Below are 56,796 nucleotides of genomic sequence, written 5' to 3' on the forward strand. Positions count from 1 at the left end.
CAGACGGGCTCGCGACACCGCTGATTCTGGCGTGCCGGAGCGTTCACTATGTCTTGAGACATGCGTTCACGATGTCCTGAGCCAGCACACTGCCCCCGCAACCAATGTGATGTCTCAGGACATCCCGGACAGCCGGACTCGCTAAGCGCGGGTTCGGCTGTTGTGTTTCCCCCGTGCGTTGCCCGTGCTGAGCCCGCTGCAGTCAATCCTTCGGAGCCTGGGCGAGGCCGGTGATCCGCGCGAATTCCTCTTGCAGACCCGCCGCCACTCGTCGAGCATCCACGCCAGCTGCATCGCCGTGGATCGAGCACATGAGACGACCGGCGTACGAAAGCGCCGATACGCCCACCCTCACGTTCCCCTGCAGGGTTGTCACGGGCCAGATCCGCTCCAGCGGAGCACCGCCGAGGGAGAGGGAATCCCGTGGGCCGGGCACGTTCGTGACGAATAGTGCGACCATGCGCTGGTGCCGGGCGAAACGCGCGAAAATGCGTGCGGTCAACGGCATCCGCGTGATCTCGAGGGTTCCACGCGACCTGGCGTCGGTCTTCCTGGCCCGTGTGAGCCCCGCGACCTCGCTGAGTCGGACTTCGGTCGCTGCTTCCGCCGTCGGCAAGGGCACGACCATGACGCCGACCGCGTTTCCCGAGCCGCCTCGATCTGGGAGAGCGACTGGAACGCTGACCGGGAGCGTTGCAGGAGGATCCTCACCCGTGTCGAGGAGTGCGCTCCGAACACCGGCGCCCACTGCGGCTAGAAGCGCGTCGTTCAGTGTGGCGCCCACCGAAGCGGCTCCTTGAGCGAGAGGCTGCAACTCCACGTCGGCGAACGCGATCGTGCGGATGGCTCCGAGCGGCCCGAGTAGGGAAGTGCGAGGCACGGCCGTGCGGAACATCGCGGCGGTGCGTTGCACCGCCGAGACAAGCGTCTTGAGCTTCGCTCGCGCGGCACGGCGTGATGGAGAGTTGCCGAGTGCGGGGCCCGGCTGCGGCGGATGCATCACCTCGCGGTTGCTGGTCGCCGGTGTCGGGTCGAGCAGGGCTTGCGCGAGCCGCACGGCGGCGATTCCGTCTGCCATCGCATGGTGGATGCGGACCACGATTCCCGACCGGCTCGGCGCGACGCCGGGAGCGACCAGCACTTCCCACAGCGGGTGGTCCGTGGCGAGCGGTTCGACGATCAGCGCGGCGCACAAGCGCTCAAAACCGGGCAGGCCCTCAACGGGGTCGACTTCGCGCACGTGCCGAACGAGATCGAGCGTCGCCGGCTCCCACACCAGCCTCGAACGGCGCCGAGCAACCCGCTGCGCCATCCGCGGCACTGCACGCAGGCGTTCGCTGAGCAGTCGTCGGAGCGCGGCCATATCCACCGTGCCATCAGTGCTCGCCGGTCCACCCGGTGCGAGCACGCCGGCCATGAGGAACGCATTCACTTGGTCAGGCGCGTCGATGGCGATGTTCGACGCGTCGGCGGCGCTGAGCGGCTCGAACGCCTCCCGTTGCGACCTAGCCATCATCTGCACCGCAAGCGCTAGTCCGAGCGGCGCCGTCTCACGAGCCCGGCAGTGACGGCGTGCAACAGTGGCGGCACGGACACGAGCATCAGCACCGAGCCGAGGACATCGTCGTCGTCATTGCGCAGCAGGATGCCTCCGACGAACAGCCCCGCGAAGAGCACGGCCGAGACGAGTCGGCGCCCCATGCGCTCCAGCGCGCGAACCCGCTGCTCGAGGCGCGGCACCTCGATCGCGAGCCGACCCTCCTCCAACCGGTCCGTCAGGGAGTCGATCCGGCGGGGGAGCGAGGCCAGCGTCCGGGCTGCGTCGAGCGCGTCCGATGCGATCTGCCGGACCGCTCCGCCCCCCTCCTCCCGCAGCAAGCGGGCAGCGTAGGGTTCGACAGCGCTCCAGATGTTGAATGTCGGATCGAGCCCGCTGCACATTCCTGACGTGAGCGACATCGCTCGGATGATGAGCAGGAAGTTCTCCGGCAGCTGGAACGGCAGTGAGCGCATGGTGTCGCCGAATTCGATCGCGAATCTCCGGAGTTCGCGCTCGTCGACCTGTCTGAGCTCAGCGAATCCCATGCCGCCGAAGCGTGCGAACAGCGCCGTCAGGGCCTGCTCCAACTGCCTGGTCTCGGCCCCGGGCAGCAGCACCCCCAGGGCGCGGATGCTCTCGACGAGTTGCCGGCCGTCTCGCGCGGCCACTGCGATGAGGAACCGTTGCAGGCCCTGCCGCAACGAGTCGGAGACCTCGCCCATCATTCCGAAGTCGATGAAGGTGAGGGTCCAGCGACGGCCCTCGACGTCGGGTCCGCCCGGCACCGGTGTGACGAAGAGGTTCCCCGGGTGCGGATCGGCGTGGAAGAAGCCGTCGATGAAGAGTTGGTCGAGCATCACAGGCGCGAAGTCCCTCGCTACCGCAGACGGGTCGATGCCGGCGGCGCGCAGTGCCTCGACATCGTTGATCTTGATGGCGGTGACGTCCTGCAGCGTGAGCACGCGCCGGGTGCTGCGCTCCCAAGCGATGGCGGGCACCTGGACTCGCTCGTCGTCCGCGAATGCGGCAGCGAAACGCTCGGCGTTCTGTGCCTCGTGGAGGTAGTCGACCTCCTCCAGACTGGTCTTCGCGAACTCTTCCACGAGCCGCGGAGCGTCAACGTGGCTCGACACCAGCCGCACCCGCTGCAGCCACCCTGCCACCTTGCGCAACGCCGCGAGATCGACCGCGATGATCGCCTCGATACCGGGTCGCTGCACCTTCACGACCGCGTCGCTGAAGCCGGTGTCGTCAGCCGCAGCTGCCGTCAGGCGAGCGCGATGCGCTTGCCCGAGGGAGGCTGCGGCGAGCGGTGTCGGATCGAAGTAGGCGTAGGCGCGCTCGAGCGGCAGCCCCAGCTCGGCTTCTGCCAGAGCTCGTATGGCTTCGAATTCCTCCGGAGGCACCTCGTCTTGAAGCCCCTCGAGCTCCTTGGTGATCTCGGGAGGAAGCACATCCAGTCGAGACGACATGAATTGGCCGACCTTGATCATGAGGCCGCCGAGCGCCACGGCGAGCACCCTGAAGTTCCGAGCGATTCGCCGAAGCCGAGCTTGGCGTCCGCGCGCAGCGGGGCCGCGCAATCCGATCCGCGGCAGCACGAGCTCGAACCACCAAGCCTCGATCATGTACCGCAAGGCGAACCGTAGGAGCCGCCGGTAGCGGGCGCGCATCTGCCTGACGTCGGCCATCGGAACTCCTTGACGCCGACGGGTGCGCGGCGCGCGGTCAGTCTTGGGCGAGGATCGAGTACAGCCTACGCCGGGCCTCATCGAGCACGGCGACCGCTTGGTTCACCTGCTCGGGCGTGCCGTTGCGCGCTACTTGCGCGGCGGCCTGCGCGAGTTTGGAACCCGCTCGCGGAATAGCGGCGCCATGCGTCGCGTGCCCCATGCCCGACATCATCCATGGCGCCGAATCGTTCGCGTCCTCGGCCACCGCGCGCCCCGCCTCGGTCAGCGAGTACGTCTTCCTGCCGTCGGCTTCCGCCGCCGTCACCAGGCCCTCATCGGCGAGCAGCTGCAGGGCTGGATACACCGAACCGGGACTCGGCTTCCACATGCCGTGGCTGCGCTTCTCGATCTCGTGGATCACCTGGTAGCCGTGCATCGGCTGCTCCGCCAGCAGCGAAAGGATCGCCGCACGAACGTCACCGCGCCCCATGCGAGTGCCGACGCGCTCCTCGAACGCATCGCGGAACTGCTCCATCGCCTCCCAGAGTCCGCTGCCGCCTCCGGCTCGGCCTCCTCCTGGGGTGCGACGGCGGCCGCCGAAGCGGTCTCCCGGATATGAACGGTCCATGGCAACCTCCCAGGCGTCGTGTGGCCTTAGCGATAGCAAACGATATATCGGCTACTCGCCGCAGGGGAGTGGCGCGAAGGGGCTCTCGACGTAGTCGCGGCAGACGATCGGACTGCTCTCAGCCTTCGTCGACGATCGGGCCCGGCCCGGTCGCGATCAGTGTCGACTCGCTTCTGCGGCGCCAAGGTTCCTACCTCTCGTTCTCGCGTAGACTTGCCGCGCCATGCAGTGCGCCTATTTCGATGCGGCCGTGTGCGGCTCCTGCACGCTGATGGGCCAGTCGTACGACGAGCAGTTGGCCGGCAAGGACCGACACGCCCGCCACTTGCTCGCCGCGCACCGGACGATCGAGTGGATGCCGCCGGTTGCCAGTCGTGAGACGGGATTCCGCAACAAGGTGAAGATGGTCGTCGGTGGCAGCCAGCAGCATCCCACCCTCGGAATCCTCGACGCGGGCGGCGCCGGAGTCGATTTGCGCGATTGCGGCATCTTGCAGCCCGGACTGCGAGCGACATTCCCTGCGCTCGCCGAGTTCATCGGGCTGGCGAAGCTCGAGCCGTACAGCGTGCCTCGTCGCCGCGGCGAGCTGAAGAACCTCATCCTCACGGAGTCGCCCGCCGGCGAACTGCTGCTGCGCTTCGTGCTGCGTACGACGGAGGCGCTGCCGCGCATCCGCAAGCATCTCCCGGCACTGCTCGAGCGGATGCCGCAGCTGCGGGTCGCCTCGGCGAACCTGTTGCCGGAGCACAAGGCGGTCGTCGAGGGCGCTGAGGAGATTCCGCTGACCGAGCAGCAGACGCTCACGATGGAGGTCAACGGCATCCGCATGATGCTCCGTCCGCAGAGCTTCTTCCAGACGAACACGGAGATCGCCGCCGCCCTGTACCGCCAGGCGCGCGAGTGGGTCGACGAAGTCGGCCCGTCGTCGGTGTGGGATCTGTACTGCGGTGTCGGGGGGTTCGCGCTCCATTCCGCACTCACGGATGCGAACTCGGGAGCGCCGGGCCGCGAAGTCGTCGGTGTCGAAGCGAGCGCCGAGGCGATCGAGAGCGCCCGCTTGGCAGCGCGCAGTATGCCGGGTCTGCGATTCGTCACCAGTGATGCCACCGCGTTCGCCGTCGAGCACAGCGGCGCACCCGACCTCGTGATCGTGAACCCGCCTCGTCGCGGCATCGGTTCGACGCTCGCCGAATGGCTCGAGGGGAGTGGTGTGCGACACGTCGTGTACTCGAGTTGCAACGCGCAGAGCCTCGCCAAGGACCTCGAGCGGATGCCGTCGCTGCTGCCGGTCCGCGCACGCGTGCTCGACATGTTCCCGCACACCGGGCACTACGAAGTCATCACCCTGCTCGAGCGACGCTGAACCGCCGCCGGTCGGCTGTAGTATCGATCGAGCGGCTCCGGGGTGCTGACCCTGGGATGTCGGTGCCGGCGGTTAGCGTTGCTGCATGCGCATCCTGCACACTTCCGATTGGCATATCGGTCGCAGCTTTCACGGCAACTCGACGCTGCCCGCGATCGCTCAGGTGCTCGATGCGCTCGTGCAGCACGTGCGGTCCCAGCAGGTCGATGTCGTGGCGGTCGCGGGCGACGTGTTCGACACCACGACCCCTTCGGTCGAGGCGTACGAGACGCTGAGTCAGGCTCTCGCCCGATTGCGCGACGCCGGTGCACGGGTCGTGCTCACAAGTGGTAACCACGACTCGGCGACCAGGCTCGGCTTCCAATCGCAGTTCGCCGCGCTCGGGGGTATCCACGTCATCACGCGGGCCGACCGAGCCGACCGGCCCGTCACGATCGACGATGAGCATGGCCCCGTGCACTTCTACGGCATCCCGTATACCGAGCCGATCCTGCTGCGCCGCGAGTTCCCGGATTGCGCAGCGCGCTCCCACGCCGAAGCGCTCGACTTCCTGATGCAGCGGGTGCGACGCGACCTGAGCGAACGGGGTGGTCGCTCAGTCGCGCTGGCTCACTGCTTCGCCGTGGCCTTTCGTCACGACGAGCAAGACGCGGCTGAGTCAATCGGCCGAGCGGATGCTGGCAGTGCAAGCGCGGTCCGCCGAAGCGAGGAGCAGACCGTCGGACTCGAGCGAGACATCACTTCCGGCGGCCTCGACCTTGTGCCCGTCCAGGTGTTCGACGGCCCTGACTATGTGGCTCTCGGTCACCTGCATGGGCGGTCCACGCTGAGCCCGAGGGTCCGATACTCCGGTGCGCCGCTGCATTACTCGTTCAGCGAGGGCTTCAAACCCCGCGGCGCCTGGCTTGTCGAGCTCGGAGCGGCAGGGCTGCAAGAAGTGACCTGGCTCGATCTCCCGGTGCCGCGCCGGTTGAGCACGTTGGAAGCGTCGCTCGACGAGCTGATGCAGGGCCCCGAGTACGCCGATCACGAGGGAGATTGGGTCAGCGCGGTGCTCACCGACGAGGTGCGGCCGATCGACGCGATGCGCAAGCTGCAGCAGCGGTTCCCGCACTGCGCGCGAGTTGACCACCGTCCTGCGCGCATCGCGCCCGACGACGCTCGTCGCTACGGCGACCGAGTGCAGGCGAAGTCCGATCCAGAGCTCATCGACGGCTTCTTGCGCCATGTGCGCAATGGTGTGGGCGCCACCGACTTCGAACTCGAAGTGCTCAACGACGTGCTCGAGAGCCTCACCGCGCGGGAGGCGACGGCATGAAGATCGAACGCCTGCGCCTGGCCGGTTTCGGCCCATACAAGACCGAGCAGGTCGTCGACTTCTCGCACTTCGCAGACGACGGCATCTTCCTCATCTCGGGAAAGACCGGAGCGGGCAAGTCCAGTCTGCTCGATGCCATCTGCTTCGCGCTCTACGACGGGGTACCGCGCTATGAGGGCACGAAGCCGAGGCTCCGTAGCGACCATTGCGCTGCTGACGATCACACGATCGTTGAGCTGGAGTTCACCATTCACGGTGACCGCTACCGGGTCACGCGCTCACCTGAGTACGAGCGTCCTCGCAAGCGCGGAGGCGGGACCACCACGCAGGCGGCAACCGCCACGCTGGAACAGCTCCGCGATGGGGTATGGACAGGGATCGCCGCGAAACCTCGCGACGTCGGCATCAGACTGAGCGAGCTGATCGGGCTCTCCCGCGAGCAGTTCCTTCAGGTCATCCTGCTCGCCCAGAACCGTTTCCAGGAGTTCTTGCTCGCGAAGAGCAGTGACCGGTTGGCATTGCTCCGCACGCTGTTCGGCACTCGACGCTTCCAACAGCTCGAGGCCGAGTTGCAGAGCCTTCGCGCAGCAGCGAAGGCAGCGGTGGATGAATCCGAGTCGAGCGTCGAGCACAGGCGCGAAGAGCTTGCCGCTCTGCTGGAGCGAGCCGGATGGGTCGAAGAACGTTCTGCCGACGCAGGTTCCGGAGCCACGTGCGAAGACGCGGATTCCGGCCCGGCGGAGGTGCTTGAGGCCAGCGTCGCCCGGGTTCAGGCACCGGAGGCCGACGGCGAGCGGGCCGACGGCGAAACGGCGGACGGCGAGACGGTGGACCTCGAGGCGGCGGACGTCGCAACTCTGTGGTTCACGATGGCCATCGAGTGGTTCGAAGAACGCGCGGCGGAAGCGGCAGCAGCGCTTGCTCGGCATTCGGTCGCGGTCGAAGAGGCCGAGCGGCACCGCGACGCGGAACTGACGCTCGCCGAGCGCCAGCTCCGGCGAGCAGCGGCGGAGTCGGCGCTGCTCAAGCTCGAAGCGCTGGCCGACCGCACTGATGAGTCGCGCGCGCTCGTCGAGCGCGCCGAGCGCGCGGCCGGCGTGTGGCCGACGCTGATCGCTCACGCAGACGCGGCTTCCGGTTGGGCGGCTGCCGGCGACGGCGCCGCCGAAGCGCTCCGGGGCTTGGGCGATGTCGTCGAAGAATTGCTCCGCGCCTTGCAGAGACCCGAAGCCGCTGCCACCGCCGCGGCGGTGCTCTCTGGTGATCACGACGCACTCGCGCCGTTCCTCGACCTGATCATCGCCGACAAGGGCGCCCTCGAGTCGGCAGCCGCCGATGAGCGCCGCCTGCCAGAGCTGGCAGAGGCGGCGGCTGCCGCTGAACTGCGTCGCGAGCTGCTCGACCAGGAGCTCGAGCAGCTCGAAGAACGGGCTCGGTCGCTGCCCGCGCGCATCGACGTCATCCGTCACCAACTCCACGCTCACCAGCTCCTCGCTGCCGAGATCGACAACGCGCTCGCCGACTTGGAGCGCCTTGGAGAGACCCGGGAAGCGGCCCGAGCGGTTCAGCGTCTGGAGCCTGAACTCGCGAGTGCCGTCGAGCAGGAACTCAGCGCGTCCAGACGGCACGGCGAGGCAGCACAGCGACTCACCGCGCTGCGCGAAGCCCGGTACCGGGGGTACGCCGCCGAGCTGGCCGCTCAGCTCGAATCCGGCGCTCCCTGCGTCGTGTGCGGATCGAACGAGCACCCTGCTCCCGCTGCGCCGAGCGATGACGCCGTCTCGCAACACGACATCGACCAGGCCACTGAGCAGCTTGACCGCGAACGAGCCGCGCTCGATGAGACGGCAGTCGTCGTTCATGCGAGTCGCGAAGCGCTTGCGGCAGCGAGAGCACGGCTAGGCCGATTCCTCGACCTTGCCGATCCGCTCGCGAGTGTCGACGAGGCGATCGCCTCCGCCGAGCAGCGAGCCAAGGCCTCGCGTCTTGCAGCGCAGATGGTGACGACGCAGAGCACTGCCCTCGATTCGCTCCTGAACGAACTCGCGCAGGCTCAGGAGCGCGCGGCCGATGCTCGCGAGCACCGCACAGCCGCGGTCGCCGCCGAGGAGGCGGCGCTCCGGAGCCATGACGACATGGCCGCAGCGATCGAGAGCCGGCGCGGAGACCACGCCTCCATCGCAGAACGCATGCACGCCCTTGTGTCCGGTGCGGATGCGGTCAAGAGGGTGCGCGATGCGGCTGCCACGCTTGCCGAGCGCAAGACGGTGCTCGATCGTGCAGCGAGGGCACTCCAAGAGGGTCTCCAGGCCCACGGCTTCGCTGAAGCGGACGAAGTGCGAGAAGCGAGGCTCGAGCCGTCCGAACTGGAGAAGACCCGCGCGCGCATCAAGGCGCATGACGACGAGGTCGTCCGCCATCGCGCGACGCTCGACGATCCCCAACTCCGCGATCTGCCAACCGAACCGGCAGACCCAGCACGCGCCGAGTCCTCACTGGCGGTCGCTCGCGCCGCAAGAGATGGTGCCGTCGCAGCGCAAAGCGCACGCGCCGAACAACTCACTCAAGCGCGACGGCTCACCGACGAAGCGTTGGAGGCGCTCGAACGCACGCGCGTCGCTCGAGAGCGCTATGAAGGGATACTCCAGCTCGCGAACACCGTGAAGGGCGATGAACCCAACACCCGGAAGATGAGTTTGGAAGCGTACGTGCTCGCCGCCGAGCTCGAGGCCATCGTCGACGCCGCGAACTCGCGTCTCCGGGTCATGACCGACGCGCGGTACTCGCTGGTGCACGATGACGAGGTGCAGTATCGGCGAGCAGCCTCTGGGCTGGGGCTCGCGATCTTGGATCAGCACACCGGTGTGGCGCGGGCCACTCATTCACTGTCTGGCGGCGAGACATTCCTTGCCTCGCTCGCGCTCGCGCTCGGCCTCGCAGAAGTCGTCACCTCACGCGCAGGGGGTATCACGCTCGACACCCTGTTCATCGACGAGGGGTTCGGCTCTCTCGACGCCGCCACGCTCGAGACAGCCATGAGCACGCTCCACGGGTTGCGCGCAGGCGGCCGCACAATCGGGCTCATCAGTCACGTCGAGGCGATGCGTGAACAGATCCCGGCGACGTTGCGCATCAACGTCACTCCTCACGGCTGGAGCGTGCTCGACCAGCCGGACGCTGTCCCACCCGTCTACGACCCCGGCGCGACCGGGCGGCATTCAGCAACCGGCCGCCCCTCCGGCGAACCACCCGGCCAGCCCGAGGCAGATGCGGCCTGACCCCTTGGGTACGCTCGAGGCATGAGCGTTGTCACCGTGCCCTTCGACGTCCCCATCCGCAAGTCCGACGGCTCGCACATCACGCTCGAGGAGCACCGCGGGAAGGTGCTGCTCATCGTCAACGTGGCCTCTGAATGCGGCAACACGCCGCAGTATGAGGGCCTCGAACAGCTGCAACGCGAATACGGGGAGCGCGGACTTCAAGTGCTCGCCTTCCCGTGCAACCAATTCGGCGAGCAGGAACCCGGCACCGACGAGCAGATCCAAGAGTTCTGCCGCACCGAGTTCGGCGTCAGCTTCCCCGTGTTCAGCAAGATCGACGTCAACGGCGATAACCGGCATCCGCTGTACGCGGCGCTCACGGGCGCGCCTGATGCAGCGGGGACGGCTGGCGACGTCCAGTGGAACTTCGAGAAGTTCCTGGTCGGCGCCGACGGCACGGTTGCAGCGCGAGTGCGCCCAAAGGTGCAACCGATTGACCCGGAGTTCGTCTCGGTGCTCGAGACCGTCCTGGGCGGAGAAGAGCCACCCGCGTGAGCGCCGCGAATGCGGCGGGACATCACCGCAAGAACGACATGCGCGACCTTGCGGTGGCCTATGCCGATGACCTCGCCGCGTTCATCGAGGCGTCTCCCTCGTCGTACCACGCCGCCGCCGAAGTCGCGAGGCGGCTTGAGGCAGCCGGGTTCGTGCGGCTGCTCGAGCACGAAGATTGGAGCGCGCAGGCGGCGCGGATCGCGTCGGCACCCGGCGCGGTGGTGATCCGGGACGGCGCCGTCATCGCGTGGCGCACCCCCGAGACTGTCGACCCGGTGGCGCCGTTCCGCATCATCGGTGCTCACACCGACTCGCCCGGGTTCAAGCTGAAACCGAACCCCAGCAACGCGCGGCACGGCTGGCTGCAGGCGGGTGTCGAAGTCTACGGCGGGCCGCTTCTCAATTCCTGGCTCGACCGCGAACTCGAATTGGCGGGAAGGATCGTCACCCGTGGCGGTGCCGAGCACCTGGTGCGCACCGGGCCGTTGCTGCGTATTCCGCAGCTCGCGATCCATCTCGATCGGGATGCGAATCAGGCATTGACCCTCGACCGGCAGCGTCATGTGCAGCCCGTGTGGGGCACGGGTAGCGAGGGTGACCTGTTGGAGCGCTTCGCGCGCTCAGCCGGCGTGCTCCGCGATGATGTCGTCGGGTTCGACCTGCTCACTGCCGACACCGCGCACCCCGCCAGGTTCGGAGCGGAGGGCGAGCTGTTCGCGGCCGGCCGACTCGACAACCTGGTGTCCGTTCACGCCGGTGTGCGGGCGCTCCTCGAAGAGCATTCGGGCCTGGATCACATCAGCGTGCTCGCAGCCTTCGACCATGAGGAGCTCGGGTCTGAGAGCCGTTCGGGTGCGAGCGGACCCTTCCTCGATGACGTGCTCACGCGCGTCGTGCTTCTGCGAGGAGGGGGAAGCGAAGAGCGCGCGCGGGCACTCGCCGGCTCGTGGTGCCTGTCGGCTGACACCGGCCACGCGGTGCACCCCAACTATGCCGAGAAGCACGACCCTGACAATCAGCCGCGCGCCGGCGGCGGCCCGTTGCTGAAGCTCAACGCGAATCAGCGCTACGCCAGCGACGCCCACGGCACCGCGCTCTGGGCGCGAGTGTGCGAAGCGGCGGGTGTCAAGTACCAGGAATTCGTGTCGAACAACGCGGTGCCGTGCGGTTCGACCATTGGGCCGCTGACGGCAACGAGGCTCGGCATCCGCACGGTCGACGTCGGTGCGCCCTTGTTGTCGATGCACTCCGCTCGCGAACTGTGCCACGTCGACGACGCAGCGGCGCTCGGCAGTGCGCTCGCGGCCTTCGCCGCCGGCGCCTGACAGCGCCAGCGCCTGATCTCGGCGCCGGCGCAGCGACCTCAGGCTGCTGCGATGCCCTCCGACACCGAGTCAAGGCGTGCCAGTGCATCGGCCGGGAGTTCGAGAGTCGCTCCGCGCAGTACGGCGTCGAGCTGCCCGACGTGGCGTGCGCTGGCGATCGGCGCGGCCACCGCCGGCTTCGAACGAAGCCATGCGAGAGCGACGGCGGTCGGCTCCGCATCGACCGACGCTGCGACCTCGACCAGGGTGTCGATCACCCCGAAGGTGCGGTCGTTCATGTACTTGGCCGTCTGCCTCGCGCGATCAGCGCCCTCGACATCGGCGGCGTTGCGGTACTTACCCGTCAGCAGGCCGGCGGCCAGGCTGAAGTAGGGCAGCACGCCGAGACCGTGTCGCTCGGCGAGCGGCGCGTAGCTCGACTCGAACGGCTCGCGCGCGAGCAGGTTGTAGTGCGGCTGTAGCGCGATCGGCTTGACGAACGAGTGCTGCTCGGCCACATCGAACCACTCATCGATTCGCTCGGAAGTGAAGTTCGACAGTGCGATGTGGCGCACCTTGCCGGCCTTGACCAGGGCGTCGAACGCGCCCGCGGCTTCGACGAGCGGAACCGACGGGTCGTCGTAGTGGGCGTAGTAGAGGTCGATGTAGTCGGTGCCGAGGCGTGCGAGCGACGCGTCGGCGGCCTTGGCGATGTTGTCGGGAGCCAGTCCCTTGAACTGCGGATGCGTGCTGACCTTCGTCGCGACCTGCAGCGCGTCTCGCGAGCCCCGCGACTTCAGCCACTTGCCGATCACGGTCTCCGACTCGCCACCGGTGTTGCCGGGCGCCCAGTGCGAGTAGCCGTCCGCAGAATCGACCATGGTTCCGCCGGCCGCAGTGAACGCGTCGAGCACGGCGAACGAAGTCTCCTCGTCGCTGGTCCACCCGAAGGTGTTTCCGCCGAGCACCAGAGGGAAGATCTCAAGGTCGGAGCGTCCGAGCAGGGGCATGACTGGGTTCCTTTCGGGTGCGATCGCCGGTGATCGGCGCGTTCCCGAGTATCCCAGGCGCCCCTGAACGACCTGCATTGCGTGCCGTCGGCCGGTACGCCCCGACCCCGACGCGAGCCGACGTCGGGGCAGCTTGAAACGAGGAAGATCGATTCCGGCATCCTGCGGTCGCCCGACGCTCTTATGATCGTTCCCGGTGGAACTCTCCCTCGTCGTCGTGCTGGTCATCGGGCTGGCGCTCTTCTTCGACTTCACAAACGGCTTCCACGACACAGCCAACGCAATGGCGACGCCCATCGCCACGGGGGCGCTCAAACCGAAGCTCGCGGTGGCGCTGGCGGCAGTGCTCAACCTCGTCGGGGCGTTCCTGTCGACCGAGGTGGCGAAGACGATCTCCGGCGGGCTCATCCGCGAAGGCGATGGGGGAGTGCTCATCACTCCTGAGATGATCTTCGCCGGACTGATCGGCGCGATCGTCTGGAACATGATCACCTGGCTGCTGGGGCTGCCCTCGAGCTCATCGCACGCGCTGTTCGGCGGCCTCATCGGCGCCGCGGTCGTGGGCGTGGGCTTCCACGCGATCGATGCAGGCGTGCTGCTCTCGAAGATCGTGCTCCCAGCGTTCTTCGCGCCCGTGATCGCCGGCGTCATCGCGTTCATCGCCACCAAGCTCGCCTACCGTGTGGCAGGACGAGGCAGCCTGGAAGGCTACAAGCGCGGACAGATCTTCACCTCATCGCTCGTGGCGCTCGCACACGGCACCAATGACGCTCAGAAGACGATGGGCGTCATCACGCTCACCTTGATCGCCACCGGCGCGCAAGCAGCCGGTACCGGGCCCGAGTTCTGGGTTATCGCCACCTGCGCACTGGCGATCGCGCTGGGCACCTACACGGGCGGATGGCGCATCATCCGCACGCTCGGCACCGGGATCACGCAGGTGACTCCACCTCAGGGCTTCGCTGCTGAAGCCTCCACCACGGCAACGATCCTGGCCTCGTCGCACCTGGGTTTCGCGCTCTCCACCACCCAGGTGGCGTCCGGCTCTGTGATCGGCTCCGGTCTCGGACGCGACCGGAAAGCCGTTCGCTGGCGTGTCGCGGGCCGGATCGCCATGGCGTGGCTCATCACGCTGCCCGCTTCCGCCTGCGTGGCGGGGCTTGCCGAGCTCGTGGCGAGAATGGGAACGATCGGGATCGTTCTCGACGCTCTGGCGGGCGTCGGGCTCATTCTCACCATGTACCTCATCTCGCGACGCAACGCGGTCGGTCACGAGAATGTCAACCTTCGTCCGGTGCCTGTCTCGCCCGTTCCCGAGGCGAACATCGTCGAGGAGGCGCGGTGATCGATTGGGCTGCGTTCTTCGTGGTCGCGGCGGCATCATTGCTGGGCGCCTGCGCCGTGGTCGTGCTCTTCGCGCTCGGCGTGCGCAACGCAGCCCGCCGACCGTGGCTCGCCCGCACCTGCTGGGTGCTGTGCGGAGCCGCTGTGCTCTTCGGCATCTACCTCATCGTGCCGGCACTGCACGCCTGACGGCTCGCGGCATCCGACGGGTCCTTCGAGCGCTCGAGCAGCACAACGGCTGCCCGGCTGCGGAAGCCCTATACGGTCCGTACAATGCCCTCCGGGGCGTTTGTACCGGGTGGATAATGACTCCCGGGTGGCGAAGGGGCAGAGTGGAGGGACGCGCTACTGCGTCCGGTTTCACTGTCAAAGGAGATCGCATTGATGACCTCGGCCTCGCAGCCCTTCGACGAGCCGTCCCTGGAGCCTGATGAGAGCCTGGTGAAGACGACCGGACCCGAGCGCGCCACCGAGCGGCTGCACGACCCGGCCGGGCCGACCCGGACCGACCGTGACTCGCTCGGCGAGCTGCAGATCCCCGCCGATGTGTACTGGGGCGTCCACACCGCCCGCGCGCTGCAGAACTTCCCCATCACGCGTCGAGCCATCAGCAACCACCCCAACCTCATCAAGGCGCTCGCCATGGTGAAGCAGGCGGCCGCCCGCGCGAACAAGGAGATCGGGGTGCTCGAGCCTGCGAAGGCCGACATCATCGATCAGGTCTGCGAAGAGATCATCGGTGGTGCCCTGCACGACCAGTTCGTCGTCGGCGTCATTCAGGGCGGTGCGGGCACCAGCACCAACATGTGCGCCAACGAGATCATCACCAACCGCGCACTCGAGCTCATGGGCCACGGCCGCGGCGAGTACCAGTACCTCAACCCGAACGACGACGTCAACCGCAGCCAGAGCACCAACGACGTCTACCCGACCGCGATCAAGCTCGCGATGATCTTCTCGCTGCAGCGGATGCTGCACGAGCACGAACTGCTGATCGCCTCGTTCGCCGCGAAGGGCGAAGAGTTCCGCAGTGTGCTCAAGGTCGGCCGCACACAGCTGCAGGATGCCGTGCCGATGACGCTCGGCCAGGAGTTCCGCGGCTTCGCCACCACGCTCACCGAGGATCGCGACCGCCTGCGCGAGGTCATCCCGTTCCTGCTCGAGTTCAACCTCGGCGCGACGGCGATCGGCACCGGCATCACGGCCGACCCGCGCTACGCGGAGACGGTGCGCAAGCACCTCGCCGACATCACGGGCCTGCCAGTGAAGACCGCGACCGACCTGGTCGAAGCGACGAGCGACACCGGCGTCTTCATGACGCTCTCCGGCACGCTCAAGCGCTCGGCGGCGAAGCTCTCGAAGATCTGCAACGACCTGCGTCTGCTCTCCAGCGGCCCGCAGGCGGGGCTCGGTGAGATCAACCTGCCCAAGATGCAGGCCGGCTCATCGATCATGCCGGGCAAGGTCAACCCGGTGATCCCCGAGGTGGTGAACCAGGTGGCGTTCTCGGTCATCGGTGCCGACGCGACCGTCACCGCGGCCTCCGAGGCCGGCCAGTTGCAGCTCAACGCCTTCGAACCGGTGATCGCCGCGAGCATCATGCAGTCTCTGGCCTGGATGGCGAACGCGTGCCACACGCTGCGCCTGAACTGCGTCGACGGCATCACCGCGAACGTCGATCGGCTCGCCCTGCAGGTGGGTTCGAGCGTCGGCGTCGTCACCGCGCTCACCCCGTACATCGGTTACGCCGCGGCGGCGGCCCTCGCCAACCAGGCGCTCACAACGAACGCCTCGATCGCCGACCTGGTGGTGGAAGCCGGTTTGATGGAAGCCGAGGAGGTCGCCCGTGTGCTCCAGCCCGAGCGGCTCAGCGGCATCATGCCCGTGACGGGTGTGCTCGATCTTCCTCAGGACGACGCGCAGCGCTGAGAACCAGCGTCGCGGCATTCACCGCTGGGTCTCCAGCGCTGAGGCTGCGTGTCGGTGGGGCCGTCTCCAGTCACCGGCCACACCGACACGCACGAACGCCCCGGACCGCCAGAAGCGGTTCCGGGGCGTTCATTTTCGTTTTCGTCAGGCGCCGTTCGCTGTCACAGCGGTCGGGCGTCGTCATCGCCGCCCTCATCCTCCGGCTCTTCGGCCTCGATCTTCTCATCGGGGTCGATAGTGGGCGGAGCAGTTGGCTCGGCCGGCTCCTCCGAGAGGTCGACCTCGCGCTGCTCGTCGGCGCTGATGTCGTATTCCTTCACGTGTTCACCTTCCTCGATGCGACGGCGGCGGCTACCGGCCGTAGCTGCACGCTACCCCGAGCGTGTGGCGTCGGCATCCGCTCGGCGTTGGTGATCACGAGCAGTTCGGCCGCGGATGCCGACGGCGCGCGCCGTGCGGCACCGGAGCGTCAGGGGAGGTTCGCGAGCAGGTCGCCTTTTCGCTCGACGCGCTCGAGCACTTCGCGGAACTCGAGCTGCTTGAGGTCCGGGTCGTCGAGCTCCTCCCAAGTGCGGGGCGCGGCGACCCAAGGGCGCGCGCGTCCACGGAGCGAGTACGGCGACACGGTCGTCTTGCTCGCGCGATTCTGGCTCCAATCGACGAACACCCGGCCCTCGCGCTTGGCCTTGCGGATGTTGGAGACCACCAGGTCTGGTCGCTCGGCCTCCAACTGCTCGGCCACTTCGTGCGCGAGGTCGGTGAGCTCGTCACTCGTGCGACTGCCATCCGCGGCGGCATAGAGGTGAATGCCCTTGCTGCCGCTCGTGACTGGGAAGGGATCGAAACCCCGGTCGGCCAGTCGCTCCCGGAGCAGTTTCGCGACCATCACGCAGTGCGAGATGTCGGCGCCCTCGCCCGGGTCGAGATCCAGCACGAGACGATCGGGCGAGAGCGGATGCCGGTCACCGAACCGCCATTGCGGCACATGCACCTCGAGCGCGCCGATCTGGCCGAGCCACAGCAGTGTGGGCAGATCGTTCACCAGGGGATAGTCGTTGCTGTGGTCCTGGTGCTGCTGCGTGCGCCGTGCAACCCACTCGGGTGTGGAACGGTCGAGGTTCTTCTGGAAGAACGATTCACCCGGCGCCTCGGCGGTGCCCACGCCGTGCGGCCAGCGCTTACGGGTCGCCGGCCGATTGACAAGGTGCGGCAGCATCACCGGCGCGATCGCCTCGAGGTACTCGAGGACCTCCCGCTTGGTGGTGCCGGCGGAGGGGTACAGCACTTTGTCGAGACTCGTGAACCGGAGAGATCTGCCGCCGACATCGACGGTCTGCTCGCGCGCCGCAGCCATGCCGACACAGTACGTCGGTCACGACCGCGGCGCCCGGCGGCGGCGCTCAGTCGCGCTGCGCTCGCCGCAGCCTGGTGATCCAGGGCAGCAGCAGCCAGGCGACAAGCACGAGAAGGAGCATTCCTCCCGCTGCGATCATCGCCGCTGTGCGGTTCGTCACCAGATCGACGACGAGCAGCACCGTCCCGATCAGCACCAGCGAGATGAGCGCGAGCACGGTCTTCAGCGCGAAGTTCGCGAATCTCACGATCATCGGCTTGGCGCGCTGGCGGAAGAGCGCTCGGTGCATGCTCACAGGGGCGAGCGCGAGCACCGTGCTCGCAATCGCGGCGATCAGTACCCCCAAGTAGAGATACCGGTCGAATGCGTCGAGTTCCGCGAAGCGGGGTTGAAAGGCAAGGGTGAGCAGGAACCCGGCGAAGATCTGCGTGCCGGTCTGGGTGACGCGCAACTCCTGCAGGATCTCGTTCCAGTTGCGGTCGATGCGCTCGGGCTCGGTCTCATGGGGCAGTGGGCTCCGGCTCTCATCCATGGGCAGATAGTAGCCGGACGAAAATCACTACGCTGGAGGGGTGGATCCCGCGGTCGAACCGGTGCGCAGCGCGCCGTTCGACGTGCGCCAGGGAGCCAACGGGGTCGCGCAACCGGTCCTCGCGCAGAGGCCGCAATCGCACCCGTGGCTCATCGCAGCCGGCGTCATCGGCGTGCTCATCGGCGGGGTGGCCCTGCTGATCGTGTTCAGCTATCTCGCCGCGGTGTTCGGCGTCGCGGGCCTCATGTCGGCGTCCCTGCTGGCGCTCGTCCCGCTCGTGATCGTGGTGCTCGCGGTGCGCTGGATCGACCGCTGGGAGCCCGAGCCCAAGCTCGCACAACTGTTCGCCTTCCTCTGGGGCGCAGGCGTCTCAGTGCTCATCGCTCTGCTGATCGACAGCGAGGTCCAGAACGTCATCGCCGGAATCGGAGGAGACGACGGCCGGTTCGAGTTCTTCCAGGCGACCGTGCAGGCGCCCATCGTCGAAGAGGTCGCGAAGGGCCTCGGCGTGCTGCTGGTGTTCGTGTTCGCCCGCCGCCACTTCGACGGCCCCGTCGATGGGGTCGTGTACGCGGCGCTCACGGCGGCCGGGTTCGCCTTCACCGAGAACATCCAGTACTTCGGTGTGGTCATGGTCGAGGGCGACGGCCTTGCCGATGTCGCCGCTACGTTCTTCATGCGCGGCTTCATGTCTCCATTCGCGCACGTCATGTTCACCGCGCTCGCCGGGTTCGCCATCGGCTTCGCCGCCAGCAAGTCGAGAAGCATCCTGAGCGGAATCGGGGGCTTCCTCGTCGGACTCGTGCCCGCGGTGCTGCTGCACGCCTTCTGGAACGGTGCGCTCTACTTCGTCTGGGACTTCTTCGGCTACTACGCCCTCGTGCAGGTTCCCCTGTTCCTCATCGGCGTAGGGCTCGTGCTCTATCTGCGCAAGCAGGAGCGCAATGTGACCCTCGCCCGTCTCTCCGAGTACGCGGATGCCGGATGGTTCAATCCGGCCGAGATCGTGGTGCTCGCAACGCCGGCGGGCCGTCGACGCGCGCAGACCTGGGCCAGCGGGTACGGGCTGGCGCGCCAGATGAAGGACTACATCGGGTACTCGACCAAGCTCGCGTTCACGCGCCAGCGACTGCTCGCCGAGGGCGACACGCAGGCACTCAGGCAGCGCGAGGCGATGCTCCTCCGGGCTGTCGTGGCGTCACGCCGCGCATTGCAGGCGCCGGCCTACCGGCGCTGACCCGACACCGCTCACTCGGCACTGACCCGCTGCTACTCAGCCCACACAGCACTCAACCCCGGTGTTCGCGGCACTGCCTGCGAATCTCCCGGGGTCGAGTTGGTATCTCAATCATGTGCGATCCCGTGCGGTTTGGCAAGGGTTTTCTGAAACAGACGAACCGCTGACAGGGCCCGGATGCCGATAGAATTGTCGTCCTTCCCGAAACCGAGGTGTGTGTGACCAACCGCGAACTCGAGCGCGAACGCGACTACGTCGCAGCCCTGTACCAGCGCCTCGATGCGGTGCGCAACGAGGCCGAGAACGCCCTGTCGGAAGTGCTCAGGCAGACTCCCGGCGGCACGCATCAGCACCGCTCGGAACGCGACGCGTTCGCGAGGGTCTATGGCGACCGCATCGCGCAGTTGCGCGAGGTCGATGAGCGGCTGGCCTTCGGCAAGCTGACAACTGAGTCTGGCGCTGAACGCTATATCGGCCGCATCGGCCTGCGCGACGATGACCGCGAGCCCGTGCTGCTCGACTGGAGAGCGCCGCAGGCCAGCGCCTTCTACCAGGCGACCGCCGCTCATCCGCTCGGCATGCGGGCGCGCCGGCATCTCATGTTGAAGGGCCGCACAGTTCAATCGATCACCGACGACGTCTTCGATGAAGACCTGCTCGACGAGACCGCCGGAGGCGATTCGGCGCTGCTTGCTGCCTTGACGGCGCAGCGCACTGGTCGCATGCACGACATCGTCGCGACCATCCAGGCGGAGCAGGACCGCATCATCCGAAGCGCGGATCGCGGCGTGCTCGTCGTGCAGGGCGGACCAGGCACAGGCAAGACGGCCGTTGCCCTCCATCGCGCCGCCTATCTGCTCTACGAGCACCGGGAACGACTCGCCCGCAGCGGTGTTCTCATCGTCGGACCGTCGCGCAGCTTCCTGAGCTACATCGAGCAGGTGCTGCCGTCGCTCGGCGAGACGGGCGTCGTGCTCTCGAGCGTGGGTCAGCTCTACCCGGGTATCGAAGCGCGGCATGACGATGCGCCCGAGGTCGCTGCGCTGAAGGGCTCGCACGAGATGGCAGACCTGCTCCGTAGGGCTGTCAAGAGCCGCCAGGTGGTGCCGCGTGAGCCGCAAGACATCGACGTCAATGGCGAACGGCTCACGATCGCTCCGGAGCTGATCGAGCGGGCGATGCGCGAAGCATGGGCCACCAGGCGTCCGCATAACGTCGCCAGGGTCACGTTCAACATCGCGGCTCTCAAAGCCCTCGCGAACCAGCTCGCGGCTCAACTGCGAGCGCGAGGCAACGTCGTCGACGAGGGCGACATGCCGCTGCTCTTCGAAGACCTGCGCACCGCGCACGATGTGAAGGTGGTGCTCAACACGGCGTGGTTGCCCCTCACACCCTTGAAGCTGATCGAAGACCTCTACGCGCGCCCGAACTGGCTGGCGAGCATCACGCAGCGCTGGTCGCCGGAGAAGCGCGCGCTGCTGCGCCGGCCGCGCGGATCCCAACTCACCATCTCCGATATCGCGTTGCTCGATGAAGCGGCCGAACTCCTGGGTGAAGCCGACGTCAAAGCGGGAGCCGAGCGGCGAGCCGCTGAAGAGCAGCGCCGACGCGACCTCGAGAACGCGGAGCAGGCGATCCGCAACATGGGCGTCGAGGGTCGCGTGTCTGCTGAGGCGCTCGCCGAGGGCTTCGCCGACGCGCCTGCCCGGATGACCGCCGCGGAACGGGCGCTGGTCGACCGCACCTGGACCTACGGGCACATCGTTGTCGATGAGGCGCAGGAACTCTCGCCCATGCAATGGCGGATGCTCAAGCGGCGATGCCCCATGCGGAGCTTCACGATCGTCGGCGATATCGCGCAGGCGGCGTCGGCCGCCGCGGCATCCGATTGGCGCACCGCACTGCGCTCGCTCACCGACGACTTCCGCGTCGAGCAGCTGACCGTGAACTACCGCACGCCACGCCAGATCATCGAGCTCGCGGACCGTTTCGCTACAGCCCAGGGCCTGCCCGTGACGCCGTCTCGCGCGGTTCGCGACGCTGAGCACGAGGTGCTCCGCAGCACCGGCCCGCTCGTCGAATCGGTGCTCGATGCGGTAGCAGCAGACCGCGCCATTGACTCGGCGGGGACTTTGGCGGTGATCGCCGACGAGTCGCTGCTCGCGGAGTTGCATTCGGCCCTGCGCGCAAGGTTCGGACCGCTGGTCGCGCCCGATACCGAGTCGCTCCAGCATCCGATCGCCGTGCTGACACCCGCTGCGGCGAAGGGCCTCGAGTTCGACGCGGTCGTTCTCGCCGAGCCTCGACGCATCCTCCGGGCGAGCACGCGCGGCGCCGCGTCACTGTATGTCGCGATGACGCGCCCGACGCAACGGCTCCGGATAGTCTCGGAAGAGACATCGCCCCTCTGAAGTGAGCGCGGGCGAGTCGCACCCCGAGTGGATCGGAGGCCGACGGATGCCGAGAGCAGTGCGGTTCCACGAGTACGGCGGACCGGAGGTGCTCGCCCTCGATGAGGTGGAGCTTCCCGCAGTGGGCCGCTCGCAGGTGCGCATTCGGGTCGAGGCCGCGGGCCTCAACCCGGCTGACTCGAAGGTGCGGCGAGGGGAGTTCCTGCCGTCGCTCCCGAAGTCGCTGCCGTCCGGCATCGGGTTCGAGGCCGCCGGCGTGGTCGATGCAGTCGGTGAGGACGTCACAGGCTTCTCGCCCGGCGACGAGGTGTTCGGCCTGGTGCGGCTCGGCGGGGTGGCGGACTTCGCGATCGCCCCCGCGACCTCGATCGCGCGAAAGCCGGCCGAGCTCGACTGGCCTCGTGCCGGCGGGCTCGCGTCGGTCGGACAGACGGCGCTGGACATCGTCGCATCGCAGCAGGTCACGCCCGGGATGACGGCGCTGGTCAGCGCCGCTGCCGGGGGAGTGGGCTCCATGGTCGCTCAACTCGCGATGCTCGCCGGGGCGCGTGTGATCGGCACCGCGAGCGCCGGCAACGTCGAGTATCTCGAGGAGCTCGGAATCCTTCCGATCGCCTACGGCCCAGGGCTCGCCGAGCGCCTGCTCGAGACGGCCGACGACATCGACGTGGTGTTCGACCACGCGGGCGAGGAGACCGTCCGTGCTGCGCTGGCTCTCGGCGTGGATGCTGGCCGGATCAATACCATCGCCGCAGACGCTCAGGCCCTCGGTGTGCGCGGTGTGGGGCAGCAGCGCGCTGATCCTGCAGGGCTTGAGCTACTCGCCCACCAGGTCGCCGACGGGCAGCTGACTCTGCGCATCGACTCAGCGCATGGGCTCGATGACGCTCAGGCCGCGTATCGCCGGCTCGACTCGCGCCACGCTCGGGGCAAGGTTGTCATCGTGCCGACCTTGGCCTGACCCGCGAGTGAAGAACCACGCGTCGGGCGCATTCCAAACGAGACACGCCATGTTCTCTGGCCCTCGAAATGGGGGTCAGTGGCGTGGGTGAAGCTGAGTAGCGTGACACTCACAGATCCGCTGGGGGCGGTCACAGCGTTCAGGGGGACGGGAGCGCTGACCTGGGGCGGGGGCCGGAATCGGCCCCCGCTTCGCGGTTCACGGTGGACGCCCCGGGTCGGCTTGCCGGCCGCTTCTGAAGCCGGGATCACGTCTCGCGAACCACGCCTCAACACCTGACGGCAGCCAGACCCCCTAGGTGAACCGCGCTCAGCGGGGGTGCAGTGAGCCGGCAGCGCTGAGCCGGGTCGGCAATACTCTGACGAGCGCGGCCACGGCCTTGTACCGCAGCGATGGCGTGCACGTCATCCGCCCGTCATCCGCAGCCCGCAATGCGGCACGCACCACCCGGTCGGCCTTCAGCCAGAGCCACCGCGGCACAGTGTCGTCGCGCACGCGCATGCGCTCGTGGAACTCGGTGCGGACGAAACCGGGCTGCACCACCGTGACCGTGACGCCGGCGCGGCGATACTCGACGTGCGCCCAGCGGCTGAAGCTGATGACCCAGGCCTTGGCGGCACCGTAGCTGTCGCGGGGCGTGAGTCCCGCGATGCTCGCGACATTGATGATCGTGCCGTGGCGGGTGGGCAGCATGGCGCCCAGCGCGGCATGCGAGAGTCGCATGGGCGCCGTGACGAGCAGGTTGAGCAGCGCTTGCTGGTCGCCGAGCGATGTGCGGTCGAACGCTCCTCGCACGCCCATGCCGGCGTTGTTGACCAGCGCCTCCACTGGACGGTCGGATGCCTGGAGCCGCTGTGCAACGGCGTCGACTCCGTCGCGCGAGGCGAGGTCGGCGACGAGCACCTCCGGTCGCCCGCCGCGGCCACGCAGCTCCGCCGCGACCGCTTCGAGTCGCGAGGAGTCCCGTGCGACGAGCACGACATCGAAGCCGCGATCAGTGAGTTGGCGTGCGAATTCAAGGCCGAGGCCCGCACTAGCGCCTGTCACCAGGGCCACGGGCCGTGTCGAACCCGGGCTCGCTGACTTTCGGAGGAGCGCCATGCGATCACGCTACCGACTCGTTGATGACGCCCACGACCGCGTCGATTCCGGCACCGGTCTGCGCTCTTGGGCTAGAGCGGTTTGCCGCCCGTGACCGGCAGGATCGCGCCGCTCGTGTAGCTCGCATGGTCGGACGCGAGGTACACGTAGGCGCCCGCGAGCTCGGCCGGTTGGCCGGCGCGCCCGAGTGGAGTGTCCTGACCGAAGGATTCGAGTTTCTCGTCCCACCCCGTGGAGGGGATGAGCGGCGTCCAGATAGGGCCGGGTGCCACGGCGTTGACGCGGATGCCCTTCGGTCCGAGATCCTCCGCCATCACCCTCGTGAATCCCACGAGCGCGAACTTCGTCATGGCGTAGTCGAAGATCGATGGGCTCGGGTTGAATCCCTGGATCGACGCCGTCACGATGATCGAGGCGCCGGGTTGCAGATGCTTGAGCGCCTCGCGCACCATGAAGACGGGAGCGAACACATTCGTTCGCATCACTCGCTCGAAATCCGCGGTCGGCACCGTGTCGATCCCGTCCCGATTGCGCTGGTATCCGGCGTTGAGCACCAGGGTGTCGAGCCCGCCCAGACGCTCCACCGTCTGCGTCACGATGGAGGAGCAGAACGCCTCGTCCTGCAGGTCGCCGGGCAGCAGCAAGGCAGTGCGACCGGCTTCTTCGATGAGGCGACCCGTGTCTTCGGCGTCGCGCTGCTCGTCGGGCAGGTAAGAGATCGCAACATCGGCTCCCTCCCGGGCGAATGCGATCGCGACCGCTCGTCCGATTCCGGAGTCGCCGCCCGTGATGAGCGCTCTGCGCCCTGTCAGCATTCCGCTGCCGCGATAGCTCTCCTCACCGTGGTCGGGACGCGGATCCATCGCCTCGGTCGAGCCGGGCGGCGTCTGCTGCTGCTTTGCGAAGCCGCTGTCGTAGTAGGCGTGGCGAGGGTCTTTGCCGCCGTGGTGCTGATTCGTCGACTGCTCCATCGTCTGCTCCTTGCGTGCTCGTTCTTGCTCGGACGTCACAGCCCACCGTGGCCCGCTCTGGTGGCACCGAGAAGGCGGCGGATGCCGATGCACAGCGGATCCGGAGGCGCGGCGAGTGCGCTAAACTCTCTGGGTTGCCGTTTGATCGGCCGCGGATAAAGAGAGCCACTCCATCGGGGAGCCGGCGCCGCGCAACAAGCAGGAAGGGGATCACCTATGGCACTGGATGCAGCGACCAAGAAGGCGATCATCGAAGAGTACGCGACCCACCCCGGTGACACCGGATCCCCTGAGGTCCAGGTCGCAGTGCTCTCCAAGCGCATTTCCGACCTCACCGAGCACCTGAAGCACCACAAGCACGACCACCACTCGCGTCGTGGCCTGCTGCTGCTCGTCGGTCAGCGTCGTCGTCTGCTCGGCTACCTCGCCGACGTCGACATCAACCGCTACCGCAGCTTGATCGAGCGTCTCGGCCTGCGCCGCTGACACCTTCTTGAAGAAGAGGCCGTCGCCCATCGGGCGACGGCCTCTTCTCTTTCGGTGGCTCGGAGTCCGGATGATGCCGGGACGGCACCCGGAGCTGGCGTCGCGGCGACGATCAGAGATGACCGTCGCTTCAAGCTCCAGCGCGCCGTCAGAACGGGTATCGGAGCATCGCGGCCACCGGTGACCCGTTCGGCAAGTCTTCCGCGCGCGCCGCGATGACGCGGCCGCTCGCGCGGAGCACCCGGCATGCGATGTCGTCGAGCACGCTCAGCCGCGGCGCACCGCCGTGCGCACCGGCATCCGTGACCATGAGCTCGCTCGCGTCCTCGCCGACTTCAGCGTTCTCGCCCGCACCCTCATCGACGTGGAGGGCGCCGTCGCTGTCGATCCAACCCTCGACCACGGCTTCGATGTCGAACATCAGCTCCTCGACCGCGCCCGCCGCCGCCGCTTTTGCGACATGGCCGAGGTCTCCCGTGGCGCAGTCGCGGTCGCGGTACTGCTCGTATCGTTGGCGCCATTCCTCGAGCTGCTGGCGGTGCAACTCATCGAGCACGATCCTGGCTCGCTCGGTGAGGTCGGCTCCCGTGAGTGACTCAGGGTTCGGCTCGATACTCCGTTCCAGCAGGTGGGGGTAGGTATTGACGCTGCGGTAGGCCGACTCGAACTTCGGGCTCGCCGAGAGGATGAGCGGCAACTCTGAGCCGTTGACCCGCTCGAGCACAGCGTCTTGCACAATGCGGGCGAAGCGCTGCTGCTCCGTGCGGTCGCCATTGGCGCCCTGGGCGCGCTGGCGGTCGAACCTGCCCTCGTTCACGGCGATCTCGAGCACCGTGTGAAGGTCGTCGGGCAGGTCGAGCTCGAGCTTCCGAGTGGGTTCCTCCCGCGAGATGCCGTAGAGCTGCACATCGCCCTCGGTGAGGGCGAGCACGTAGGCGGCATTGGCGAAGGTGGTCGCGCGCAGCAGCGCGCCGATGTCGAAGCGGTCGCCGATCGATAGGCGCTCAGGCAGGCGGTTCACCAATCGGAATGCGCGCAGCACGCCCGCTCCGGCGAACACCGCGAGCGTATGCGCCTGCCGCCGCCAGAACTCGCTGTCCGATTCGAGCTCGGAGAGCGGCGCGATGATCTGTTCGACGACATCCTTATCCACACCGGATGCCGCGAGCCGACGCTTCGCCTGGTCGACCGTGCTGCGGAACAGCACCCTCGTATTGTCGGTCTCGCGGGGCATCGGTGAACTGGGTAGATACATCGAGACCAGAGGCTGGTCTCGGTGGTTCGTCAGGTCGCGCAGATCGGCGGCTGAGGGAAGCACTGGGAGCAATGGATCCTCCTTGTCGGCGTACCGGATCGGCGCGCCTTTGTCGGGGCGTCGCGAGGCCCTGCGGTGTCCGAGGAAGGGCGCGGCATCGCGACCAGTGCCTTCACGCTACGTCGCCGCTTCGCGCTCCGGTAGCGCCCTCGTCGCATCCTTTTGGGCCTCGGTGGGAATACTCAGGCGGAGGTCGCTGTTTGGCCTAATGTTCATGCGAATGCATAGAATCTCACCAGAACCGACAGACGATCGCGCCACCAGGGTGCGTGAGGAGCACGAACCGATGCACATGCAATTCGGCATTTTCAGCGTGGGCGACATCACCCAGGACCCCACCACCGGCATCACGCCCACGGAGACCGAGCGGTTGCAGAACCTGCTCACGATCGCCCAGCACGCCGAAGAGGTCGGCCTCGACGTCTTCGCGATGGGGGAGCACCACAACCCGCCGTTCTTCCCGTCGAGTCCGGTCGCGATCAACAGCTGGCTGGCGGCGAAGACGGAACGCATCATCCTCTCGACGGCCACCACGCTGATCACCACCAACGACCCGGTGCGGCTGGCCGAGGACTACGCGATGCTGCAGCATCTCTCGGGCGGTCGCATGGACCTCACCCTGGGCCGCGGCAACACCGGCCCCGTGTACCCCTGGTTCGGTGAAGACATCCGGCAGGGCATCCCGCTCGCGATCGAGAAGTATGGACTGCTCTATCGCCTCTGGCGTGAGGAGTTCGTCGACTGGGAGGGCAAGTTCCGCACCCCGCTTCAGGGCTTCCAGTCAACGCCTCGCCCGCTCGACGGCGTTCCGCCCTTCGTCTGGCACGGCAGCATCCGCAGTCCCGAGATCGCAGAGCAGGCCGCCTACTACGGCGACGGCTTCTTCGCGAACCACATCTTCTGGCCCGCTTCGCACACCGCCAAGATGGTCGGGTTCTACCGGCAGCGCTTCGAGCACTACGGCCACGGCACGGCTGACCAGGCGATCGTCGGTCTCGGCGGCCAGGTGTTCATGCGCAAGAACTCTCAAGACGCGGTGCGCGAGTTCCGCCCCTACTTCGACAATGCCCCGGTGTACGGTCACGGGCCGAGCCTCGAGGAGTTCACCGCGCAGACACCGTTGACCGTCGGCAGCCCCCAGCAGGTGATCGACCGCACGCTCGGGTTCCGCGACTACGTCGGCGACTACCAGCGGCAGCTGTTCCTGATGGACCACGCGGGTCTTCCGTTGAAGACGGTGCTCGAGCAGCTCGACATCCTGGGCGAAGAGGTCGTGCCGGTGCTGCGCAGGGAGTTCGCCAAGAACCGGGCCTCGCGCGTGCCCGACGCACCCACTCACGCCGCTCGAGTGCAGGCGGCGCTCGCGGCCGAGCAGGTCGACGCGAGCACGGGCGTCACGACGGCTGCATCCGCAGAGTGAGCGACGTGAGCGAAGGAGACCCGCGAATGAACACCCCCAAACGAATCGCCGTCATCTCCGCCGGCCTCGGCAAACCATCGTCGACCCGCATGCTCGCCGATCGACTCGCGCTGGAAAGCGCCGACGTCCTGCGAGAGCGGGGCGTGGAGGTGGAGACATCCACGCATGAGCTCCGCGACATCGCGAGCGACATCACGAACAACATGCTCACTGGCTTCCCGAGCGAGAAGCTCGAGGCGGTCATCGCAGACGTGACCGGCGCTGACGGCCTCATCGTGGTGAGCCCCGTCTTCAGCGCGAGCTACAGCGGGCTGTTCAAGTCGTTCTTCGATGTGTTGGATCCAGCCTCGCTCGCCGGGATGCCGGTGCTCATCGGTGCCACTGCGGGCACGGCCAGGCACTCGCTGGTGCTCGACCACGCGCTTCGCCCGCTGTTCAGCTACCTGCGCGCGATCGTCCTGCCAACCGGAGTGTTCGCCGCGACCGACGACTGGGGTGAGGCGGGCGCCGGAGGGCAGAGCGCCCTCACCGATCGCATCGCCCGTGCCGCTGGCGAGCTGGCGCCTCTCGTCGAGGCGTCGGAGCGTTCGTCCGCGCCCCGCGATCCTTTCGGGTTCGATTCGGTGCTGAGCCCGGTCGGCGGCTTCCAGCCCAACTGACGCCGAGGCAACTCGGCCGCACTCCGGACGCCTCGCATGGGAACGGCCGCCGAGCTGCACAGGTGCTCGGCGGCCGCCCCCGTCCGCCGCTCGGCGGATCGGAGTTCGTTCGTGCTCAGGAGTCGAGCACGAACGTGACCTCCAGCACGACTTGCCACGAGGTGATGACGCCATCCGAGATCTTCACCGTGTGGTCCTTGACCCACGCGCCCTCGATATTCCGCAAGGTCTCATTCGCGCGCTCGATCCCGCTGCGGACGGCGTCCTCGAAGCTCACGGTCGACCGGCTGGTAATGGTTGTGACACGGGCGATGCTTGACATGGTTCCTCCTTGCTCGGCCCCCGGTTCGCTTGCCCCCTTCAACAGTCAACGCCCGCCCCGAGCGGCTGACCAGGCTTGCGCTCGGGCATGCTGCACGCTACTGACGCGAGTCGTGCTCCCGCTCGTCGGAACCCTCGGTGCTAGAATCGCGACGGTCGCTCCCGTTCGAACGGGCGACCGGCGGCTCGTCCGAGGCGCCACAACTCAATAACGAGCTCGAGGTTCATCCGCCAAGGCGGTGAGCCTCACCGGAGCAGGCCGGCTCGAAGCTGGTCCACGGTGGTGATGGGCGGTGCGGATGCTGCGGCATCCGGGTACCGAGCGTTTCTACTGTTGACCAGAGCAGACACCCGGCGACCTGATTCTTCGAATCGATCCGTCGAGTCCCTTCCTGCCCGCTCCTGCTCCCGCGTTCGTCGCCGTGCCCGTCCGGGCGCGGCCGGAAGATGCCGCGCAGGCGCGCGGCAAGCAAAGGAGAGAGACCTCGATGGAAGGTCCCGAGATCAAGTTCGCCGAGGCCGTGCTCGACAACGGCAAGTTCGGCACCCGCACGGTCCGGTTCGAGGCCGGCCGTCTTGCGCAGCAGGCGCAGGGCGCAGTCGCCGCGTACCTCGACGAAGACACCATGCTGCTGAGCGCGACCAGCGCCAGCAAGCAGCCCAAGGAGAACTTCGACTTCTTCCCGCTGACGGTCGACGTCGAGGAGCGCTCGTACGCCGCGGGCAAGATCCCCGGCTCGTTCTTCCGTCGTGAGGGCCGCCCCTCGACCGAGGCGATCCTCGTCTGCCGACTCATCGACCGCCCGCTGCGCCCCTCGTTCGTCGAGGGTCTGCGCAACGAGGTGCAGATCGTCATCACGGTGCTGAGCATCGCGCCCGACGAGTTCTACGACGCGCTGGCCATCAACGCGGCCTCCGCCTCGACGCAGATCTCGGGCCTGCCCTTCAGCGGCCCGATCGCGGGTGTGCGGCTCGCCCTCATCGGCGACCAGTGGGTCGCGTTCCCGAAGCACTCCCAGCTTGCCGAGGCCGTATTCGACCTCGTCGTCGCGGGTCGAGTCGTCACCGACAAGAACGGCAACGAAGACGTCGCGATCATGATGGTCGAGGCTGAAGCGACCGAGGGCAGCTGGAACCTCATCCAGGCGGGCGCGAAGCGGCCCGACGAGGATGTCGTGGCCGAGGGCCTCGAGGCCGCGAAGCCGTTCATCAAGCAGCTCGTCAAGGCGCAGGAGGAGCTTGCGGCCCAGAGCGCGAAGGCTGTGCAGGAGTACCCGGTGTTCCTGCCGTACGCCGATGAGGTATACGCCGCAGTCGAGCAGCTGGCCGAGGCCGAGCTCCGCGAGATCTACCAGATCGCCGACAAGCAGACCCGGCAGAACTCCGACGACGAGCTCAAGGCGCGCGTGAAGGATGCCGTGGCCGCCAAGGTCGAGGCGGGCGAGCTGCCCGAGTCGGCCAATGCGCAGGTGAGTGCCGCCTACAAGTCGGTCACCAAGAAGGTCGTGCGCGGCCGCATCCTGTCGGAAGGCGTGCGCATCGACGGCCGCGGGCTCGCCGACATCCGCGCGCTCGACGCCGAAGTGCAGGTCATTCCCCGCGTGCACGGCAGCGCGATCTTCCAGCGCGGTGAGACGCAGATCCTCGGCGTCACGACGCTGAACATGCTGAAGATGGAGCAGCAGATCGACTCGCTGAGCCCCGTCACGCACAAGCGCTACCTGCACCACTACAACTTCCCGCCCTACTCGACCGGTGAGACCGGCCGTGTCGGCAGCCCGAAGCGTCGCGAGATCGGCCACGGCTTCCTCGCCGAGCGCGCGATCGTGCCCGTGCTGCCCAGCCGCGAGGAGTTCCCGTACGCGATTCGTCAGGTCTCCGAGGCGCTGAGCTCGAACGGCTCGACCTCGATGGGCTCCGTCTGCGCCTCGACGCTGTCACTGCTGAACGCCGGTGTGCCGCTCAAGGCTCCGGTCGCCGGCATCGCGATGGGTCTGGTCACTGACGAGGTCGACGGCGAGACGCGCTACGCCGCGCTCACCGACATCCTCGGGGCCGAAGACGCGCTCGGTGACATGGACTTCAAGGTCGCCGGCACGAACGACTTCATCACGGCGATCCAGCTCGACACCAAGCTCGACGGCATCCCGGCTTCGGTCCTTGCCGGCGCGCTGACCCAGGCGAAGCAGGCTCGCACTGCGATCCTCAACGTCATCAACCAGGCGATCGACGCGCCTGACGAGATGGCGCCGACCGCGCCGCGCGTCATCAGCGTGCAGATCCCGGTCGACAAGATCGGCGAGCTGATCGGCCCCAAGGGCAAGACCATCAACGCCATCCAGGACGAGACCGGCGCCGAGATCTCGATCGAGGAAGACGGCACCGTGTACATCGGCGCCACCGACGGCCCCTCTGCCGAGGCGGCCCGTGCGCAGGTGAACGCCATCGCCAACCCGACGAACCCCGAGGTCGGCGAGCAGTTCCTCGGCACGGTCGTGAAGATCGCGACCTTCGGCGCGTTCGTCTCGCTGCTTCCCGGCAAGGACGGCCTGCTGCACATCTCCGAGGTGCGCAAGCTCGCCGGCGGCAAGCGCGTCGAGAACGTCGAAGACGTGCTCGGCGTCGGCCAGAAGATCCTTGTCGAGATCACCAAGGTCGACGACCGCGGCAAGCTCTCGCTCGCCCCGGTGCTGAACGAAGAGGCGGATGCCGCCTCTTCCGACGCGGCGCAGCCCGCGGCCGCTGAGTGAAGCTGACCGCCAGCCCCAGCGCGGCTCGCTGAGCCGCAGGCTCCGAGGGCACGAGGGCCCGTTCCCCTCCCGGAAGCGGGCCCTCGCTCATGCGGACAGTCTTCGGCGATCTCCCGGATGCGAGTGCCGATCCGCGGTCCGTCGGCGTGTCGCGAGTCTCAACCTCGAGTCGAGGGTGAAACTACCGCAAAGCGAAGAGGACGCAGGAGAAGGGGGCACCATGGGCAGGCACGTCGCATACCGTTCGCCATGGTGGTCGTCGGCACGTCACCGCGGGCCTGGATCCATCGAGCGCGCGCTGGTGCGGGGGCGCCAGTCGTTCGTGCTCGGCACCGCGGCGGCGATGCTGCTCTTCGTCTTCTTCTACAGCACACCCTCGTTACCCGAGCGCGTCGGCGCATAGAGCCGATTGCGGAGAAGGCACCCGTTTCCGGGTGCCTTTCGTGTCTTCGTTCGCCCGCGCGCGTCAGCGTTCGGCGAGCACGCGCTCCAGGGCACGCTGCAGGGCGGCGGCCGCGGCGATCGAGTCGCCCGCGTACCCGCCCGACATCGCGCCGTCCCACGCGAGCAGCAGTTCGTCAGCGCCGTCGCCGGAGAGCGGGTGCCCGCACTCCTGCAGTCGGTTCTGCAGGAATTCGCTGAACCAATCGCGATGCGCGGCGACGAGCAGTCTCACGGGGTGGCCCGGCTCGTGAAACTCGGCCGCTGCGTTCACGAACGGACTGCCGCGGAACTCCTGCTCGACGATCACACTGCCCGCCCAGGCGAACAGGCTTCGCAGCGCGTCCGCAGGAGAGGCGTGCTCGTCGGCGATGCGCTGACAGTACTCGCGCATGACCGCTGAGCGCTGCTCGATGTAGCTGAGCACGAGACGCTCCTTGGAGCCGTAGTGCTTGTAGAACGTCGCTTTGGTCACGCCGGATTCGGCGATGAGACGGTCGATGCCGACGCTGCGGATTCCTTCCGAGTAGAAGAGCGCGTCAGCGGTATCGAGAATGCGCGACTTCGCGCCGGAGGCACGCCGGGCGATCCTCGGGGGGGCCTCGATCGCCACGGCGTGCTCCTTGTGAGTGCATGTGCGAGGTACCGCACGACTCGTTGCTGTGCGCCCGGGGTGCAGGGGAGGTCCGGACGCGGGTCATGAATGACCCTCGAATACCATACATGAATGAGGACAGACAGACACATCTGTCTACCCTCCTTGCCGTACCCCAATGCAGGGGTGGAACCATCGGTCCATCGCTGCTCAGAGGCATGGCATATGGTGGATTCAATGAACAGCGCCGTGGCTCTTCCCCTCGACCGCGCCGACCTCACGATCAGTGCCGCCGGTGGTTCCCTGGTACGAAGAACGGTGCTTCCCAGTGGCATCCGGGTGCTGAGCGAGCGGATGCCTGGCGCCGCCAGCGCGAGCGTGGGCTTCTGGGTCGCGGTCGGTTCCCGCGACGAGCAGCCGGCCACCTATGGCTCCACGCATTTCCTCGAGCACCTGCTCTTCAAAGGCACCGACTCGCGGAGTGCGCTCGACATCGCGGTCGCCTTCGACGAGGTCGGGGGAGAGCACAACGCTCTCACTGCCAAAGAGCACACCTGCTACTACGCCAAGGTGCGCGATCGTGATCTGCTCATGGCCGTGAGCGTGCTCGCCGATATGTTCGCCAACTCCCGCATCGATCCCGAAGACTTCGAGACCGAGCGCGGCGTCATCCTCGAAGAACTGGCCATGGCCGACGATGATCCTGCCGATGTCGCGGCCGAGCGATTCTTCGAGACCGTCTTCGGAGATCACGACCTCGGTCGTCCGATCGGGGGCACGGTCTCCAGCATCCGCGGTGTCACCCGCGATGAGGTATGGCATCACTATCGCAAGAATTACCGAGCGCAAGACCTGGTGATCACCGTCGCCGGCGCGGTCGACCACGACGAGCTCGTGGCGGCGGTGGAAGTCGCGCTCACCGCCGCGGGCTGGAACCTTGACGAAGAGGCCGTTCCGGTGGAGAGGAGAGTCGGCTCCCAGGCGACGATTGTGAGCGGCAACCGGCTCTCGGTGACCCCTCGCACCACAGAGCAGGCGAATGTGTTCCTCGGTGTGCCCGGCTTCGCGGCAAGTGCCGATGAGCGATGGCCGCTCGCCGTGCTCACCAACGTGCTCGGTGGCGGTATGTCGAGCCGATTGTTCCAAGAGATTCGCGAGCGTCGCGGTCTTGCCTATTCAGTGCACTCATTCGCCTCCAGCTATTCGGATGCCGGCGTCTTCGGCATGTACGCGGGGTGCACGCCTGCGCGCCTCGGCGACGTCGCTCAGTTGATGCAGGCCGAGTTCATGCGAATGGCAGACGACGGCATCACCCGTGACGAACTGCGACGGGCGAAGGGCCAGTTGGCCGGCGCCGCCGCCCTGGCGCTCGAGGACTCCGACGCGCGCATGAGCCGCCTGGGCCGAGCCGAGCTCACGATGGGCGAGTTCATCGACCTCGATGAGTCGTTGCGCCGACTCGAGCAGGTCACAGTTGAACGGGTGCTCGACGTCGCGCGAACGCTCGCGGCCGCCCCGCTCGCCATTGCCGCTGTCGGGCCGGTCGAAGCGGCATCCGTGGCGCCGCTGATCGACGCGAGCGCTGCCGCGTGACGCGCGGCCAACAAGTGCGAGCCGCCTCGAATCGCGGGACTCTGGGGGAGACACGATGACGCGATACCTGTACTTGGTGCGCCACGGCGAACAGGTCGACGCCGAGCACGGCCTCCCCGACGGCCCGTTGAGCGGTCGGGGTGTGCGTCAGGCGCAGGCGATCGCTACGCGGCTCGGCGGCGTACCGTTCGAGGGTGCGTGGACTTCGCCCCTGCAACGCGCGCAAGAGACCGCCCGCATCATGACCGAGCGTCTCCCAGCGCTCGAGCCAGAGCCTTCGGCATTGCTCATGGACTGCGTGCCGTCAGGGCCGACCCCCGAGATGCATCCCTCGTTCGAGTCCTTCTATGGGGGAGTGACGCCGGAGGAGATCGCGGCGGGCGAGGCACAGATGGCGGATGCCGTGGCCGAGTGGCTCCGCCCCGCCCGCGACGACCGGCACGACCTGCTGATCACCCACAACTTCGTGATCGCGTGGTTCGTGCGCGAAGCGCTCGATGCGCCGACCTGGCGCTGGATGGGTCTCAACCAGGCGCACTGCGGGTTGACCATCATCCGCGTCCGGTCGGCCAAGCCGCCGCAGTTGGTGGTGCACAACGACCTGGGGCACCTTCCGACCGAGCTGCGCACGGGAATGCCCGACGAGCAGCCCTTCTAGGACCAGCACCCCTTCTAGGCGTTCACCGAGGTCAGAGCCTCTTGAGGAACCAGTTCGTGGCGTTCGGGTTGTCGTTGTAGGGCGGGATGGATTCGTACCCTGCCGAGCGGTACAGGGCGTTGGCGGCGTGCAGGCTCGCATTCGTGTCGAGCACGAGTTCCTGCGCACCGAAGGCCCTGGCGCGCCGCTCGAGCTCGTCGAGCAGCGCTCGGCCGATGCGCTGTCCGCGAGTGTGGGGCTCGAGCCAGATGTGCTTGACCTCGTAGCGAACGGCATCCGAGGGTGACTCCAGCAACCGGATGCCGCCGCAGCCGACATCGCCGGGTTCGCCCTCGATCGTCTCGCCCTCGACGATCAGGAAGACGCCGCGGGGAGGCACGAAGTCGTCGGCATTCGGACGGTTGACGCGGTACTCGCCTAGTTCGGCGGGGAACCCGGCAGCCCGTGAGGCGAAGTATTCGTCCAGCAGCCGCGCAGCCGAGGGCTCTTCGATGGTCGCTTCTCGGAAGGTCACCACAGAATCACACTACGGGCGCGACACTACGATTGCTCGCATGACGACTTCAGTCGCGGTGATCGGCGCGAACGGCCGAATGGGTTCGCTCGCCTGCCGCCTCATCGAGCAGAGCGACGACTTCCGCCTCGCGGCCGGCATCGGCTCATCCGGCGACCTCAGCGAGATGCTGCAGGCCGACCTCGCGATCGACTTCACGGTGCCCGAGGTGTCGCCTGCCGTCGTCGAGTACGCGGTCGCGCACGGGGTTCCGATCCTCGTGGGCACGAGCGGCTGGTCGGCCGAGCGCGTCGAGGAACTCGAGACGACGATCGGCGGCAAGTTCTCGGTCGGCGTCATCATCGTGCCGAACTTCTCGCTCGGCAGCGTGCTCGCGACGAGGCTCGCGGTCACCGCGGCCAGGTTCTTCGACTCCGTGGAGATCATCGAGGCCCACCACGAGCACAAGATCGATTCCCCGTCGGGAACCGCGGTGCGCACGGCCGAACTCATCACCGAGGCGCGCGGCGCACGCGGGCCGGTCGATGCGCCGTTCGCTGATCAGCCCGCGCGGGGCCAGCAGGTCGCCGGCGTGCCCGTGCACAGTCTCCGGATGCATGGAGTGGCGGCTCGGCAGCAGGTCATCCTCGGCGGGGCGGGCGAGCAGTTGATGATCCAGCACGACACGCTCTCGGCATCCGCGTACGAGGCCGGGATCATGCTGGCGCTGCGGGCGCTGCCGAAGACCCGCGGTGTGGTGGTCGGGCTCGACCGGCTCCTGGGGCTTGACGACGAGGGAGCCTCGTCCTCATGACGCGTGCCGGCGTCGTCGCGATGTCGCTGCTGCTCGTGCTGTACCTGGCGTTCACCATGCAGTACGCGGTGATCATGATCACCGACGGCCACCCGATCCTCATCGTGCTCGGGGTCGCTCTCGCGGTGCTGCCGCTGCTCGGCGCCTGGGGCCTGTTCGTCGAGGTCCGGTTCATGCTGCGTGCTCAGCGCCTTGCGCGCCGGTTGGAGCGCGAGGGTGCGTTGCCCGCCGACACCGTGCCGCTGCAGCCCAGCGGACGACCCGACCGAGCGGCTGCCGATGCGCTGTTCCCGAAGTTCCGTGAGGCGGTCGAGGCGGAGCCCGACTCCTGGCGTGCGTGGTTCAGGCTCGGCATCGTCTACGACGCGGCGGGCGACCGCAAGCGTGCGCGGCACGCCACGCGCCGGGCGATCGAACTCGCGCGAGCCGAGGGCGCACCGGCCCGCTGACGGTGCCCCTTCCGCTGCTTCGGCCGGCCGGACGCGAACAGAAACGAGGGGCGGCATCCCTGGTCGGATGCCGCCCCTGGTCATTCGCGGACGATGCCGCGTGCGACGCTCTACGCCAGGCTCGCCTCGAGCGTGATCTTCACGCCGGCGAGCGCGCGCGAGACCGGGCAACCCTTCTTGGCCTCTTCCGCGATGCGCTGGAAGTCGGACTCATCGATGTTCGGCACCTTGGCGCTGACGAGCAGGTGGCTACCGGTGATGCCCTCTTCGCCGCCGCCGAACGTGACCGCCGCGGTCACCTGCAGGCTCTCGGGGGGAGTGCCGTTCTCGGCGAGCATGTTCGAGAACGCCATCGAGAAGCACGCGCTGTGCGCTCCCGCGATCAGTTCCTCGGGCGTCGACATGCCGGTCTCGCCGTCGGCGCGCGCCTTCCACGTCATTGGGAACTCGCCGGCATCCGACGTGTCGAGCGAAGTCGTTCCCTTGCCACTCATCAGATCGCCGAACCACAGGGTCGTGGCTTCACTGGTCACAGCCATCACGGCCTCCTCTACGCTGGGGACCTCCAGCCTATGGCCGGGCCCGGCTGAATGGCAGGGGACGGCATGCCGGGGGATTCCGATGCAGGCCGGGTAGCCTCGTCGCATGGCGTCCAGCGTTCCGCACCCCCTCCAGCACTCCGGGCTTCCGCAGTCACCCGTGCGCACCCCGTACGAAGACCTCTTGCGCGACACCCTTGAGCACGGCACGCCGAAGACGGACCGCACCGGCACCGGAACGCGTAGCGTGTTCGGACGCCAGCTGCGCTTCGACCTCGGCGAGGGGTTCCCGCTCATCACCACGAAGCGCGTTCACTTCAAGTCGATCGCCTATGAGCTGCTGTGGTTCCTGCGCGGAGACAGCAATGTGCGCTGGCTCCAGGAGCACGGCGTGAGCATCTGGGACGAATGGGCGGATGCCGAGGGCGAGCTCGGGCCCGTCTACGGCGTGCAGTGGCGCTCCTGGCCGACGCCGAGCGGCGAGCAGCTCGACCAGATCACCCAGGTGATCGACGACATCAAGCGCACCCCCGACTCGCGCCGGCTGATCGTGTCGGCGTGGAACCCGGCCGACATCCCGAGCATGGCGCTCGCGCCCTGCCACGCGCTCTTCCAGTTCTACGTCGCCGACGGCAAGCTGTCGTGCCAGCTGTACCAGCGCAGCGCCGACCTCTTCCTCGGCGTGCCGTTCAACATCGCGAGCTACGCACTGCTCACTCACATGGTCGCGGCGCAGACCGGCCTGCAGGTCGGCGATTTCGTGTGGACGGGCGGCGACTGCCACATCTACGACAACCACGTCGCACAAGTGACCGAGCAGCTCACGCGCGACCCGTACCCGTATCCGACGCTGCGCATCGCAGCCGAGCGTCCGAGCATCTTCGACTACGAGTACGACGACTTCGTGATCGAGGGCTACCAGCACCACCCGGCGATCCGCGCCGCCGTCGCCGTCTGACATGCTCGGGCTCATCTGGGCGCAAGCGCGTGGTCGTGTGATCGGCGCGCAGGGCACCATGCCGTGGCACCTGCCGGAAGACCTGGCGCACTTCCGCCGCACCACGATGGGTTCGCCGGTGATCATGGGTCGCCGCACGTGGGAATCGTTCCCCGAGAAATTCCGACCTCTCCCAGGGCGTCGCAACATCGTCGTGACCCGCCGAACCGACTGGGCGGATGCCGGTGCAGAGCGCGCTGATTCGCTCGACGCGGCGATCGCGCTCGCCGGCGAGCAGCCGACGGTGTGGGTCATCGGCGGGGGGCAGCTGTACCGAGACGCCATCGGGCTGGCCGATCGGCTCGAGGTCACCGAGCTCGACCTCGAGGTGGAAGGCGACACGCTGGCGCCCGAGATCGGTGCGGAGTGGGCCCTGCAGCATCGCGAGCCGGATGCGGGATGGCACACCGCGGCGAACGGCATCCGGTACCGCTTCTGCACGTACGAGCGCGCCTGACGACGCCCGACGCCCGACGACGACGACGCCTCACGCCTGACGCCCCGCGAGCAGCAGGCGAGCCCTCGAGCGCCTACTTCGAGTGCCGCTCCGCGACGATGCGCCGGGCCTCGGCGATCGCCTCAGGAGTGGTCGAGAACACGTGGCCCTTGTCCCGCAGTTGCGGCGCCACCCCGAGCGTCTGCAATGTGCGGCTGTGCTCCGGGTGGGTGCCAGAGACGAGCACGGTGATGCCCTTCCGCTCGAGCTTCGTGATCACGTCGTCGAGGATCTTCGCGCCTGTGGCGTCGAGGGTCGTCACGCGCGACATCCGCAGGATCACCACGTCGACATCGGCCACTTCGCTGAGCTCGAGCAGGAACCGGTGCGCCGCACCGAAGAAGAGCGGGCCGTCGAAGCGGTAGGCGACGATGTGCTCATCCAGCAGCGGGCTGAGCTCGGGCGGCCTCGGACCGGCATCCTGCTCGAGCGGCACCTGCTCCACTCGCGCCGCCCGTGCGACGCTGCGCAGCGCGAGCAGCGCCGCCACGATCACCCCGGCGACGACCGCGGCCACGAGGTCGACGAGCACGGTGATGGCGAGCGTCAGCACGAGCACCACGGCGTCGGCGCGCGTCGACTTGAGCAGGGCCTTGATCGACCCGACGCCGACCATCTGCACGCATGTCGCGACCAGCACGCCCGCGAGCGCCGCCAAGGGGATCTTCGCGACGAGCGCAGAGCCGGCGAACACCATGCCTGCGAGCACGAGCGAATGCACCACGGCCGCAGTGCGGGATCGCGCGCCGGCGCGCACATTCACGGCCGTGCGGGCGATGGCGGCCGTCGCAGGCACGCCGCCGAAGAACGGCACCGCGATGTTCGCCAAGCCCTGTCCGAACAGTTCACGATCGGGGTGGTGTCGCTCGTTCACGCTCATCGAGTCGGCGACGGTCGCGCTGAGCAGGCTTTCGAGGGCGGCCAGCGCAGCGACCGCCAATGCCGATGGCAGCAGGGCGGCGATGCGTGAGGCATCGATGAAGTCGGCGGTCGGAAGGGGAAGCCCGGCCGGGATCGCGCCGATGCGCGCGAGGTCGAGGTGGGCCAATTCTGCGACGAGGGTCGCGACAGCGATCGCGATGAGCGAGAACGGCACGATCGGCTTGAGGCGGGCGCCGATGAGGATCACCGCGGCGACAGCGAGCGCCATGACCAGAGGCGCCCACTGCGGCGACTGGAACCACTGCAGCACCGCATCGCCGGCGATCGCCAGCACCTGGTGCGAGTCACCGGCCTTCACGCCGAGCAGGTTCGGCACCTGCTGCAACACGATCACCACGGCGATGCCGGCCGTGAACCCCTCGACGAGTGAGGTCGGCAGCATCCGCACGTAGCCGCCCACGCCCGAGAGCGACAGCATCACGAGCATCACTCCTGCCATGAGGCCGACGAGCAGCACCCCGCCGGCTCCGTGCTGGTGCACCACTGGCAGCAGCACCACGGTCATCGCGCCGGTCGGGCCCGAGATCTGCAGGTTGCTGCCGCCGAACACCGACGCCACGATTCCCGCGATGATCGCCGTCGTCATCCCCGCCGCGGCGCCGAGGCCCGATGCCTCGCCGAACGCCAGTGCGAGTGGGAGCGCCACGATCGCGACGGTTATCCCTGCGACGAGGTCGCGCAGCGGCGCCTTCCGGGCGTAGGCCAGGTCGGATGCCGCCGGCAGCAGTGCACGCACGTGCCGCCACGCGCGTCCCCAGCCGCTCGCCGTTCGCGTGCTCATCGGCCGCCTCCTTCGAGACTCGTGAGCAGTGCTTGGTCGTGTCGCAAGTTCGCGACGATCATGGCGCGGGCGATCGTGAGGATCTGCTCCATCCGGGGATCGCGAAGCGAGTAGACGATCGTGGTGCCTTCACGACGGGTCGAGACGACCCCGGCTTTGCGCAGCACCCGCAGGTGCTGCGAGAGGTGTGAGGGCTCGGCTCCGAGCGCGTCGGCCAGTTCGCCGGCCGACCGCTCCTCGTGGCTCAGCAGTTCGAGCACTCGGATGCGTGCGGGGTGGGCCAGCGACTTGAAGAGCTCGGCCTTCACCTCGGCGACGGGCAGCGCGGAATGTTCGACCATCCAGTTATAGTACTAGTTGATACTTCTATCAACAAGACCCGCACGGGTGGTGCGGGCCCCGTCACGTTCGGTGTCAGCAGCCGTGCCGGCCGCCACGCCTCAGCAGATTCGCCACGGCAGCGGTCTACGATCGAGCGATGCCTTGGCTCCTCGCGAACACAGATCCAACGCCCGGCGGGCTCACCGCCTTCGTGCTAGACCTCACTGCCGCGCTCGGCGAAGCGGGCGTCGCCATCCTGGTGTTCCTCGAGACGGTCTTCCCGCCGATCCCGAGCGAGATCATCCTGTCGCTCGCCGGCTACCTCGCGAACACCGGTGAGATGAACCTCTGGCTCGCGGTGATCGCGGCCACGATGGGCAGCGTCGCGGGAGCGCTCGCGCTGTACTGGATCGGCCGCCTGTACGGCGAGGAACGAGCGATCCGCACGCTCGCAATGCTGCCGCTCGTCTACCGCGACGACTTCGAGAAGGCCGCGGCGTGGTTCCACCGCCATGGCCGCAGCGCGGTGTTCTTCGGCCGGTTCATCCCGATCGTTCGAAGCCTCATCTCGCTGCCGGCCGGCGCCGCGCGGATGCCGCTACCCCAGTTCGCGCTGTACACCGCGGCCGGTTCAGGCCTCTGGAACCTCGCGCTCATCGGCTTCGGATGGCTGCTCGGCACACAGCATCACCTCGTCGAGGAGTACATGCAGTACATCGACTACGTGGTCTACGCGGTGATCGCCGGGCTCGTCGTCGCGCTGGTGATCCGGTGGGCCCTGCGCCGCCGTCGCGACCGCGTCTCGGGCCCCTCGGCAGACCGATAACCTGGTACGCGTGACTCACATCGACAATCCCTTCGGCCAGGTGCTGGTCGCCCTCGTCACTCCGATGACGGCAGACGGCGAAGTGGATTGGAACGACGTCGAGAAGCTCATGAACGATGTCATCGAGCAGGGCGCCGATGGCATCGTCGTCACCGGCACCACCGGCGAGACGTCGACCCTGACGGATGCCGAGAAGCTGCGCCTCGTCGAGGTGGGCAAGTCCGTCGCCGGCGGCCGCGCGAAGATCATCACGGGCGGCGGCTCGAATGAGACTGCGCACGCGATCGAGCTCTATCGTGCGAGCGAGAAGGCCGGCGCCGACGGCGTGATGATCGTGACGCCGTACTACAACAAGCCGACACAGGCCGGCATCCTCACGCACTTCCGGCTCATCGCCGATTCGACCGACCTGCCGGTCATCCTCTACGACATCCCGGGCCGCACGGGCGTCCCCATCAAGTACGAGACGATCCTCCGCATCGCCAAGCACCCGAACGTGCTCGCGATCAAAGACGCCAAGGGCGACTTCAGCGAGGTGAGCCGCGTGCTGAACCAGACCGACCTCATGTACTTCTCCGGCGATGACGCGAATGTTCTGCCGCACCTGGCGATCGGCGCGACGGGGCTCATCGGTGTCACCGCGAACATCGCTGCCCGCCCGTATCGACACATCGTGGATGCCGTCAACGCCGGCGATCTGCGCACCGCGACCGCCGCGCACAAGGCGCTCGAGCCCCTCGTCCGCGCCACGATGACGCACGTGCCGGGCACAGTGGCAGCGAAGTACATCCTTCACGGCCTCGGCCGCATCAGCACGCCGCGTGTGCGACTGCCGCTCGTGGGGCCGGAGGAGTGGGAGGCCACGCTCATCGAAGACGACCTCACGCTCGTCGGCGAACTCGCGGGCGTCGACTTCGACAACTTCAGGCCCGACAGCAACGCTGCTGCGGGCGGTGCCCTTCCCAAGGTCGCCGGAACCACACGCTGAGACTTCGACCGGGGGCTCACGGCCCCGAAGCACAGAGAACGCAGGGGGCCGCAGTGCCAGCCACAGAACTTCAGCCGCCCGCCCTTCAACCAGGCACGCTCCGGGTCATCCCGCTCGGCGGACTGGGCGAGGTCGGCCGCAACATGACCGTCTACGAGCTCAACGGCAAGCTCCTCATCGTCGACGTCGGCGTACTCTTCCCCGAAGAGCACCAACCCGGCGTCGACCTCATCCTCCCCGACATCGCGCCCATCCGGGAGCGGCTGGATGACATCGTCGGCATCGTGCTGACACACGGCCACGAAGACCACATCGGTGCCGTTCCGTACCTGCTGCGGCTCAAGAACGACATCCCGCTGCTCGGCTCGACCCTCACGCTGGCGCTCGTCGAGGCAAAGCTCAAAGAGCACCGCATCAAGCCGTACACGCTCACCGTCCGCGAGGGCCAACGCGAGCATCTCGGGCCCTTCGGCCTCGAATTCGTCGCGGTGAATCATTCCATCCCGGATGCGCTCGCAGTGGCCATCCGCACGGAGGCCGGCATGGTGCTGCACACCGGCGACTTCAAGATGGACCAGTTGCCCCTCGACGATCGGCTCACCGACCTGCGTGCATTCGCGCGCCTGGGCGAAGAGGGCGTCGACCTCTTCCTTCCCGATTCGACCAATGCCGACATCCCGGGCTTCACCCCGCTGGAGAAAGACATCGGCCCCGTGCTCGAAGCCGTCATCGCCAAGGCACCACGCCGGGTGATCGTCGCGAGCTTCGCGTCGCACGTGCATCGTGTGCAGCAGGTGCTCGACGCCGCTGCTGCCAACGGTCGACGCGTCGCGCTCATCGGCCGGTCCATGGTGCGCAATATGGGGATCGCGGCCGACCTCGGCTTCCTGAAGGTGCCCGAGGGCGTGCTCATCGACTTCAAGAAGGCGGGCGATGTGCCCGACGATCGAATCGTCTACATGAGCACCGGTTCTCAAGGAGAGCCCATGGCGGTGCTCTCGCGCATGGCCAACGGCGATCACCAGATCGAGGTCGGTGAGGGCGACACCGTCATTCTCGCCTCGAGCCTCATCCCGGGCAACGAGAACGCCGTGTACCGGGTGATCGACAACCTCACGCGTCTCGGCGTGAAGGTCGTGCACAAGGCGAACGCGAAGGTGCACGTATCGGGCCATGCCGCGGCCGGTGAACTGCTCTACTGCTACAACATCCTGAAGCCCAGAAACGTGCTCCCGGTGCACGGCGAATTTCGGCACCTAACCGCCAACGCGCAATTGGCGATCGAGACGGGCATCCCGGCTGAGAACACCTTCATCGCCGAGAACGGCACGGTGCTCGACCTGCGTGATGGGGTCGTTCGAATGGTGGGGCAACTGGATCTCGGCTACGTGTACGTCGACGGCTCGAGCGTCGGCACGATCACGGATGCCGACCTCAAGGATCGCCGCATCCTCGCTGAAGAGGGCTTCATCTCCATCTTCGTGGCGATCGACCCGCAGAACGGCCGGGCGATCGTCGGACCCGAGATCCACTCGCGCGGCTTCGCCGAGGACGACTCGGTGTTCGACGCAGTGAGGCCGAAGATCGTGAAGGCCCTGAATGAGGCGGCCGAGAACGGAGTGCGCGACCAGCACTCGTACCAGCAGGTCGTGCGTCGCACAGTCGGCCGTTGGGTCAACACGCAGCACCGTCGGCGTCCAATGATCGTGCCGGTGGTCATCGAGGCCTGATCGGGCTGCAGGGGCGGCCGACTCGTGGAGGCGGCGCGTGATCCGGCGCGCTGCACCGGTCCCGAATCGCGCACACGCCCACCCCCTTCACACCCGCTGACGGCCGCCGCGACTACCGTGAAACCATGGCTTCGAACACCAAGGCGAATTCGCGTGCGCGCGCGACTTCCGCGCGCGGCAGCAACACGCGCCAGGTGACCAAGGCCACCAAACGGCTGCCGGCGGCAGCGCCCGTGGCGGAGCGGCGACCAGGGCTCCTGTCCCGCGCCTGGATGGGCCTGGCTCATCTGACTGGCGGTGCGTTCCGCGTCTTCGGCAACGAGAGCCTGGAGAAGGAAGCGCGGCGAGACGGCGTGCCGTTCCTTCTCATCGTGTTGGCCGTCGCCGGGGCGGTCATCGAGTGGTTCAACCCCACCGACCCCGTGGCCATCGCGCTCGACGCCTGGACCTTCGGCGGGCTGCTCGGTCGACTCGCTTTCGCGCTGCCCGTCATCATGGTCCTCTTCGCCGCGTGGTTGTTCCGCCATCCGGCGAGTGTGCACGACAACACGCGCATCGCGATCGGACTGAGCCTGCTGCTCATCACGATCAGCGCGCTCTGCCACGTGTATGGCGGTCAGCCCGTGCCAAGCGATGGCGTGGTCGATCTCGCCAGAGGCGGAGGTGTCGTGGGCTGGGTCGTCGCGGCGCCTCTCATCTCGCTCGGCACCGAGTGGCTCGCCGTGCCCCTCATCGTCATCGTCATGGTGCTCTCGCTCTTCATCATCACGAAGACGCCGCCGAATCGGGTCGGTGCTCGATTGCGCGAGCTCTACAGCTACCTCTTCGGCGCCGATCTCCCCTCGCAGGAGCAAGCATCCGGCGGCGCGACTTCCGACGACAGCGGCGAAGACGACGAGCAACTGCCCTGGTGGCGCCGGAACAAGACCCGTCGCGAAGAGGACCCGGCATTCGACAGCCCCGTGGTGTCGGGCGATACCGAGATCATCGCCTCGACCGGGCGCGCTCGTGCGGCCGGCGCTGCTGCGCCCGCCGACGAACCCTTCGACCTCGACCTGTTCGACGAGCTCACGCGCGCCGAAGAGGCGGTGCAGCGCTTCACCGGAGAGGTCGAACCGGCTGCAACCGGCATCCGCGATGACGGGGCGGCGGCCGAGCAGGCTCCGGCCGGTGAGCGTCCGGGCGCGCGGGCGATGCTCGATGACGAGCCGGCGGATGCCGCACCCTTGACCGAAGACTCCGGCACCGACCCGTTCGTCGACCCGGTGACCGCGCCTGCCGAAGCGCCGGCGACGCCCTCGACTCCGTACCGGCTTCCTCCCGCCTCGGCGCTGGCGGCCGGCACACCGCCGAAGGCGCGCAGTGCCGCCAATGACACCGTCATCGCGGCGCTCACTGAGGTGCTGACGCAGTTCAACGTCGACGCGAAGGTGACCGGGTTCAGCCGGGGGCCCTCGATTACCCGGTACGAACTCGAGCTCGGCCCCGGCGTCAAGGTCGAGCGGGTGACGGCCCTCTCGAAGAACATCGCCTACGCGGTGGCGAGCAACGAGGTCAACATCCTCTCGCCGATCCCGGGCAAGAGCGCGATCGGCGTCGAGATCCCGAACACCGACCGTGAGATCGTCTCGCTCGGCGACGTCTTGCGGTCGAATGCCGCAGCGAAGAGCACGCATCCGATGACGATCGGCCTCGGCAAAGACGTCGAGGGAGGCTTCGTGGTCGCCAACCTCGCCAAGATGCCGCACCTGCTCGTCGCCGGATCGACGGGCTCGGGCAAGTCGAGCTTCGTCAACTCGATGATCACCTCGCTGCTCATGCGGGCGAAGCCGTCTGAGGTTCGCATGGTGCTGGTCGACCCGAAGCGGGTCGAGCTCTCGATCTACGCGGGTGTTCCCCACCTCATCACGCCGATCATCACGAACCCCAAGAAGGCGGCCGAGGCGCTGCAATGGGTCGTGAAAGAGATGGACATGCGCTACGACGATCTGGCGAGCTTCGGCTTCCGCCATATCGACGACTTCAACCGCGCTGTCGTCAACAACGAGATCGTGCTGCCCCCGGGCAGCGAACGCGTGCTGCGGCCCTACCCGTACCTGCTCGTGGTCGTCGACGAGCTGGCCGACCTCATGATGGTCGCGCCGCGCGACGTCGAGGATTCGATCGTGCGGATCACCCAGCTCGCCCGCGCCTCCGGCATCCATCTGGTGCTCGCGACACAACGTCCCTCTGTCGACGTCGTCACCGGTCTCATCAAGGCGAATGTGCCGTCCCGGCTCGCCTTCGCGGTGTCGAGCATGACCGACTCCCGCGTGATCCTCGACCAGCCGGGCGCCGACAAGCTCATCGGCCAGGGCGACGGGCTGTTCCTCCCCATGGGCGCGTCGAAGCCTATCCGCGTGCAGGGCGCCTGGGTGCAAGAGCGCGAGATCGCCGCAGTGGTGCAGCACGTCACCTCGCAGGCTCGCCCCGAATACCGGGCCGATGTGGCGGTGGCCGCTGAAAAGAAGCAGATCGACGCAGACATCGGTGACGACCTGGAGCTGCTCCTCGCCGCTGCTGAACTCGTCGTCAGCACTCAGTTCGGATCGACCTCGATGCTGCAGCGCAAGCTGCGCGTCGGCTTCGCGAAGGCGGGCCGCCTCATGGATCTGCTCGAGAGCCGCGAGATCGTCGGCCCCTCCGAAGGCTCGAAGGCGCGCGACGTGCTCGTCACGGTCGAGCAGCTGCCGTCGGTGCTCGCTCGTCTGCGAGGCGAAGAGCCGCCCGCGGCCGCGAGCACCGCCGGCGCAGCGAACGGCTCCTCCAGTTCCGCCGCACCCGACGACGACCCGTACGGCGGCGACCCTGTCGACGAGATGACCCGCGGGTACCCCGAAGACGAGTCCGAGGGTGACGAGGATGCCTGGCAGCTGACCGGGCGCGATTGACATGACGAACCGAGGCGACGCCGGGGCGCAGGCGCTTCCGCCCAGCAATTGGAACGCACCCAACATCATCACGGTGGTGCGCATCTGCTTCATTCCGGCGATGCTGTGGCTGCTGATCGCGGATGCCGGAAGAGACGACACCGCCCGCTGGGTCGCTGCGGCACTCTTCATCGTCGCGATCGCCACCGACGGCATCGACGGCGCGATCGCGCGCCGATACAACCTCATCACCGACCTCGGCAAGCTCCTCGATCCGATCGCAGACAAGGGGCTGACAGGTGCGGCTCTGGTCGGGCTGGCGATGCTCGGGGAACTGCCGTGGTGGGTCGTCGCGATCGTTCTCGTCCGGGAGCTCGGCATCACCCTGTGGCGGCTCGTCGAACTGCGGCGAGGGCTCGTGATCCCGGCGTCGCGCGGCGGAAAGATCAAGACGGTGAGTCAGGGCATCGCCATCTCGCTGGCCATGCTCCCGCTGTGGATCGTGCTGGGGGAGTGGGTGCACTGGCTCAACGGCGTCACCATGACCGTAGCGGTGGTGCTCACCCTCGCGTCGGGCCTCGACTATCTCGTGCGGGGCTGGAACGAGAACCGTGGCGCTGCCGGCGACGGAGCAGGCGGTCTTGAAAGGAACGATGAGTGAACGGATGCCGGCATGAGTGACGCACCTTCCTGGACACCCGGCACCGCGGCACCCTCGTCGCCCTCCATCGACCCCTCGGTCGCCGAACTCGCTTCGCCCGACACTGCTGCGCTCATGGCCGAGCTCAGCGCTCGCGGGCTCACCCTCGGCGTGGCCGAGTCGCTCACCGGCGGGCTGCTGACCGCGGAGCTGGTCCGTCCGCCGGGTGCTTCAGCGGTCGTCAACGGCGGCATCGTCGCGTACCAGACCGAGCTCAAGCGTGACCTGCTCGGAGTCGATGGCGAGCTGCTCGAGCGCGAAGGCCCCGTCCATGCCGAAGTGGCCCGGCAGATGGCGGATCGCGTGCGCAGGGCGGTCGCGATCGACGGTAGGCCCGCCGATCTCGGGATCGCCACCACCGGCGTGGCCGGGCCCGACCCCCAGGGCGATGCAGAGGTCGGCACGGTATTCATCGGCGTCGCGGTCGGTGACACCGTTGAGGCGATCCGGCTCGAGCTCGACGGCGGACGCGACCGCATCCGAGCCCGCACCGTGAGTGAGGCGATCGCGGCGCTCGCGACTCGGTTGTGACGCTTCCTCCCGGATCGGGTCAGGGAATACGCGGCCCCGTGATCACGTTGTTCTCTCAAGCACGTCCCAGTGAGAGTGATTAGAGTTTGAGCAAACGGGTTGTAGTCTGGCAGACCCGCCGCAGACTGGCAGTGATGAGCGAACACGAAGGAGGAGGAGTCCGATGATCTTGGTGCGTCATGAGATCGGCGACGTTCTTCGCGACTTCCGCCTGCAGAAGGGCCGCACGCTGCGACAGGTGGCGAGCAAGGCCAGCGTGGCGCTCGGGTACTTGAGCGAGGTGGAGCGCGGCCAGAAGGAAGCGAGCTCCGAGATCCTCGCGTCGGTTGCCGAAGCCCTCGACACACCGATCTCGGTCATCATGCGCGAGGTGGGCGACCGGCTCGCCGTCGTCGAAGGCCTCGCGCGTGTTCCTGACAGCATTCCCGACGACATCGTCGCCGAGTTCGACGACTCGCTCGCCGTCCGCTGACGGTCGGTCGCTGGCAACGGGCGAGTGCGTCGTTCTGAGTTCTGGGTCGCCGTCGATGACGAGTTCGGCCCCCACGGCCGAGTTCTGACACGCGACTTGACTCTGCTTGCGCTCGGCGGCGTCACCGCCGAGCAGGCGCTCGACCGGGGATTCGCCCCGCGTGAGGTGTGGCTCGCACTCGCGCGCGAGAACGACGTGCCGCCCGAGCGATGGCACGGCGTCGGTCAGCGCGAGCCCAAGCGGGCGCGCTGACTTCTCGCGCCCGCCGCGAAAATGGGCGATGCAGCTCGCAGCTGGGTCGGCGCTGACGCGCTGGCGTGGTCCTTGGCGTGGTCCTTGGCGTGTGAAGCGAAGCGGTCGGATGCCGGAGTTCCCGCTCGCGACACGCCGCGCGCCACTCGAACAACTGTTCGAAACTGAGTAGTCTCCTCAACAGGCGTACCTCGAACGTGACTGAGGGTCCGGCTGGATCGCCCCCGACGAATGTCGGTGGTCCCTTCTAGATTCGCAATCGACATCGACGACCGCCGTCAACAGCCTTGTCGGGAGGCTGTGGGCCTTGCATCACCGGCCGACAGTGGATCGACAGCCTATAGGCAGCAGCCACCATCTCAGAGGAGACAGCAATGCCATCAGCATCCGACCGCGAAAAGGCGCTCGAAGCGGCACTCGCCCAGATCGACCGGCAATTCGGCAAGGGCAGCGTCATGCGGCTCGGCAGCGAAGAGCGGGCTCCGGTCGCAGTCATCCCCACAGGCTCGATCGCGCTCGATGTCGCGCTCGGCATCGGTGGACTGCCGCGAGGCCGGATCATCGAGATCTACGGGCCCGAGTCGTCGGGTAAGACGACGCTCACGCTCCACGCGATCGCCAACGCTCAACGCAACGGCGGTATCGCCGCCTTCATCGACGCCGAGCATGCCCTCGACCCCGAGTATGCGAAGAAGCTCGGCGTTGACATCGACTCATTGCTCGTCTCACAGCCCGACACCGGAGAGCAGGCGCTCGAGATCGCCGACATGCTGGTGCGTTCGGGATCGATCGACCTCATCGTCATCGACTCGGTCGCGGCCCTCGTGCCCCGGGCCGAGATCGAGGGCGAGATGGGCGACGCGCACGTCGGGCTCCAGGCACGCCTCATGTCGCAGGCGCTGCGCAAGCTGACGGGTGGCCTCAACTCCACTGGTACGACGATGATCTTCATCAACCAGCTGCGTGAGAAGGTCGGTGTCTTCTTCGGCAGCCCTGAGACGACATCCGGCGGTAAGGCCCTGAAGTTCTACGCTTCGGTGCGCCTCGACATCCGCCGCATCGAGACGCTGAAAGACGGCAGCGAAGCGGTCGGCAACCGCACTCGCGTCAAGGTGGTCAAGAACAAGATGGCGCCGCCCTTCAAGCAAGCCGAGTTCGACATCCTCTACGGCGTCGGCATCTCTCGTGAGGGCAGCCTGCTCGACTTCGGCGTGGAGCACGGCATCGTGCGAAAGTCGGGCGCCTGGTACACCTATGAGGGCGACCAGCTCGGACAGGGCAAAGAGAACTCGCGCAACTTCCTGTTGCAGAACCCCGACATCGCCGCCGAGATCGAGCGCAAGATCCTCGTCAAGCTCGGTGTCGGCGCCGAAGCGAAGGCGGCGGCCGCCGCTGAAGGCGGCAAGGTCGACTCCATCGAGACGAAGATCGCGGCGCGCAAGGGCGCTTGAGCCTGTGTCGCCGACCACCGAGCGCGACGGCCTTGCCCCGGTCATCGATCTGGCCGCGGCAAGGCCGGCTCGGCACCGCATCGTGCACGAGGAGCGCACCCCCGCGCCACTCGTTTCTCTGCACCCTGGAGCCGACGCGTCAATGCAGCGTCACCCCGCTTCGGCCCAGCGTCGGCGTCTCGAGCAAGCGACCGCCGAACTCGCTGCCATGCTCGACTCGCCGGTCGAACTCGATGGAGTACGGCCAGAGTCGTTGACCTCTGGATCAGCGCCGGTATCCGAAGCTGAGCATCGTGCGCGCATCGAGAACATCAGCATGGCCGCGCTCACTCGCCGAGACGTCTCGAGAGCCGAGCTCATCGGGCGCCTCATCGAGCGTGAGGTCGATCCAGAAGACGCCGAAGCCGAGGCCGACCGCCTCGAGCGTGTTGGTCTCATCGACGATGCGGCGTTCGCCGAGCGCCTTGTCGAGCGACTTCGCCGGAGAAAGGGCATAGCCGGTGCGGCCCTTCGCGCCGAACTCCGATCTCGCAAGCTCGCAGACGAGGCGATCGAGCATGCGCTTGACGCAGTCGATCGCGACGACGATCGCGCGTTTGCGATCGAACTGGCGCAGAAGCGAGCACGGTCCCTCGGGCGGCTGGAACGCGACGTTGCCGAACGTCGGCTGGCTGCGTTCCTCATGCGCAAGGGGTACAGCGGAAGCATCGTGCGTGAAGCGGTGTCTGCCGTGCTCGGTCGCGGCCGTGACGCTTCGCGCTCTCATGGTGGAGTGCGGTTCCGCAGCGAGGAGTGAACGCGCTGGTGAGGAGCCCTCGGGAACACATCTGGCCCGCTCGTCGCTCGGGATTTCCAGCTGCATGTGCGATACCTGGCCAGTCGTAGACTTGCCTGATCATGAGCAAGACCGCCCTGCGCCCTGGCAAAGCAGCCCGTCCCCGCACGTATGAGGTCCGCACCTACGGGTGCCAGATGAACGTGCACGACTCCGAGCGGCTCAGCGGATCGCTCGAAGCGGCAGGATATGTTCGGGCCGATGGCGACCAGGCCGATGTGGTCGTGATCAATACCTGTGCCGTGCGAGAGAACGCCGACAACAAGCTCTACGGCAACCTCGGCCACCTTGCCGGCGTGAAGCGCGAGCACGAGGGCATGCAGATCGCCGTCGGCGGCTGCCTGGCCCAGAAAGACAAGAACGTCATCCTCGAGAAGGCTCCGTGGGTCGACGTGGTCTTCGGCACGCACAACATGGGCTCGCTGCCCGCCCTGCTCGAGCGAGCCCGCCACAACGACGAGGCCCAGATCGAGATCCTCGAATCCCTCGAGGTGTTCCCGTCGACGCTCCCGACCCGCCGCGACTCGGCCTACAGCGCCTGGGTCTCGATCTCTGTCGGCTGCAACAACACCTGCACCTTCTGCATCGTTCCGTCACTGCGCGGCAAAGAGAAGGACCGCCGTCCCGGCGACGTACTCGCCGAGATCCAGGCGGTCGTCGACGACGGCGCCATCGAGGTCACCTTGCTCGGGCAGAACGTGAACTCCTACGGCGTCGAGTTCGGCGACCGTCAGGCGTTCAGCAAACTGCTGCGGGCGACCGGATCGATCGAAGGGCTTGAACGCGTCCGTTTCACCAGTCCGCACCCGGCCGCCTTCACCGACGACGTGATCGACGCGATGGCCGAGACGCCGAACGTGATGCCGCAGTTGCACATGCCATTGCAGTCAGGGTCCGACCGGGTGCTTCGCGCCATGAGGCGCAGCTACCGCTCCGAACGGTTCCTCGGCATCCTCGACCGTGTCCGAGCGAAGATCCCGTACGCGGCCATCAGCACTGACATCATCGTGGGCTTCCCCGGCGAGACTGAAGAGGACTTCCAAGAGACACTTCGCGTGGTCGAAGCCGCTCGCTTCGCGTCAGCCTTCACCTTCCAGTACTCCATCCGCCCGGGAACTCCTGCCGCGACCATGGACGACCAGGTGCCGAAGGAGGTCGTGCAGGAGCGCTATGAACGCCTGATCGCCCTGCAGGAGCGCATCAGCCTCGCAGAGAACCAGGCGCAAGTGGGGCGTACGGTCCAGGTGCTGGTCGCCACCGGCGAGGGCAAGAAGGATGCCGAGACCCACCGGCTCTCCGGGCGGGCAGAAGACAGCAGGCTCGTCCACTTCAACGTGCCGGCCGGGAGCGAGCAGCCCCGCCCCGGCGATGTGGTGACGCTCGACATCACGCAGGCAGCGCCGTTCCACCTCATCGCCGACAGCGATCAGCCCCTTCGTGTGCGCCGCACACGGGCCGGCGACGCTTGGGATCGCGCGCAGGCGGAATCCTGCGGGACTCCGTCGCCCTCGGCGTCGGGCACCCCAGGTTCGGTCTCGCTCGGAATGCCGTCATTGCGCGTCGCCACGCTTCCCATCTACGACCTCGCCGACGAGCAGCGCTGACGATGCTGGCCATCGTCGGCGCCACCGGCACCGGCAAGTCCGCCCTCTCCCTCGATCTGGCGGAGCGACTCGCGGAAGAAGGCCGGCCCGCTGAGATCGTGAACGCCGATGCCATGCAGCTGTACCGGGGCATGGACATCGGCACTGCCAAAGTTCCGCCTGCCGAACGCCGCGGCATCCCGCATCACTTCTTCGACGTGCTCGACCCCGCCGACGAGGCGAGCGTGGCCTGGTTCCAGCAAGAGGCACGCGCCGCGGTCGAACAGATCGCAGACCGCGGTGCCGTGCCGATCCTGGTCGGCGGCAGCGGGCTCTACGTCTCGGCAGTGTTGTTCGACCTCCGGTTCCCCGGCACGGATCCCGCGGTTCGGGCGCGTCTCGAACGCGAGCTCGAAGACCGAGGGCCGGGCGAACTGCATCGGCGACTCAGGGAGCTCGATCCGGCATCCGCCCGCACGATCGATGCCCAGAATGGCCGCCGGATCGTCCGCGCGCTGGAGGTGATCGAGCTCACAGGCGCTCCCTTCGATGCGGGGCTCCCAGAGCAGCCCGCCTACTGGCGACCGGCGCAGATCATCGGGCTCGACCTGCCGCGCGCGCAGCTCGTGGAACGTCTTGACCGCCGAGCAGCAGAGATGTGGAGTGAAGGGATCGTCGAAGAGGTGCGTTCGCTGCTCGCCGACGGTGTGCGGTTCGGTCAGACGGCAGGGCGAGCGATCGGCTATGCGCAGGCCATCGCGCAACTGCGTGGAGAGCTTGACCAGGCATCCGCTATCGAGCAGACCGCCGCGCTGACCCGTAGGTATGCCCGTCGCCAGGTCAGTTGGTTCCGTCGCTACCACGATGCGCGATGGCTCTCAGCAGATCAGCCCGGGCTCGTAGACGAAGCGCTCGCCCGCGCCGCCTAGCATTGACCCGATGGGCACGCTGCATTTCACCAAGGGCCACGGCACGGGCAACGACTTCATCCTGTTCGCCGACCCAGGCGGAGAGCAGAGTCTGAGTGCCGAGAAACTTGCCATGCTCGCCGATCGGCATTTCGGAATCGGCGCTGACGGCATCATCCGCGCTGTGCGCTCTCGCAACCTCCTGGATGGCGCAGCATCGCTGGAAGAGGACCCTGACGCCGAGTGGTTCATGGACTACTACAACGCCGACGGAAGCGTCGCAGAGATGTGCGGCAACGGCATCCGCGTCTTCACCCGGTATCTGCTCGATGAAGGGCTCGTGACTCTGGAGCCCGGCGAGACCCTTCCGATCGGCACTCGTGCGGGGGTGCGCGATGTGCAGTCGAACCGCAGCGGCTTCCAGGTCGACCTCGGTCATTGGCGTCTGACCGGCGCCGAGCCACTGGTGCGCGCCCGCAACCTGCCGGTGGCCCGCCCGGGACTCGGGCTCGAGGTGGGTACGCCTCATGTGGTCGTGGCCCTCGCCGGCGACGACGAACTCGACTCGCTCGACCTCGGCACGGCGCCCCAACTCGATCCTGCGCCGGTCTCGGGCGCGAACATCGAGTTCGTCGTGCCGGCAGATCCGCTGGTCAAGGACGGTATCGGCCGAATCCGCATGCGGGTGCACGAGCGCGGCGTGGGCGAGACCCTGAGTTGCGGCACCGGAGCCGCCGCGGCCGCGCTGGCGACACGGCACTGGGCCGGCGCGGGCGCCCCTGACCATTGGCGGGTGTCAGTGCCCGGCGGCACGGTCGCGGTGCGCGCGTTCCGCGCGGAAGAGGGCGAGCGAGTCGCGCTGAGCGGACCCGCCGAACTCGTGTTCAAGGGCGAGTTCGCGATCCCCGACTGATGCGGATTGCGCTTCGGCGAAGCGCTCGGGCTATAGTGGCGCGGTGATCATCTGACGCGCGGACGACCCGGAGCAGCGCAGCCCTGCTCGGCCACCGTTCTTCGGCGGCCGCTCCTCGATCGGCTCAGCGCCGTCGTCCGCGAAGCACCCGGAATCCCTTGTTCGTCGAGGCACGCACGAATGTGAACTCGTCGGGGAACCTGCCCTGAAGCCAGCGCTGGAGCGAATCGGCTCCAAGGTTCTTCGCCACCACGAGCCAGGCCTCGGTGTCGTGGTCGAGCCGCGGCAGCCAGCGTTCCAGCATGGCGTGCAATTCGTTCTTGCCGACGCGGATCGGGGGATTCGACCACACCGTCATGAAGCGGATGTCGTCGGGCACCTGATCCGGCGTGGCCGCCGTGATGTTCGTCAGCCCCAGGGACTCGGCGTTGCGGCGCACGAGGTCGAGGGCCCGCTCGTTCACGTCGACGGCCCAGACCGTCGCATGCGGCGACTCGGTCGCGAGCGTGAGCGCGATCGGACCCCAACCGCAGCCGAGATCGAGGAGGTTGCCTCCGGGCGGGGGAGCAGGAGTGTTCGCGAGCAGCACCTGCGTTCCGACGTCGATGCGTTCGGGACTGAACACCCCAGACGCCGTGGTCACCTCGACCTCCCGCCCGGCGATGCGAACGCGCAATTGGCGCAATTTCGCATCGCTAGCGGGCATTTCTGAGAAGTAATGCTCCGTGACCATTCGAAAAACCTACCGAAAACGAAAGGACTAGGGTTAAGCCGATGACTGAAGCTGAACACGGCATGCCTGTCGATGACGACCGAGCGGCCGACCAGCAGATGGATGCCGGGGCCGCCGTCTCCACCGATGACGCCGTGAGCCGCGTGCTCGCGGCAGACACCACTCGCGCGGCGGGGTACACCAGGTTCTCGGGCGCGCTCGCTCCGGCGCTTGATGAGCCCGACACTTCCGCGTCCGCCGAGACCGCCCCAGGCGACGGCGAGCAGTTCGACCGCGAGGAACGTGCCGCACTCCGCCGCGTCGCGGGTCTCTCGACCGAGCTCGAAGATGTCACCGAAGTCGAGTACCGCCAGTTGCGGCTCGAGAACGTCGTGCTCATCGGGGTCTACTCCTCGGGAAGCCTGCAGGATGCCGAGAACTCGCTGCGCGAGCTCGCCGCGCTGGCCGAGACCGCCGGCGCCGTCGTGCTCGACGGCCTGCTGCAGCGGCGTCCGCATCCGGATCCGAGCACGTACTTCGGCAGCGGCAAGGCGCGCGAGCTCGCAGACATCGTGCGGGCTCTCGGGGCTGACACGGTGATCGCCGACACGGAGCTCGCACCCAGTCAGCGCCGCGCGCTTGAAGACGTCGTGAAGGTGAAGGTGATCGACCGCACGGCAGTGATCCTCGATATCTTCAGCCAGCACGCCAAGAGCCGGGAGGGCAAGGCGCAGGTCGAGCTCGCCCAGCTCGAGTATCTGCTTCCGCGTCTGCGTGGTTGGGGCGAGTCGATGAGCCGCCAGGCCGGTGGCCAGGTCGGCGCTGCGGGTGCCGGCATGGGCAGCCGCGGCCCGGGTGAGACGAAGATCGAACTCGACCGGCGACGCATCCACCAGCGCATGGCGAAGCTGCGTAAGCAGATCAAGGCCTTCGCGCCGTCTCGTGAGACGAAGCGGGCGAACAGGCACCGTCACCACGTGCCGAGCGTCGCGATCGCGGGCTACACGAACGCCGGCAAGTCGAGCCTGCTCAACCGCATCACCCACGCGGGTGTGCTGGTCGAGAACGCGCTCTTCGCAACGCTCGATCCGACGGTTCGTCGAACGCAGACGCCGGATGGGCGGGCCTACACGCTTGCCGACACGGTCGGGTTCGTGCGGAACCTGCCGCACCAGCTGGTCGAGGCGTTCCGCTCGACGCTCGAAGAGGTGAAGGACGCCGACGTGATCGTGCACGTCGTCGACGCCTCGCACCCCGACCCTGCCGGTCAGCTCGCCTCCGTGCGCGACGTCATCGGTGAGGTGGATGCTCGCGACATCCCCGAGATCGTGGCATTCAACAAGGCCGACCTTGTGAGCGACGATGACCGACTGGTGCTGCGAGGGCTGGAACCGACCGGGATCTTCGTCTCCGCACGCACGGGTG

At 67.6% G+C, this 56,796-nt stretch carries 53 protein-coding genes (1 of these 53 only partly in view); 36 read left to right on the forward strand and 17 right to left on the reverse strand.

Annotation, left to right across the window (positions count from 1 at the left end; genetic code table 11):
* Positions 1–202: 202 nt before the first annotated feature.
* From QF206_RS11980 to QF206_RS11990, 3 genes are read right to left on the reverse strand one after another with little or no spacing between them, the layout of a single operon-like run.
* Positions 203–1,513 carry a wax ester/triacylglycerol synthase domain-containing protein gene (locus QF206_RS11980; RefSeq protein WP_281489478.1) on the reverse strand — a complete coding sequence of 437 codons (1,311 nt, stop codon included), beginning with the start codon at positions 1,511–1,513 and terminating at the stop codon, positions 203–205.
* A 17-nt stretch (positions 1,514–1,530) separates the two neighbouring features.
* Positions 1,531–3,231, reverse strand: a complete 1,701-nt coding sequence (locus QF206_RS11985) for an ABC1 kinase family protein (RefSeq protein ID WP_281489479.1) — start codon at positions 3,229–3,231, stop codon at positions 1,531–1,533.
* A 37-nt stretch (positions 3,232–3,268) separates the two neighbouring features.
* Positions 3,269–3,841 (reverse strand): PadR family transcriptional regulator, encoded by a 573-nt coding sequence (locus QF206_RS11990; RefSeq protein WP_281489480.1) that lies wholly within the window; start codon positions 3,839–3,841, stop codon positions 3,269–3,271.
* 223 nt (positions 3,842–4,064) lie between these two features.
* Here QF206_RS11990 and rlmC point away from each other — a divergent pair, with 223 nt between their 5' ends.
* The 5 genes from rlmC (at position 4,065) to QF206_RS12015 (ending at position 11,662) form a co-directional block, all read left to right on the forward strand.
* Complete coding sequence (gene rlmC / locus QF206_RS11995; RefSeq protein ID WP_281489481.1) at positions 4,065–5,204, forward strand: 23S rRNA (uracil(747)-C(5))-methyltransferase RlmC; 1,140 nt, start codon at positions 4,065–4,067, stop codon at positions 5,202–5,204.
* Between the two features lie 85 nt (positions 5,205–5,289).
* The gene (locus tag QF206_RS12000; protein WP_281489482.1) at positions 5,290–6,522 is read left to right on the forward strand and encodes an exonuclease SbcCD subunit D; all 1,233 of its coding nucleotides are present in this window, start codon (positions 5,290–5,292) and stop codon (positions 6,520–6,522) included.
* Positions 6,519–9,800, forward strand: a complete 3,282-nt coding sequence (locus QF206_RS12005; protein ID WP_281489483.1) for an AAA family ATPase — start codon at positions 6,519–6,521, stop codon at positions 9,798–9,800. Before QF206_RS12000 ends, QF206_RS12005 begins: the two co-directional genes overlap by 4 nt.
* A 21-nt stretch (positions 9,801–9,821) precedes the next feature.
* Entirely contained in the window at positions 9,822–10,337 is a 516-nt protein-coding gene (locus tag QF206_RS12010) for a glutathione peroxidase (protein ID WP_281489484.1), read from the forward strand.
* Between the two features lie 38 nt (positions 10,338–10,375).
* A complete protein-coding gene (locus QF206_RS12015) occupies positions 10,376–11,662 on the forward strand; it encodes a M18 family aminopeptidase (RefSeq protein WP_281489556.1) in 1,287 nt (428 codons plus the stop codon).
* Positions 11,663–11,700: 38 nt separating this feature from the next.
* Here QF206_RS12015 and QF206_RS12020 read toward each other — a convergent pair whose 3' ends face one another.
* Positions 11,701–12,651 (reverse strand): aldo/keto reductase, encoded by a 951-nt coding sequence (locus QF206_RS12020; RefSeq protein WP_281489485.1) that lies wholly within the window; start codon positions 12,649–12,651, stop codon positions 11,701–11,703.
* Between the two features lie 196 nt (positions 12,652–12,847).
* On the opposite strand from QF206_RS12020, the gene QF206_RS12025 reads away from it, so the two are divergent.
* The 3 genes from QF206_RS12025 to QF206_RS12035 all read left to right on the forward strand — a co-directional run bounded on the left by QF206_RS12025 (position 12,848) and on the right by QF206_RS12035 (position 15,924).
* Positions 12,848–13,996 (forward strand): inorganic phosphate transporter, encoded by a 1,149-nt coding sequence (locus QF206_RS12025; RefSeq protein WP_281489486.1) that lies wholly within the window; start codon positions 12,848–12,850, stop codon positions 13,994–13,996.
* Positions 13,993–14,184: a hypothetical protein gene (locus QF206_RS12030; protein ID WP_281489487.1), complete on the forward strand. Its 192-nt coding sequence runs from the start codon at positions 13,993–13,995 to the stop codon at positions 14,182–14,184. The genes QF206_RS12025 and QF206_RS12030 overlap by 4 nt, the downstream gene beginning before the upstream one ends.
* Positions 14,185–14,379: 195 nt before the next feature.
* On the forward strand, positions 14,380–15,924 hold the full coding sequence (locus QF206_RS12035; protein WP_281489488.1) for an aspartate ammonia-lyase: 1,545 nt from the start codon (positions 14,380–14,382) through the stop codon (positions 15,922–15,924).
* A gap of 161 nt (positions 15,925–16,085) precedes the next feature.
* Here the strand turns inward: QF206_RS12035 and QF206_RS12040 are convergent, their stop codons facing one another.
* The 3 genes from QF206_RS12040 to QF206_RS12050 form a co-directional block, all read right to left on the reverse strand.
* Positions 16,086–16,244, reverse strand: a complete 159-nt coding sequence (locus QF206_RS12040) for a hypothetical protein (protein WP_281489489.1) — start codon at positions 16,242–16,244, stop codon at positions 16,086–16,088.
* 149 nt (positions 16,245–16,393) lie between these two features.
* Entirely contained in the window at positions 16,394–17,278 is an 885-nt protein-coding gene (gene ligD, locus QF206_RS12045) for a non-homologous end-joining DNA ligase (protein WP_340309602.1), read from the reverse strand.
* Positions 17,279–17,324: 46 nt separating this feature from the next.
* Complete coding sequence (locus QF206_RS12050) at positions 17,325–17,810, reverse strand: DUF6328 family protein (RefSeq protein ID WP_281489490.1); 486 nt, start codon at positions 17,808–17,810, stop codon at positions 17,325–17,327.
* 40 nt (positions 17,811–17,850) lie between these two features.
* Here QF206_RS12050 and QF206_RS12055 point away from each other — a divergent pair, with 40 nt between their 5' ends.
* The 3 genes from QF206_RS12055 to QF206_RS12065 all read left to right on the forward strand — a co-directional run bounded on the left by QF206_RS12055 (position 17,851) and on the right by QF206_RS12065 (position 22,419).
* Entirely contained in the window at positions 17,851–19,047 is a 1,197-nt protein-coding gene (locus tag QF206_RS12055) for a PrsW family intramembrane metalloprotease (protein WP_281489491.1), read from the forward strand.
* Between the two features lie 218 nt (positions 19,048–19,265).
* A complete protein-coding gene (locus tag QF206_RS12060) occupies positions 19,266–21,458 on the forward strand; it encodes a HelD family protein (protein ID WP_281489492.1) in 2,193 nt (730 codons plus the stop codon).
* A gap of 46 nt (positions 21,459–21,504) precedes the next feature.
* On the forward strand, positions 21,505–22,419 hold the full coding sequence (locus tag QF206_RS12065) for an NADP-dependent oxidoreductase (RefSeq protein WP_281489493.1): 915 nt from the start codon (positions 21,505–21,507) through the stop codon (positions 22,417–22,419).
* 309 nt (positions 22,420–22,728) lie between these two features.
* Here QF206_RS12065 and QF206_RS12070 read toward each other — a convergent pair whose 3' ends face one another.
* Positions 22,729–23,520, reverse strand: a complete 792-nt coding sequence (locus QF206_RS12070; RefSeq protein WP_281489494.1) for an SDR family NAD(P)-dependent oxidoreductase — start codon at positions 23,518–23,520, stop codon at positions 22,729–22,731.
* 71 nt (positions 23,521–23,591) lie between these two features.
* Positions 23,592–24,491, reverse strand: a complete 900-nt coding sequence (locus QF206_RS12075) for an SDR family oxidoreductase (RefSeq protein ID WP_281489495.1) — start codon at positions 24,489–24,491, stop codon at positions 23,592–23,594.
* 216 nt (positions 24,492–24,707) lie between these two features.
* Here QF206_RS12075 and rpsO point away from each other — a divergent pair, with 216 nt between their 5' ends.
* Positions 24,708–24,977 (forward strand): 30S ribosomal protein S15, encoded by a 270-nt coding sequence (gene rpsO / locus QF206_RS12080; protein ID WP_281489496.1) that lies wholly within the window; start codon positions 24,708–24,710, stop codon positions 24,975–24,977.
* A gap of 148 nt (positions 24,978–25,125) precedes the next feature.
* Here rpsO and QF206_RS12085 read toward each other — a convergent pair whose 3' ends face one another.
* Positions 25,126–26,295: a baeRF11 domain-containing protein gene (locus QF206_RS12085; protein WP_281489557.1), complete on the reverse strand. Its 1,170-nt coding sequence runs from the start codon at positions 26,293–26,295 to the stop codon at positions 25,126–25,128.
* A 289-nt stretch (positions 26,296–26,584) separates the two neighbouring features.
* Between QF206_RS12085 and QF206_RS12090 the strand changes: the two genes are divergently transcribed.
* Together QF206_RS12090 and QF206_RS12095 are read left to right on the forward strand one after the other, a co-directional pair.
* Positions 26,585–27,712 (forward strand): LLM class flavin-dependent oxidoreductase, encoded by a 1,128-nt coding sequence (locus QF206_RS12090; RefSeq protein ID WP_281489558.1) that lies wholly within the window; start codon positions 26,585–26,587, stop codon positions 27,710–27,712.
* Between the two features lie 26 nt (positions 27,713–27,738).
* Positions 27,739–28,371 carry an FMN reductase gene (locus tag QF206_RS12095; protein WP_281489497.1) on the forward strand — a complete coding sequence of 211 codons (633 nt, stop codon included), beginning with the start codon at positions 27,739–27,741 and terminating at the stop codon, positions 28,369–28,371.
* Positions 28,372–28,486: 115 nt separating this feature from the next.
* Here QF206_RS12095 and QF206_RS12100 read toward each other — a convergent pair whose 3' ends face one another.
* Positions 28,487–28,693, reverse strand: a complete 207-nt coding sequence (locus tag QF206_RS12100; protein ID WP_281489498.1) for a dodecin family protein — start codon at positions 28,691–28,693, stop codon at positions 28,487–28,489.
* Positions 28,694–29,180: 487 nt separating this feature from the next.
* Between QF206_RS12100 and QF206_RS12105 the strand changes: the two genes are divergently transcribed.
* Positions 29,181–31,442, forward strand: coding sequence for a polyribonucleotide nucleotidyltransferase (locus QF206_RS12105; protein ID WP_281489499.1), 2,262 nt, complete (start codon positions 29,181–29,183; stop codon positions 31,440–31,442).
* A gap of 220 nt (positions 31,443–31,662) precedes the next feature.
* Positions 31,663–31,845 carry a hypothetical protein gene (locus tag QF206_RS12110; protein WP_281489500.1) on the forward strand — a complete coding sequence of 61 codons (183 nt, stop codon included), beginning with the start codon at positions 31,663–31,665 and terminating at the stop codon, positions 31,843–31,845.
* 63 nt (positions 31,846–31,908) lie between these two features.
* Here QF206_RS12110 and QF206_RS12115 read toward each other — a convergent pair whose 3' ends face one another.
* Positions 31,909–32,496: a TetR/AcrR family transcriptional regulator gene (locus QF206_RS12115; protein ID WP_281489501.1), complete on the reverse strand. Its 588-nt coding sequence runs from the start codon at positions 32,494–32,496 to the stop codon at positions 31,909–31,911.
* A gap of 219 nt (positions 32,497–32,715) precedes the next feature.
* On the opposite strand from QF206_RS12115, the gene QF206_RS12120 reads away from it, so the two are divergent.
* Both QF206_RS12120 and QF206_RS12125 read left to right on the forward strand, forming a co-directional pair.
* Positions 32,716–34,071, forward strand: coding sequence for a M16 family metallopeptidase (locus tag QF206_RS12120; RefSeq protein WP_281489502.1), 1,356 nt, complete (start codon positions 32,716–32,718; stop codon positions 34,069–34,071).
* 55 nt (positions 34,072–34,126) lie between these two features.
* Positions 34,127–34,729: a histidine phosphatase family protein gene (locus QF206_RS12125; RefSeq protein WP_281489503.1), complete on the forward strand. Its 603-nt coding sequence runs from the start codon at positions 34,127–34,129 to the stop codon at positions 34,727–34,729.
* A gap of 31 nt (positions 34,730–34,760) precedes the next feature.
* Here QF206_RS12125 and QF206_RS12130 read toward each other — a convergent pair whose 3' ends face one another.
* Positions 34,761–35,243: a GNAT family N-acetyltransferase gene (locus tag QF206_RS12130; RefSeq protein WP_340309603.1), complete on the reverse strand. Its 483-nt coding sequence runs from the start codon at positions 35,241–35,243 to the stop codon at positions 34,761–34,763.
* Between the two features lie 40 nt (positions 35,244–35,283).
* Here QF206_RS12130 and dapB point away from each other — a divergent pair, with 40 nt between their 5' ends.
* Together dapB and QF206_RS12140 are read left to right on the forward strand one after the other, a co-directional pair.
* The gene (dapB, locus tag QF206_RS12135; protein WP_281489505.1) at positions 35,284–36,036 is read left to right on the forward strand and encodes a 4-hydroxy-tetrahydrodipicolinate reductase; all 753 of its coding nucleotides are present in this window, start codon (positions 35,284–35,286) and stop codon (positions 36,034–36,036) included.
* Positions 36,033–36,485, forward strand: coding sequence for a hypothetical protein (locus tag QF206_RS12140; protein WP_281489506.1), 453 nt, complete (start codon positions 36,033–36,035; stop codon positions 36,483–36,485). The genes dapB and QF206_RS12140 overlap by 4 nt, the downstream gene beginning before the upstream one ends.
* 110 nt (positions 36,486–36,595) lie before the next feature.
* On the opposite strand, the gene QF206_RS12145 is transcribed toward QF206_RS12140, so the two are convergent.
* The gene (locus QF206_RS12145; RefSeq protein WP_281489507.1) at positions 36,596–37,024 is read right to left on the reverse strand and encodes an OsmC family peroxiredoxin; all 429 of its coding nucleotides are present in this window, start codon (positions 37,022–37,024) and stop codon (positions 36,596–36,598) included.
* 106 nt (positions 37,025–37,130) lie between these two features.
* Between QF206_RS12145 and QF206_RS12150 the strand changes: the two genes are divergently transcribed.
* On the forward strand, positions 37,131–37,982 hold the full coding sequence (locus QF206_RS12150) for a thymidylate synthase (RefSeq protein ID WP_281489508.1): 852 nt from the start codon (positions 37,131–37,133) through the stop codon (positions 37,980–37,982).
* A gap of 1 nt (position 37,983) precedes the next feature.
* The gene (locus QF206_RS12155) at positions 37,984–38,478 is read left to right on the forward strand and encodes a dihydrofolate reductase (RefSeq protein WP_281489509.1); all 495 of its coding nucleotides are present in this window, start codon (positions 37,984–37,986) and stop codon (positions 38,476–38,478) included.
* 73 nt (positions 38,479–38,551) lie between these two features.
* On the opposite strand, the gene QF206_RS12160 is transcribed toward QF206_RS12155, so the two are convergent.
* Together QF206_RS12160 and QF206_RS12165 are read right to left on the reverse strand one after the other, a co-directional pair.
* Entirely contained in the window at positions 38,552–40,240 is a 1,689-nt protein-coding gene (locus tag QF206_RS12160) for a SulP family inorganic anion transporter (RefSeq protein ID WP_281489510.1), read from the reverse strand.
* Positions 40,237–40,581, reverse strand: a complete 345-nt coding sequence (locus QF206_RS12165) for an ArsR/SmtB family transcription factor (protein ID WP_281489511.1) — start codon at positions 40,579–40,581, stop codon at positions 40,237–40,239. The genes QF206_RS12160 and QF206_RS12165 overlap by 4 nt, the downstream gene beginning before the upstream one ends.
* 137 nt (positions 40,582–40,718) lie before the next feature.
* Here QF206_RS12165 and QF206_RS12170 point away from each other — a divergent pair, with 137 nt between their 5' ends.
* The 13 genes from QF206_RS12170 to dapF all read left to right on the forward strand — a co-directional run bounded on the left by QF206_RS12170 (position 40,719) and on the right by dapF (position 54,659).
* Positions 40,719–41,387, forward strand: a complete 669-nt coding sequence (locus QF206_RS12170) for a DedA family protein (protein WP_281489512.1) — start codon at positions 40,719–40,721, stop codon at positions 41,385–41,387.
* Positions 41,388–41,397: 10 nt separating this feature from the next.
* Positions 41,398–42,375, forward strand: coding sequence for a 4-hydroxy-tetrahydrodipicolinate synthase (dapA, locus tag QF206_RS12175; RefSeq protein WP_281489513.1), 978 nt, complete (start codon positions 41,398–41,400; stop codon positions 42,373–42,375).
* 53 nt (positions 42,376–42,428) lie between these two features.
* Positions 42,429–44,105, forward strand: a complete 1,677-nt coding sequence (locus tag QF206_RS12180; RefSeq protein WP_281489514.1) for a ribonuclease J — start codon at positions 42,429–42,431, stop codon at positions 44,103–44,105.
* A 125-nt stretch (positions 44,106–44,230) separates the two neighbouring features.
* Positions 44,231–47,035 (forward strand): FtsK/SpoIIIE family DNA translocase, encoded by a 2,805-nt coding sequence (locus QF206_RS12185; protein WP_281489515.1) that lies wholly within the window; start codon positions 44,231–44,233, stop codon positions 47,033–47,035.
* Position 47,036: 1 nt separating this feature from the next.
* Positions 47,037–47,675: a CDP-diacylglycerol--glycerol-3-phosphate 3-phosphatidyltransferase gene (gene pgsA / locus QF206_RS12190; RefSeq protein ID WP_281489516.1), complete on the forward strand. Its 639-nt coding sequence runs from the start codon at positions 47,037–47,039 to the stop codon at positions 47,673–47,675.
* Between the two features lie 12 nt (positions 47,676–47,687).
* Complete coding sequence (locus tag QF206_RS12195) at positions 47,688–48,245, forward strand: CinA family protein (protein WP_422785394.1); 558 nt, start codon at positions 47,688–47,690, stop codon at positions 48,243–48,245.
* A 163-nt stretch (positions 48,246–48,408) separates the two neighbouring features.
* The gene (locus QF206_RS12200; protein WP_281489517.1) at positions 48,409–48,717 is read left to right on the forward strand and encodes a helix-turn-helix domain-containing protein; all 309 of its coding nucleotides are present in this window, start codon (positions 48,409–48,411) and stop codon (positions 48,715–48,717) included.
* 24 nt (positions 48,718–48,741) lie between these two features.
* The gene (locus QF206_RS12205) at positions 48,742–48,969 is read left to right on the forward strand and encodes a DUF3046 domain-containing protein (protein ID WP_281489518.1); all 228 of its coding nucleotides are present in this window, start codon (positions 48,742–48,744) and stop codon (positions 48,967–48,969) included.
* Between the two features lie 374 nt (positions 48,970–49,343).
* Positions 49,344–50,420, forward strand: coding sequence for a recombinase RecA (recA, locus tag QF206_RS12210; RefSeq protein WP_281489519.1), 1,077 nt, complete (start codon positions 49,344–49,346; stop codon positions 50,418–50,420).
* A gap of 316 nt (positions 50,421–50,736) precedes the next feature.
* Positions 50,737–51,216 carry a regulatory protein RecX gene (locus QF206_RS12490; RefSeq protein ID WP_353988817.1) on the forward strand — a complete coding sequence of 160 codons (480 nt, stop codon included), beginning with the start codon at positions 50,737–50,739 and terminating at the stop codon, positions 51,214–51,216.
* Positions 51,217–51,317: 101 nt separating this feature from the next.
* Complete coding sequence (gene miaB, locus QF206_RS12220; RefSeq protein ID WP_281489521.1) at positions 51,318–52,859, forward strand: tRNA (N6-isopentenyl adenosine(37)-C2)-methylthiotransferase MiaB; 1,542 nt, start codon at positions 51,318–51,320, stop codon at positions 52,857–52,859.
* A gap of 2 nt (positions 52,860–52,861) precedes the next feature.
* Entirely contained in the window at positions 52,862–53,767 is a 906-nt protein-coding gene (gene miaA / locus QF206_RS12225; protein WP_281489522.1) for a tRNA (adenosine(37)-N6)-dimethylallyltransferase MiaA, read from the forward strand.
* Between the two features lie 10 nt (positions 53,768–53,777).
* Positions 53,778–54,659: a diaminopimelate epimerase gene (gene dapF / locus QF206_RS12230; protein WP_281489523.1), complete on the forward strand. Its 882-nt coding sequence runs from the start codon at positions 53,778–53,780 to the stop codon at positions 54,657–54,659.
* 124 nt (positions 54,660–54,783) lie between these two features.
* Here dapF and QF206_RS12235 read toward each other — a convergent pair whose 3' ends face one another.
* Positions 54,784–55,392 (reverse strand): class I SAM-dependent methyltransferase, encoded by a 609-nt coding sequence (locus tag QF206_RS12235; RefSeq protein ID WP_281489524.1) that lies wholly within the window; start codon positions 55,390–55,392, stop codon positions 54,784–54,786.
* Positions 55,393–55,433: 41 nt separating this feature from the next.
* On the opposite strand from QF206_RS12235, the gene hflX reads away from it, so the two are divergent.
* Positions 55,434–56,796: the 5' portion of a GTPase HflX gene (hflX, locus tag QF206_RS12240; protein ID WP_422785395.1), read on the forward strand. Its footprint extends 221 nt past the window's final position; only the first 1,363 of its 1,584 coding nucleotides appear in the window; its start codon is at positions 55,434–55,436; its stop codon lies off the right edge, out of view.

The sequence above is a fragment of the Ruicaihuangia caeni genome (assembly GCF_029952955.1).
Taxonomy (GTDB): Bacteria; Actinomycetota; Actinomycetes; order Actinomycetales; family Microbacteriaceae; genus Ruicaihuangia; species Ruicaihuangia caeni.

Excerpts from the sequence above, each read along its gene's own strand:
- recA (WP_281489519.1), top strand. The coding sequence starts at position 49,344 with ATGCCATCAGCATCCGACCGCGAAAAGGCGCTCGAAGCGGCACTCGCC.
- rpsO (WP_281489496.1), top strand. The coding sequence starts at position 24,708 with ATGGCACTGGATGCAGCGACCAAGAAGGCGATCATCGAAGAGTACGCG.
- pgsA (WP_281489516.1), top strand. The coding sequence starts at position 47,037 with ATGACGAACCGAGGCGACGCCGGGGCGCAGGCGCTTCCGCCCAGCAAT.
- miaA (WP_281489522.1), top strand. The coding sequence starts at position 52,862 with ATGCTGGCCATCGTCGGCGCCACCGGCACCGGCAAGTCCGCCCTCTCC.
- QF206_RS12165 (WP_281489511.1), bottom strand. The coding sequence starts at position 40,581 with ATGGTCGAACATTCCGCGCTGCCCGTCGCCGAGGTGAAGGCCGAGCTC.
- QF206_RS12235 (WP_281489524.1), bottom strand. The coding sequence starts at position 55,392 with ATGGTCACGGAGCATTACTTCTCAGAAATGCCCGCTAGCGATGCGAAA.
- ligD (WP_340309602.1), bottom strand. The coding sequence starts at position 17,278 with ATGGCTGCGGCGCGCGAGCAGACCGTCGATGTCGGCGGCAGATCTCTC.
- QF206_RS12120 (WP_281489502.1), top strand. The coding sequence starts at position 32,716 with ATGAACAGCGCCGTGGCTCTTCCCCTCGACCGCGCCGACCTCACGATC.
- QF206_RS12000 (WP_281489482.1), top strand. The coding sequence starts at position 5,290 with ATGCGCATCCTGCACACTTCCGATTGGCATATCGGTCGCAGCTTTCAC.
- QF206_RS12160 (WP_281489510.1), bottom strand. The coding sequence starts at position 40,240 with ATGAGCACGCGAACGGCGAGCGGCTGGGGACGCGCGTGGCGGCACGTG.
- QF206_RS11980 (WP_281489478.1), bottom strand. The coding sequence starts at position 1,513 with ATGGCTAGGTCGCAACGGGAGGCGTTCGAGCCGCTCAGCGCCGCCGAC.
- QF206_RS12100 (WP_281489498.1), bottom strand. The coding sequence starts at position 28,693 with ATGTCAAGCATCGCCCGTGTCACAACCATTACCAGCCGGTCGACCGTG.
- QF206_RS12005 (WP_281489483.1), top strand. The coding sequence starts at position 6,519 with ATGAAGATCGAACGCCTGCGCCTGGCCGGTTTCGGCCCATACAAGACC.
- dapB (WP_281489505.1), top strand. The coding sequence starts at position 35,284 with ATGACGACTTCAGTCGCGGTGATCGGCGCGAACGGCCGAATGGGTTCG.
- QF206_RS12140 (WP_281489506.1), top strand. The coding sequence starts at position 36,033 with ATGACGCGTGCCGGCGTCGTCGCGATGTCGCTGCTGCTCGTGCTGTAC.
- QF206_RS12200 (WP_281489517.1), top strand. The coding sequence starts at position 48,409 with ATGATCTTGGTGCGTCATGAGATCGGCGACGTTCTTCGCGACTTCCGC.
- QF206_RS12020 (WP_281489485.1), bottom strand. The coding sequence starts at position 12,651 with ATGCCCCTGCTCGGACGCTCCGACCTTGAGATCTTCCCTCTGGTGCTC.
- QF206_RS12070 (WP_281489494.1), bottom strand. The coding sequence starts at position 23,520 with ATGGCGCTCCTCCGAAAGTCAGCGAGCCCGGGTTCGACACGGCCCGTG.
- QF206_RS12170 (WP_281489512.1), top strand. The coding sequence starts at position 40,719 with ATGCCTTGGCTCCTCGCGAACACAGATCCAACGCCCGGCGGGCTCACC.
- QF206_RS12105 (WP_281489499.1), top strand. The coding sequence starts at position 29,181 with ATGGAAGGTCCCGAGATCAAGTTCGCCGAGGCCGTGCTCGACAACGGC.
- QF206_RS12065 (WP_281489493.1), top strand. The coding sequence starts at position 21,505 with ATGCCGAGAGCAGTGCGGTTCCACGAGTACGGCGGACCGGAGGTGCTC.
- QF206_RS12195 (WP_422785394.1), top strand. The coding sequence starts at position 47,688 with ATGAGTGACGCACCTTCCTGGACACCCGGCACCGCGGCACCCTCGTCG.
- QF206_RS12015 (WP_281489556.1), top strand. The coding sequence starts at position 10,376 with ATGCGCGACCTTGCGGTGGCCTATGCCGATGACCTCGCCGCGTTCATC.
- QF206_RS12185 (WP_281489515.1), top strand. The coding sequence starts at position 44,231 with ATGGCTTCGAACACCAAGGCGAATTCGCGTGCGCGCGCGACTTCCGCG.
- QF206_RS12110 (WP_281489500.1), top strand. The coding sequence starts at position 31,663 with ATGGGCAGGCACGTCGCATACCGTTCGCCATGGTGGTCGTCGGCACGT.
- QF206_RS12010 (WP_281489484.1), top strand. The coding sequence starts at position 9,822 with ATGAGCGTTGTCACCGTGCCCTTCGACGTCCCCATCCGCAAGTCCGAC.
- QF206_RS11990 (WP_281489480.1), bottom strand. The coding sequence starts at position 3,841 with ATGGACCGTTCATATCCGGGAGACCGCTTCGGCGGCCGCCGTCGCACC.
- QF206_RS12490 (WP_353988817.1), top strand. The coding sequence starts at position 50,737 with ATGGCCGCGCTCACTCGCCGAGACGTCTCGAGAGCCGAGCTCATCGGG.
- QF206_RS12090 (WP_281489558.1), top strand. The coding sequence starts at position 26,585 with ATGCAATTCGGCATTTTCAGCGTGGGCGACATCACCCAGGACCCCACC.
- rlmC (WP_281489481.1), top strand. The coding sequence starts at position 4,065 with ATGCAGTGCGCCTATTTCGATGCGGCCGTGTGCGGCTCCTGCACGCTG.
- QF206_RS12150 (WP_281489508.1), top strand. The coding sequence starts at position 37,131 with ATGGCGTCCAGCGTTCCGCACCCCCTCCAGCACTCCGGGCTTCCGCAG.
- QF206_RS12155 (WP_281489509.1), top strand. The coding sequence starts at position 37,984 with ATGCTCGGGCTCATCTGGGCGCAAGCGCGTGGTCGTGTGATCGGCGCG.
- QF206_RS12050 (WP_281489490.1), bottom strand. The coding sequence starts at position 17,810 with ATGGATGAGAGCCGGAGCCCACTGCCCCATGAGACCGAGCCCGAGCGC.
- QF206_RS12035 (WP_281489488.1), top strand. The coding sequence starts at position 14,380 with ATGACCTCGGCCTCGCAGCCCTTCGACGAGCCGTCCCTGGAGCCTGAT.
- QF206_RS11985 (WP_281489479.1), bottom strand. The coding sequence starts at position 3,231 with ATGGCCGACGTCAGGCAGATGCGCGCCCGCTACCGGCGGCTCCTACGG.
- QF206_RS12145 (WP_281489507.1), bottom strand. The coding sequence starts at position 37,024 with ATGGCTGTGACCAGTGAAGCCACGACCCTGTGGTTCGGCGATCTGATG.
- miaB (WP_281489521.1), top strand. The coding sequence starts at position 51,318 with ATGAGCAAGACCGCCCTGCGCCCTGGCAAAGCAGCCCGTCCCCGCACG.
- dapF (WP_281489523.1), top strand. The coding sequence starts at position 53,778 with ATGGGCACGCTGCATTTCACCAAGGGCCACGGCACGGGCAACGACTTC.
- QF206_RS12075 (WP_281489495.1), bottom strand. The coding sequence starts at position 24,491 with ATGGAGCAGTCGACGAATCAGCACCACGGCGGCAAAGACCCTCGCCAC.
- QF206_RS12125 (WP_281489503.1), top strand. The coding sequence starts at position 34,127 with ATGACGCGATACCTGTACTTGGTGCGCCACGGCGAACAGGTCGACGCC.
- QF206_RS12095 (WP_281489497.1), top strand. The coding sequence starts at position 27,739 with ATGAACACCCCCAAACGAATCGCCGTCATCTCCGCCGGCCTCGGCAAA.